The 57,671-nt window shown below is 52.8% G+C and carries 53 protein-coding genes and 3 tRNA genes (1 of these 56 running past the window's edge); 28 read left to right on the forward strand and 28 right to left on the reverse strand.

The features are described 5' to 3' along the window. Window positions 1-175: 175 nt before the first annotated feature. From PLD04_11100 to PLD04_11125, 6 genes are all read left to right on the forward strand, one after another. The gene (locus PLD04_11100) at window positions 176-823 is read left to right on the forward strand and encodes a hypothetical protein (GenBank protein ID HXK68883.1); all 648 of its coding nucleotides are present in this window, start codon (window positions 176-178) and stop codon (window positions 821-823) included. Window positions 824-1,524: 701 nt separating this feature from the next. After that, window positions 1,525-3,030 carry a Do family serine endopeptidase gene (locus PLD04_11105; protein HXK68884.1) on the forward strand — a complete coding sequence of 502 codons (1,506 nt, stop codon included), beginning with the start codon at window positions 1,525-1,527 and terminating at the stop codon, window positions 3,028-3,030. Then, window positions 3,023-4,381 carry a sigma-54 dependent transcriptional regulator gene (locus tag PLD04_11110; GenBank protein HXK68885.1) on the forward strand — a complete coding sequence of 453 codons (1,359 nt, stop codon included), beginning with the start codon at window positions 3,023-3,025 and terminating at the stop codon, window positions 4,379-4,381. Before PLD04_11105 ends, PLD04_11110 begins: the two co-directional genes overlap by 8 nt. Further along, window positions 4,378-4,941, forward strand: coding sequence for an orotate phosphoribosyltransferase (gene pyrE / locus PLD04_11115; protein ID HXK68886.1), 564 nt, complete (start codon window positions 4,378-4,380; stop codon window positions 4,939-4,941). Before PLD04_11110 ends, pyrE begins: the two co-directional genes overlap by 4 nt. Beyond that, a complete protein-coding gene (locus tag PLD04_11120) occupies window positions 4,883-5,494 on the forward strand; it encodes a non-canonical purine NTP pyrophosphatase (GenBank protein HXK68887.1) in 612 nt (203 codons plus the stop codon). Before pyrE ends, PLD04_11120 begins: the two co-directional genes overlap by 59 nt. Window positions 5,495-5,503: 9 nt before the next feature. Beyond that, a complete protein-coding gene (locus PLD04_11125) occupies window positions 5,504-6,991 on the forward strand; it encodes a hypothetical protein (GenBank protein HXK68888.1) in 1,488 nt (495 codons plus the stop codon). Window positions 6,992-7,025: 34 nt separating this feature from the next. Here the strand turns inward: PLD04_11125 and PLD04_11130 are convergent, their stop codons facing one another. Then, window positions 7,026-8,498 (reverse strand): ABC transporter substrate-binding protein, encoded by a 1,473-nt coding sequence (locus PLD04_11130; protein HXK68889.1) that lies wholly within the window; start codon window positions 8,496-8,498, stop codon window positions 7,026-7,028. Window positions 8,499-8,693: 195 nt separating this feature from the next. Here PLD04_11130 and PLD04_11135 point away from each other — a divergent pair, with 195 nt between their 5' ends. After that, window positions 8,694-11,444 (forward strand): DUF2817 domain-containing protein, encoded by a 2,751-nt coding sequence (locus PLD04_11135; protein ID HXK68890.1) that lies wholly within the window; start codon window positions 8,694-8,696, stop codon window positions 11,442-11,444. Window positions 11,445-11,448: 4 nt separating this feature from the next. Here PLD04_11135 and PLD04_11140 read toward each other — a convergent pair whose 3' ends face one another. Continuing rightward, window positions 11,449-13,680 carry a SulP family inorganic anion transporter gene (locus tag PLD04_11140; GenBank protein HXK68891.1) on the reverse strand — a complete coding sequence of 744 codons (2,232 nt, stop codon included), beginning with the start codon at window positions 13,678-13,680 and terminating at the stop codon, window positions 11,449-11,451. Window positions 13,681-13,945: 265 nt separating this feature from the next. Here PLD04_11140 and PLD04_11145 point away from each other — a divergent pair, with 265 nt between their 5' ends. The 4 genes from PLD04_11145 to PLD04_11160 all read left to right on the forward strand — a co-directional run bounded on the left by PLD04_11145 (window position 13,946) and on the right by PLD04_11160 (window position 18,020). Then, window positions 13,946-15,190 carry a sensor histidine kinase gene (locus tag PLD04_11145; protein ID HXK68892.1) on the forward strand — a complete coding sequence of 415 codons (1,245 nt, stop codon included), beginning with the start codon at window positions 13,946-13,948 and terminating at the stop codon, window positions 15,188-15,190. Further along, entirely contained in the window at window positions 15,187-15,834 is a 648-nt protein-coding gene (locus PLD04_11150; GenBank protein ID HXK68893.1) for a response regulator transcription factor, read from the forward strand. The genes PLD04_11145 and PLD04_11150 overlap by 4 nt, the downstream gene beginning before the upstream one ends. Window positions 15,835-15,977: 143 nt before the next feature. After that, a complete protein-coding gene (locus tag PLD04_11155; GenBank protein HXK68894.1) occupies window positions 15,978-17,192 on the forward strand; it encodes an ammonium transporter in 1,215 nt (404 codons plus the stop codon). A 24-nt stretch (window positions 17,193-17,216) separates the two neighbouring features. Then, window positions 17,217-18,020 carry a hypothetical protein gene (locus PLD04_11160; protein HXK68895.1) on the forward strand — a complete coding sequence of 268 codons (804 nt, stop codon included), beginning with the start codon at window positions 17,217-17,219 and terminating at the stop codon, window positions 18,018-18,020. 1,008 nt (window positions 18,021-19,028) lie between these two features. Here PLD04_11160 and PLD04_11165 read toward each other — a convergent pair. From PLD04_11165 to PLD04_11190, 6 genes are all read right to left on the reverse strand, one after another. Beyond that, window positions 19,029-19,102 (reverse strand) — tRNA-Arg (locus PLD04_11165). Window positions 19,103-19,138: 36 nt separating this feature from the next. After that, on the reverse strand, window positions 19,139-19,264 hold the full coding sequence (locus PLD04_11170) for a hypothetical protein (GenBank protein HXK68896.1): 126 nt from the start codon (window positions 19,262-19,264) through the stop codon (window positions 19,139-19,141). Then, window positions 19,264-20,025: a 3',5'-cyclic-nucleotide phosphodiesterase gene (locus PLD04_11175; GenBank protein HXK68897.1), complete on the reverse strand. Its 762-nt coding sequence runs from the start codon at window positions 20,023-20,025 to the stop codon at window positions 19,264-19,266. The genes PLD04_11170 and PLD04_11175 overlap by 1 nt, the downstream gene beginning before the upstream one ends. Window positions 20,026-20,028: 3 nt before the next feature. After that, window positions 20,029-22,857: a hypothetical protein gene (locus PLD04_11180; GenBank protein ID HXK68898.1), complete on the reverse strand. Its 2,829-nt coding sequence runs from the start codon at window positions 22,855-22,857 to the stop codon at window positions 20,029-20,031. Window positions 22,858-22,859: 2 nt separating this feature from the next. After that, window positions 22,860-23,543, reverse strand: a complete 684-nt coding sequence (locus PLD04_11185) for a hypothetical protein (GenBank protein ID HXK68899.1) — start codon at window positions 23,541-23,543, stop codon at window positions 22,860-22,862. After that, window positions 23,494-23,832 carry a tetratricopeptide repeat protein gene (locus PLD04_11190; GenBank protein HXK68900.1) on the reverse strand — a complete coding sequence of 113 codons (339 nt, stop codon included), beginning with the start codon at window positions 23,830-23,832 and terminating at the stop codon, window positions 23,494-23,496. Before PLD04_11190 ends, PLD04_11185 begins: the two co-directional genes overlap by 50 nt. 23 nt (window positions 23,833-23,855) lie before the next feature. Here PLD04_11190 and dprA point away from each other — a divergent pair, with 23 nt between their 5' ends. The 17 genes from dprA (at window position 23,856) to PLD04_11275 (ending at window position 38,705) form a co-directional block, all read left to right on the forward strand. Next, the gene (gene dprA / locus PLD04_11195; protein HXK68901.1) at window positions 23,856-24,908 is read left to right on the forward strand and encodes a DNA-processing protein DprA; all 1,053 of its coding nucleotides are present in this window, start codon (window positions 23,856-23,858) and stop codon (window positions 24,906-24,908) included. A gap of 10 nt (window positions 24,909-24,918) precedes the next feature. Then, window positions 24,919-27,102, forward strand: a complete 2,184-nt coding sequence (topA, locus tag PLD04_11200; GenBank protein ID HXK68902.1) for a type I DNA topoisomerase — start codon at window positions 24,919-24,921, stop codon at window positions 27,100-27,102. A 60-nt stretch (window positions 27,103-27,162) separates the two neighbouring features. Next, window positions 27,163-27,240: transfer RNA gene (locus PLD04_11205), tRNA-Val, on the forward strand. A 9-nt stretch (window positions 27,241-27,249) separates the two neighbouring features. Continuing rightward, a tRNA-Val gene (locus PLD04_11210) sits at window positions 27,250-27,323 on the forward strand. Between the two features lie 57 nt (window positions 27,324-27,380). Next, the gene (gene infC / locus PLD04_11215; GenBank protein HXK68903.1) at window positions 27,381-27,878 is read left to right on the forward strand and encodes a translation initiation factor IF-3; all 498 of its coding nucleotides are present in this window, start codon (window positions 27,381-27,383) and stop codon (window positions 27,876-27,878) included. A 24-nt stretch (window positions 27,879-27,902) separates the two neighbouring features. Beyond that, window positions 27,903-28,100 carry a 50S ribosomal protein L35 gene (gene rpmI / locus PLD04_11220; GenBank protein HXK68904.1) on the forward strand — a complete coding sequence of 66 codons (198 nt, stop codon included), beginning with the start codon at window positions 27,903-27,905 and terminating at the stop codon, window positions 28,098-28,100. A gap of 15 nt (window positions 28,101-28,115) precedes the next feature. Then, a complete protein-coding gene (gene rplT, locus PLD04_11225; protein HXK68905.1) occupies window positions 28,116-28,475 on the forward strand; it encodes a 50S ribosomal protein L20 in 360 nt (119 codons plus the stop codon). After that, a complete protein-coding gene (pheS, locus tag PLD04_11230) occupies window positions 28,472-29,485 on the forward strand; it encodes a phenylalanine--tRNA ligase subunit alpha (protein HXK68906.1) in 1,014 nt (337 codons plus the stop codon). The genes rplT and pheS overlap by 4 nt, the downstream gene beginning before the upstream one ends. Then, window positions 29,485-31,491, forward strand: a complete 2,007-nt coding sequence (gene pheT / locus PLD04_11235) for a phenylalanine--tRNA ligase subunit beta (GenBank protein ID HXK68907.1) — start codon at window positions 29,485-29,487, stop codon at window positions 31,489-31,491. Before pheS ends, pheT begins: the two co-directional genes overlap by 1 nt. An 11-nt stretch (window positions 31,492-31,502) precedes the next feature. Beyond that, window positions 31,503-31,715, forward strand: a complete 213-nt coding sequence (locus PLD04_11240; protein HXK68908.1) for a hypothetical protein — start codon at window positions 31,503-31,505, stop codon at window positions 31,713-31,715. A gap of 71 nt (window positions 31,716-31,786) precedes the next feature. Next, window positions 31,787-32,128 (forward strand): 50S ribosomal protein L19, encoded by a 342-nt coding sequence (gene rplS, locus PLD04_11245; GenBank protein ID HXK68909.1) that lies wholly within the window; start codon window positions 31,787-31,789, stop codon window positions 32,126-32,128. A 14-nt stretch (window positions 32,129-32,142) separates the two neighbouring features. Next, window positions 32,143-35,307 carry a tetratricopeptide repeat protein gene (locus PLD04_11250; protein ID HXK68910.1) on the forward strand — a complete coding sequence of 1,055 codons (3,165 nt, stop codon included), beginning with the start codon at window positions 32,143-32,145 and terminating at the stop codon, window positions 35,305-35,307. A 17-nt stretch (window positions 35,308-35,324) separates the two neighbouring features. After that, window positions 35,325-35,651, forward strand: a complete 327-nt coding sequence (gene metG, locus PLD04_11255) for a methionine--tRNA ligase subunit beta (GenBank protein ID HXK68911.1) — start codon at window positions 35,325-35,327, stop codon at window positions 35,649-35,651. Further along, window positions 35,648-36,859: a nickel-dependent lactate racemase gene (larA, locus tag PLD04_11260; GenBank protein HXK68912.1), complete on the forward strand. Its 1,212-nt coding sequence runs from the start codon at window positions 35,648-35,650 to the stop codon at window positions 36,857-36,859. Before metG ends, larA begins: the two co-directional genes overlap by 4 nt. Further along, the gene (locus PLD04_11265; protein HXK68913.1) at window positions 36,856-37,221 is read left to right on the forward strand and encodes a hypothetical protein; all 366 of its coding nucleotides are present in this window, start codon (window positions 36,856-36,858) and stop codon (window positions 37,219-37,221) included. The genes larA and PLD04_11265 overlap by 4 nt, the downstream gene beginning before the upstream one ends. 42 nt (window positions 37,222-37,263) lie before the next feature. Next, window positions 37,264-37,920 carry an ABC transporter ATP-binding protein gene (locus PLD04_11270; protein HXK68914.1) on the forward strand — a complete coding sequence of 219 codons (657 nt, stop codon included), beginning with the start codon at window positions 37,264-37,266 and terminating at the stop codon, window positions 37,918-37,920. Further along, a complete protein-coding gene (locus tag PLD04_11275; GenBank protein ID HXK68915.1) occupies window positions 37,917-38,705 on the forward strand; it encodes an ABC transporter permease in 789 nt (262 codons plus the stop codon). The genes PLD04_11270 and PLD04_11275 overlap by 4 nt, the downstream gene beginning before the upstream one ends. Before the next feature lie 41 nt (window positions 38,706-38,746). Here PLD04_11275 and PLD04_11280 read toward each other — a convergent pair whose 3' ends face one another. The 20 genes from PLD04_11280 to rplO form a co-directional block, all read right to left on the reverse strand. Then, complete coding sequence (locus tag PLD04_11280) at window positions 38,747-39,718, reverse strand: hypothetical protein (GenBank protein ID HXK68916.1); 972 nt, start codon at window positions 39,716-39,718, stop codon at window positions 38,747-38,749. Between the two features lie 9 nt (window positions 39,719-39,727). Further along, on the reverse strand, window positions 39,728-42,685 hold the full coding sequence (locus PLD04_11285; GenBank protein ID HXK68917.1) for a DUF5752 family protein: 2,958 nt from the start codon (window positions 42,683-42,685) through the stop codon (window positions 39,728-39,730). Window positions 42,686-42,764: 79 nt separating this feature from the next. After that, window positions 42,765-43,427 (reverse strand): phosphate signaling complex protein PhoU, encoded by a 663-nt coding sequence (gene phoU / locus PLD04_11290; GenBank protein HXK68918.1) that lies wholly within the window; start codon window positions 43,425-43,427, stop codon window positions 42,765-42,767. Window positions 43,428-43,441: 14 nt separating this feature from the next. Then, window positions 43,442-44,203 carry a phosphate ABC transporter ATP-binding protein PstB gene (pstB, locus tag PLD04_11295; GenBank protein HXK68919.1) on the reverse strand — a complete coding sequence of 254 codons (762 nt, stop codon included), beginning with the start codon at window positions 44,201-44,203 and terminating at the stop codon, window positions 43,442-43,444. 3 nt (window positions 44,204-44,206) lie between these two features. Further along, window positions 44,207-45,727 carry a phosphate ABC transporter permease PstA gene (gene pstA / locus PLD04_11300; GenBank protein ID HXK68920.1) on the reverse strand — a complete coding sequence of 507 codons (1,521 nt, stop codon included), beginning with the start codon at window positions 45,725-45,727 and terminating at the stop codon, window positions 44,207-44,209. Next, window positions 45,724-47,850 carry an ABC transporter permease subunit gene (locus PLD04_11305; protein ID HXK68921.1) on the reverse strand — a complete coding sequence of 709 codons (2,127 nt, stop codon included), beginning with the start codon at window positions 47,848-47,850 and terminating at the stop codon, window positions 45,724-45,726. Before PLD04_11305 ends, pstA begins: the two co-directional genes overlap by 4 nt. After that, on the reverse strand, window positions 47,851-48,810 hold the full coding sequence (locus PLD04_11310; protein ID HXK68922.1) for a phosphate ABC transporter substrate-binding protein PstS family protein: 960 nt from the start codon (window positions 48,808-48,810) through the stop codon (window positions 47,851-47,853). It abuts the gene before it with no gap. An 18-nt stretch (window positions 48,811-48,828) separates the two neighbouring features. Next, window positions 48,829-50,025, reverse strand: a complete 1,197-nt coding sequence (locus PLD04_11315; GenBank protein ID HXK68923.1) for a porin — start codon at window positions 50,023-50,025, stop codon at window positions 48,829-48,831. A 107-nt stretch (window positions 50,026-50,132) separates the two neighbouring features. After that, window positions 50,133-51,329 carry a porin gene (locus tag PLD04_11320; protein HXK68924.1) on the reverse strand — a complete coding sequence of 399 codons (1,197 nt, stop codon included), beginning with the start codon at window positions 51,327-51,329 and terminating at the stop codon, window positions 50,133-50,135. Window positions 51,330-51,468: 139 nt separating this feature from the next. Continuing rightward, window positions 51,469-51,855 (reverse strand): 50S ribosomal protein L17, encoded by a 387-nt coding sequence (gene rplQ / locus PLD04_11325; GenBank protein HXK68925.1) that lies wholly within the window; start codon window positions 51,853-51,855, stop codon window positions 51,469-51,471. A gap of 2 nt (window positions 51,856-51,857) precedes the next feature. After that, the gene (locus PLD04_11330) at window positions 51,858-52,853 is read right to left on the reverse strand and encodes a DNA-directed RNA polymerase subunit alpha (GenBank protein HXK68926.1); all 996 of its coding nucleotides are present in this window, start codon (window positions 52,851-52,853) and stop codon (window positions 51,858-51,860) included. 9 nt (window positions 52,854-52,862) lie between these two features. Then, window positions 52,863-53,489, reverse strand: coding sequence for a 30S ribosomal protein S4 (gene rpsD, locus PLD04_11335; protein HXK68927.1), 627 nt, complete (start codon window positions 53,487-53,489; stop codon window positions 52,863-52,865). A gap of 9 nt (window positions 53,490-53,498) precedes the next feature. After that, window positions 53,499-53,900 (reverse strand): 30S ribosomal protein S11, encoded by a 402-nt coding sequence (rpsK, locus tag PLD04_11340; protein ID HXK68928.1) that lies wholly within the window; start codon window positions 53,898-53,900, stop codon window positions 53,499-53,501. Window positions 53,901-53,908: 8 nt separating this feature from the next. After that, window positions 53,909-54,292, reverse strand: coding sequence for a 30S ribosomal protein S13 (gene rpsM / locus PLD04_11345; protein ID HXK68929.1), 384 nt, complete (start codon window positions 54,290-54,292; stop codon window positions 53,909-53,911). 12 nt (window positions 54,293-54,304) lie between these two features. After that, window positions 54,305-54,418 (reverse strand): 50S ribosomal protein L36, encoded by a 114-nt coding sequence (rpmJ, locus tag PLD04_11350; GenBank protein ID HXK68930.1) that lies wholly within the window; start codon window positions 54,416-54,418, stop codon window positions 54,305-54,307. Between the two features lie 9 nt (window positions 54,419-54,427). Further along, window positions 54,428-54,646 (reverse strand): translation initiation factor IF-1, encoded by a 219-nt coding sequence (gene infA / locus PLD04_11355; protein HXK68931.1) that lies wholly within the window; start codon window positions 54,644-54,646, stop codon window positions 54,428-54,430. Between the two features lie 2 nt (window positions 54,647-54,648). Then, complete coding sequence (map, locus tag PLD04_11360) at window positions 54,649-55,431, reverse strand: type I methionyl aminopeptidase (GenBank protein HXK68932.1); 783 nt, start codon at window positions 55,429-55,431, stop codon at window positions 54,649-54,651. Then, window positions 55,431-56,087 (reverse strand): adenylate kinase, encoded by a 657-nt coding sequence (locus PLD04_11365; GenBank protein HXK68933.1) that lies wholly within the window; start codon window positions 56,085-56,087, stop codon window positions 55,431-55,433. The genes map and PLD04_11365 overlap by 1 nt, the downstream gene beginning before the upstream one ends. Then, window positions 56,087-57,469 carry a preprotein translocase subunit SecY gene (secY, locus tag PLD04_11370; protein HXK68934.1) on the reverse strand — a complete coding sequence of 461 codons (1,383 nt, stop codon included), beginning with the start codon at window positions 57,467-57,469 and terminating at the stop codon, window positions 56,087-56,089. Before secY ends, PLD04_11365 begins: the two co-directional genes overlap by 1 nt. Then, a protein-coding gene (rplO, locus tag PLD04_11375) for a 50S ribosomal protein L15 (protein HXK68935.1) crosses the window boundary here: on the reverse strand, window positions 57,466-57,671 show its 3' portion. The gene runs 238 nt beyond the window's last position; the window shows 206 of its 444 coding nt (coding positions 239-444); its start codon lies beyond the right edge, outside the window; its stop codon occupies window positions 57,466-57,468. Before rplO ends, secY begins: the two co-directional genes overlap by 4 nt.

Here is a 57,671-nt window from a genome sequence, read left to right on the forward strand (position 1 = left end):
AAACCGGGAAGAAAGAAGCTGAAAAAGGAGAAATAGGTATTGTGTCCCCAGATAATATAAAAGTGGAATTTGATTTGGGTGGATTATTTGGTGAGGAATCGACAGAGGGTGAAGAGATGTTTAGTAAAATGCATCATATTACCACTGAGTCAGAGAATACAATTACCATAAAGTGATGATAAAACACAAGGACAGAATGATGACCATAAAGATATTTGTAACAATTCTTGTTCCATTTGTTATAGCCATGTCATTTATCATGTATTTTATTATCAATAGTATTATCTGTGACATGAGAATCGAACATGCATCTAAAACATATGACAGTGGAGGAAAAGAAATTCTTATTAAATATGTTAAAGAAGGCAATTTCATGGTCTATGATGTAGCATTAAACAAACTGGAACTTCAAGCTGACAAAGACGTTTCAATTGATATTTCTAATATTATGGTTGACATTAAAGGATATAAGCTTGAGGAATTGTTATATTCAATAGAACACTTTAACGATAAAAGAACAATACCTATGCTTGTAAAAAAACATAAAGAGTATGAGAACAGTAATGATGTAGACGATATTAATATGGCCTTATTGATTGACCAGATTATTCTTCCAATTCAAGGGCTAAATGTGGAGTTAGCAAAGAATATGATTCACAGTTATTCTGTTCCAAGATGTGGTTTTTTAGAAATCATCTTTAAAGACGGATCGATAAAGTGTTTCATTGACGATCAAGAAATTACGAAACAAGAGTATGAAAAAAGATTGGAAGACGGCTTATCGCCTTGTGAAGAACAAACAGAAGAAGAAAATGTAACATAAGAGCCTTTGGTTTTCGGTTTAATCGTGCTTCCTGTTCTTATTGAATACCCACCGCAACACACGCAAAAGGAAGGTGCTGTCCTCGGGTTTCAGCCCTGCGGGCTTCCACAGCCTGCGGGCAGCACCACGAGTTTCCCCATTTTGCGTCGCTTAGCGCTTTGGGGCGCGGGGCGGACGGGGAAGCCGGGGCGCATGAGGCATGCCAGCAGGGACCCAATTTCCCTTCTCTGTCATGCCTCCTGCAAAAACCCCTGTCCGATAAGGGCTCCTTATCCGACCTTCCCCTGCCCCTGTGCGCCCCTCCGCGGCCTTCGGCTTTACATAATCGAAGACTATGTAAACACGCACCGATTCCCCCTCCCTGAACATAAGGGGCCTGCCCGGGCAGGCCCCTTTAGATCCCCTGAAGATCGAGTGACATGATACCTTTTTCTCGTTGAAGGAATTTTGAAAAACAGGGTAGATGTTGAAAAGAGGTGAATATGTTTTGTGACCTCGAATTTGACGGCCGCCCCGTTAGAGTAAGTTTATCACGACAGCGAAACATGTATCGGTTGAAGGTAAAGTATAGAATCGTATTTTCCTGGATCAACGATTTGTAAACGTTTTTTGTTTTACTCCCGTATGGATAAGGAGACACCTTTCGTCTCAACAGTTTGTAGACCATCATGATTGTTAGAACTTAGTTTCAGGAGGAAACCATGTATCAGACATCATCGTTTAAATCTGTCTCCCTGGTCGTACTGATGGTCGCTTCGATCGTCTTCGGTATGATCCTGGCAGGTGTCCTGGATCTGGGAAGCAACGGAAACGCCGAGCCCACCCCCCAGCAGACATTGACGCAGCCACCGTCAGGGGTTAACAACCTGGCCGACGTTGCGGATATTGTTTCTCCCGCCGTTGTGGCCATCACGTCGACTCAGATCCGCAAAAATCAACCCCACTCCTTCATGGATCCGGATATCTTTCGATGGTTTTTTGGGCCTCAGCAAGACCCCCGTTATGAAGGGGAACCCGAGGAAGAAGACAAGGTCCAGGCGGGCGGATCCGGATTTATCATCTCTCCGGACGGCTACATCGTCACCAACAACCACGTCATAGAAGATGCCGATGAAGTAGAAGTCACACTCAACGAAGAGGGCGCCGATCCCATTAAGGCAGAGGTCATTGGAGCCGATCCCGCTACCGATCTGGCCCTTCTTAAGATTAAGGCGGATAAAAACCTCCCCTACCTGGTCCTCGGAGACTCCGATTCCCTCCGCGTTGGTGAATGGGTCATGGCGGCGGGTTATCCCCTACGTTATGGCTATACGGTCACTGTGGGGGTGGTAAGCGCCAAGGGAAAGAGAATCGGCATTACCGACACCTCGTTCGAAAACTTCATTCAGACCGATGCTGCGATCAACTTCGGCAATTCCGGCGGCCCCCTCCTTAACTCGCATGGACAGGTCGTCGGCATCAACACAGCCATCGCCGCGCGGGGCCAGAACATCGGTTTCGCTGTCCCGGTCAGCCAGTTCAAAAGGATTGAAGCCCAATTGAAAAAGCATGGGAAAGTCGTCCGAGGTTATCTTGGCGTCCGAATTCGGGATGTGGATCACGATATCCAGGAAGCCTTCCGTCTGAAGGAACGTAAAGGTGCCTTCGTGGAACAGGTGGAATCCGGTACACCGGCAGAAGAAGCCGGCGTGAAGCATGGCGATGTCATTCTCAAGGTGGACGAGATCGAGGTCAAAAAGACCACCGACCTGATCAACTATGTGTCTTCCATGGAGCCTGACTCCACGGTAACACTTACCGTTTGGCGGGATGGAAAGACCAGGACACTGAAAGCCAAACTGTCCGAGCGGTCTTCGGATGAAAGCAAAGCTGAAGAAGAGAAACCATCCAAAGGTTCTTCCTCGACGCAGGAGAAGCTGGGCATCACGGTGCGTCAGCTCACACCGGAGCTCCGGCGCTACTATCGGCTGGACGAAGACGTGACCGGCCTGCTGATCACCAATGTAAAGCGTGTCTCTCCTGCGGCAGACGAAGGTCTTCGCCAGGGGGATGTCATCCTCGAGATTAACGGTGAACCTGCAGAAAAAGCAGAAGACCTTGAGAAGGTGATCCAGGACACGAAGAAGGGTGACCTTGTGAACCTCTACATGTTGAGGCCGGGCAGGCAAGCCATCTCATTCTTTGCTATTATCAGGATCGATGAATGAACCCGGCCGAATTCTTGTCGTAGATGATGAACGCGCGATTCGCAAAGCCGTACGCAGGCTTTTAGAGTCGGACGGTCACATCATTGATGAAGCTTCTTCGGGGGCGGAAGCGGTCGAAAGGGCCACTTCCGCCCCATTTTCCTGCATCATCATGGACCTGAAAATGCCCGGGATGGACGGAAGAGAAACCTTTGCCACCCTGAGAGAAGAAGGAATCGAGACGCCCATCATCATCCTGACCGGCCATGGCGATGTGCCGACTGCCGTGGATTTCCTGCGCCGTGGAGCCGTGGATTTCATTGAGAAACCCCCTTCTCTGGAACGATTACGGATTGCTGTCCACAATGCGCTTCGAACCAAGGCCCTGACAGATACGATCGCACAGGCCCGCCCCCTGGACAATCTCCGGTATAGAATTATCGGTTCATCCTCGTCCATGAATCAGCTCAGGGAGACCATAGGCACCATTGCTCCGACACGGGCACCGGTTCTGATCACGGGAGAAAGCGGCACCGGGAAGGAGCTTGTCGCCCGAGCCATTCATCGTGGATCGTCATCCCGTCAGGAAACTTTTATCCGGGTTAACTGTGCCGCCATTCCCGACGATTTAATCGAGTCCGAGCTCTTCGGACATGAAAAGGGATCCTTTACGGGCGCCACTTCCCGTCAGCTTGGGAAATTCATCCTGGCCGATGGCGGTACGATCTTTCTCGATGAAATCGGGGACATGTCGTTACGCGCCCAGGCAAAAGTCCTGAGAGTTCTTGAAGCCTCCGAGGTGGAACCTCTGGGGAGTGGAACCACGATTCGAGTTACCGTCCGGGTCCTCGCAGCGACCAACAAGGATCTCGGCGAAGAAATGGCGAGAAATACGTTTCGAGAAGATCTCTTTTTCCGTCTGAACGTGGTTCCTGTTTCCGTTCCCTCTCTGGATGAACACCGGGAGGATATCCCGGACCTTATCGAACATTTCTGCAATCTTTTCGCCATGGAATACAACCTCCCTCCCCGCGGATTTTCCCGGGACGCCGTAAATGAACTGTCCCGGCGGGTCTGGAAAGGAAACATTCGCGAGCTGAAGAATTATGTGGAGCGATGCCTGATCCTTCATCCGCGGGGAACGATCGAGAAGGAAGATCTTCCGAATGGAGAGACGCCCCTTCAGGAGGTAACTCCCTCTTTGCACCTTACATGGAAGGAATATCGAAGAGAATCGGAAAAAGCGTATCTTTTGGCTCAGCTGAAAGCCAATGACTGGAATGTGGCAGAAACATGCCGCACCATCCAGATCCCGCGCAGCCATCTCTATCGTCTAATGGAATCTTACAAAATCGAAAGGGACGACCCATGACCTCTGAAATCCAATCTCTGCTTCTTCAATCCGGAGCCCTGCTTGAGGGACACTTCATCCTGTCTTCCGGAAAACATTCCTCCAACTATCTGCAATGTGCCGTCATGCTTCAGCACCCCGAATTCGCGACCCGGGCAGGTCTCCTTCTGGGAGATCTTCTCCAGCCCTACAATCTGGATCTCGTCATTTCTCCCGCCATCGGCGGTATTGTGATCGGTCAGGAAGTCGGGCGCGCTCTCGGGAAACGGGCCATCTTTGCGGAGCGGGAAAAAGGTGTCATGACTCTTCGGCGTGGATTTCTGATTCAACCCGGAGACAGGGTTGGCATCGTTGAAGACGTTGTGACAACGGGAGGCAGTGTAAAAGAAGTGATCAAAGCCGTATCGGAGGCCGGTGGAGTTCCGGCCGTCGTCGGGAGCCTGGTCTTTCGAACGAAAGAATCTCCATTCACCGTTCCCTATGAATACCTCTGGCAGGTCATTTTCCCCGTATACGATCAGGATGAATGCCCCCTCTGCGCCAAAGGATCTCAGGCTGTCAAACCGGGGAGCCGTTCCTGACGTGATCTGGACTCTTGTCACGGGAAATTTCGAAAAGCTGGCAGAAATTCAATCCATTATTTCGTTTCCCATAATTCATGAATCCTGTGATCTTGATGAAGTTCAGAGCTTAGACCTCCGCGAAATCGTCAAATTTAAAGTCCGTAAAGCTTACGAAATCCTCCACAAACCCGTCATGGTAGAGGATGTTGGACTGCACCTGGAGGGTTACGGAGGATTCCCCGGCCCACTTGTCCGATGGATTCTGAAAGCATCCGGTTCATCCGCTCTTTGCCGCATGGCAGATGGATGTGGAAATCGAGTGGCGAGAGCTACCTGCATAGTGGGTGCAACCGAGGGATCCACGACTTTACTGGCTGAGGGAACGGTACGGGGTACGGTCACAGAGAATCCCAGAGGAAAAAATGCATTTGGATGGGACGATATATTTATCCCGGAAAATTCCATCCATACTTATGCTGAAATCCCGCGGGAAAAGAAAAATTCGGATTCCCACAGGACCCGCGCCTGGCGAACGATGGAAACAATGCTCAGGGACCGCGGCATGGTATAATTCGCCTATATGGCTATTGAAGATATCCAACGCCATCATCGACGTTTTCTAAAGGTATCTGACAAATTCAAGGCCCTGTGGACCTTTCACCAGATGCTCCAGGCAATCTATCGCCACTACTTTGATCGTCCCCTTCCCTACTCCATTCAGTTCAAAGAACTTTATGACACAATTCGGGGACTTCCGCCGCTATTTCAGGGGCTTCCGCCGGCAGCCCTTGAAAAGCGTTTTGAAGAGATCCATAAATCGGTCGAAGAGAATTTCAATACCGTTCAGGATGCCGACAGCAGAATTGAACCCTCCCATATCCGTCAATTTTTTGAGCAGAGGCTTAACGTTGATGATCAGGATAAGATCCTGTACCAGATCATCAAATTTTACCTCTATGGTCAGAAGATTGACGGCAACATTCGGGACAAGCTGGATTACCTGATCACTCATCTTTCCAGCCAGTATTCTGAGTCGGAGAAAAAATTCATTCTCCGGGACCGCAACCATCTCAAGGAAATCTTTGAAAAGCTCATGGCCGTCGGAGACTTTCCTGAAGTCGACAGTCAACTCAAGTCAGAGTACATCAGCCTGTTGCAGGAATTAAGGCAGGAAGTTCTCACCTGTAAATCTCTTGAAGATTTTGTGCTTTCCGGAATTTTAAAGGCCATCCGGGGACTGAAGGCCCGCATGGGCGGTGCGTTCCTCCATCCTGACATCCTGCTGAAGGTTGCAGAACTCAATGTGGCGACGAAAAACCAGTACACGGAAATTTATCGCAAAGAGGAGAAAAATCTCCTTGAAGATACGACAAGGATCAAGCGAATGACGGAATCGGGGATCATCTCCTCCCCTGACCTCATGGAAAAGGTCTCGGAAATTGAACGTCTTCAGAGTGTTCTCTTTGCGGGCTCTCAGCAGCGTGAAGTAAAAATCGAACATCTGGCTGAATTCAAAAATAATGTAAAGCGGATCCTTGAGGAACTGGACACCAAGTTCACCTTTGATTTAAGTGAAGATCTGGTTCCCCCCGCTCCCTATCATCCGGAACCGAGTGATTCCTACGATGAAGAAGCGGCGATTGCGACCCTCTGCCTTCTGGGCAGAGATCAGAAGATGGCCACGGGATTTTTTCTGGAAGAGTTTGAATTTCAGGCCCTCAAAGCTTACGAACTGCTGCACAATCTGGAACTCCTGCAGGAAAAGGATCGCCTTATCCTCAAGGGAGCCATTGTACGCTACCATATTGATCTCTACGTTGCCGATCTGCTGGAAGCAAGGAAAAAACAAGCCATTGTGGACAAGCACCTCATGGGAAAGACGCAGATGATCATCGATCGCGGGCAGGACCTCGAGAAACAGATCGTATGGCTTCTGGATGAAGCCCTCTTCCAGGGCAACTCAAGTGAGGTTCAGGTATTGAGCCGAGCCAAATACAGGCTGGCAAGAAGTCTTTCCGGACTCTGGCTTCTCTACGACTCTCTAGCGAACGAAGTCCATAAGGCGTAATAAAGCAATCCATCTCCCCGGAACAGAAGGTCTCTCAACTCCCGTTTTTGCTTACATTCCAGAGAATCATATGGTTCGACGGATGGACATGATAGCCCTGTACACTCTTGGACCAGGCTGCACTCTGAGCTCCCCAGAAGAGGGGGACCAGGGGAACACCATTTCCCATGCGCCCCAGAGCGTCATCCATGGCCTTCTTGAAGGGAAATCCCTTTGATACGCGCGCGGTCTGGATCAGCCTGTCAAACTGCGGGTCAGACCAGCGCGGAAGATTCTGCAGACCGATGTAGTTCGAGTGGAAGTTTGCCGCAAGAAATTCAACGGGATCGGAAGAGTCTCCAATCCATCCCGAGAGACAGAGATCAAAATCACCGGCACGAAGTCGGGTGAAGAAATTGTCCGGATCATTCACAATCCGAATGGTAAATCCAATATTTTCAAGAGATTCCTTTACGGCCTTTGCGATTCCCGCGGGATCCGGCATGTAAGGACGTGGAGCCCAGGTCTGAAGGAGAACCATGGGTTTCGAAAGAGAAGCACCTGACTTCGTCAGGAGATCTTTTGCCTGGGTGGGATTATAGGATTTCGGGTGTCCCTGCGTCTTGAAGATGGGCGGAGGAAGGAAGGTCGTGGCGGGAGCGCCGGTCCCCCCCGGGAAAAAGGTGCGGGTCAGCTCGACAACATTGATCGAATGGGCCACTGCTTCACGCACCTCCTTACGTTCAAAGGGGCTGTGCGACGTATTCATGGCCAGAAATCCAACGTTATTTCCAAGGGAACTCTTTACGGTCACGTTATCCGCTTTCCGCAAAGCGGGTATGGAATCTCCGGAAAGCCATTCCGCAAGATCGATCTTTCCTGCAATCATGTCATTTACAAGGGCATTCTCATTGGGATAAACGATGAACATAACTTCCGGCGCCTTCACTTTGCCGCCCCACCATGAAGGATTCGGGGTCAGGCTGATGCTCTTACCGCTCTGCCACGTTCCAAACTTGAAGGGACCCGTTCCAATCGCTTTCGAGCCATTGCCGATCATGGACGGATGAATCACCGATTTGCTCGGATGGGCAAGAATATCGTTAAATTTCGCGTTTCCTTCCTTCAGAGAAAAAACGACGTTCATCTCTCCATCCCTTGAGACCTCAATGGGAAAGTTGGGAACATCCATAAATGACTTCACCACGATATCCGCGGTCAGAGGTGTGCCGTCATGAAAGGTCACGCCGGGGCGCAGGGTGTACGTCCACTTCGTGAAATCCTCACTGGAGGTCCATGAGAGAGCCAGGCCGGGGATGATGTCGAAGGTTTCATCGGCATATCGGACAAGCGTGTCAAAGACATTCCCTAAGACTGTGGAGGTAATCGTATCCAACGACTGGTGAGGATTGGTCGCGTTAATGTCATGCTGAATTCCGACGCGCAGGGTGCCAGAAGCGGATGTCGGAGCCTGAGCAAGCAGGGATAGACTGAGCATCGTACCGATCATGAAGGAAAAAAGTTTCACGCAATACCTCCCGTCAAAAAATATCTTCCCTGGAAAGGATTCACAAAATACAGATGGAAGATAATTCAGTGTATCACAGGAACGGGAGGCTGTCGGGCTATCCCCATTCCCTGAGCCCTGTGGTATAGTGATGGAGAGGGCCCCAAACGTCCCCGGAACACGATAAGAAATTGCGTTTTGCCATCCGGAGGGATTTTGAATACATCATATCTTCGACAATATATCCCGATCATCCTGGCGGTTCTGATTCATCTCTGCACTGCTGTCTCTGTACCGGCAGACACCTACGACACCCATACGCTGATTCAGATTGATACCACGGCACCTTTCACGATTTCTTTTCTGCAGGAATCCCGGTTTGACATTGTGAATGCGGGGAAAGGCTGGGTGAAAGCACTGCTGTCCGACGAAGAACTTCGAGTTCTCGAGGATGCAGGAATTCCTTACTCCATTCTCTACGAGGAAATGGCAGCAGATCGTGAAAATTTCGCCTCCCCCGACGACTGCGGAGTGATCTCGTGGCCCTGCTACTACACAGCCTCGACCTTCAACACCGTTAACCCGCCTTCCGGAAGCCTCATGGAGCATCTCCTGAGCCTTCATACAACTTACTCCGACATCACAAGGCTCTACAACCTGGGGCCGACTCAGGATGGAGCCTACGATATTCTCGCAATCAAGGTCACTGACAACCCCGACGCCGAAGAGGCCGAGCCGGAAATCCGGCTCTATGGGGATATCCACGGCGACGAAGTGTCCGGGCTCATGGTCACCTGCGACGTCCTGGACTGGATCCTGACAAACTATTCCTCGAATACCGATGCCCAGAAGCTGGTCGACGAGGCGGAGCTCTGGTTTATCCCGATGGGAAATCCCTACGGACGGTCCCATAACACCCGGTACAACAGCCGCAACGTGGATCTGAACAGGAACTTCTGGGGACCCAACGGGAATGAGGATTGTGAACCCTATACAAATCCCTGTCAGCCCTTTACGGAGAAAGAGACCCAGGCCATTCGCGACCTCACCGAGGTCATGGGAAAACGTTTTGTGACTTCGATCTCCTTCCACGGCGGAGCCGCCTGCTTCAACTCGGTCTATAACTACACTTCCTCCCCCACCTCCGACGAACCGATTTTCTTCGAATCACGAACCGGGGGCCCTTTGGGGGAAGCCGATCCCTCTCCATACGGCCTGGCTCAGGCCTACATGGACGGTTGTACCGCCCCCGGCTTCTGGTACACAAACGGCGCCGACTGGTACGTCACGCGGGGTGACACGAATGACTGGTCCTACAACCTCTGGTCCGATCTGGATACGACCCTGGAACTGACGACCACCAAATGGCCGGACCCTTCTGAAATCCCGTCCTTCACTGCACAACATCGCCAGGCCGTGCTGAACTATATGCTCAAGACCTTCCAGGGAGTCAGCGGAACCATGACCGACGCCCTCTCCGGAACCCCCCTGGACGGGACCGTGACGGCGACCTGCACGGCTTCCTCTTCCACATATGTGACCGTTCCTCATGAGTACAAGAGTGTACTCACCGATCCCGATGTCGGTGATTTTCACCGGGTCCTGGAGCCGGGAACCTATACGGTCAGGTGTGAAGCACCGGGGTATATTTCTGTAACCCGGACAGGAGTCGTAGTCACGGCCGATACATCCACAACGATATCCTGCGAAATGCCGGTCCTCGTGGAAGTCCAGAGCCATACCTTCTTCGATGCCTGCTCAGGTACCGGCTCAGGGGGAGATGATGTTCTCGACCCCGGGGAAGAGGCGGCCATCACCCTCACTCTATCGAACGGTGGTCCCTATGAGATCACCGGCGTGCAGGTGACGGCGGCTACCGGATCAGAATACGTAGACATTCTGCAATCCATCACGACGGCCGCGCCCATTCCGGCCGGCGGCACAGCTGAAACCCAGGCTCCTTCCATCACGATTCAGGTTTCCCCCTCCACACCGTGCGGAACCCCGGTGATTCTGGACCTTCTCATTGAAGCGGATCAGGGAACCTGGACCGACACCGTGACCCTGGTTATCGGGGATATTACACAGGGGTCGGGATTTTTTCTGGAAGAGACCTTTGACGTTTCCACTGCGCCCCCGGACCTTCCCCCAGGATGGTCTCAGGAAGATGTAAACAAGAATGCAGGAAATTGGAGTACAGCAACGTCGACTCAAAATCCGTCGGGACAGGCACCCCATTCCAATCCGAACCTGGTCTATTTCAATGCCTATTCAGCCACCCAGGGCAGTACAACACGTCTTTTTAAAACTACACCGCTTTCCCTTACAGGAATCACGTCCACCTCCCTGACATGGTGGATGTACCACGACACTGAATTGTCAGGCAGTGATGATCGGATTCAGCCCCAGGTATCCCTGGACGGCACTTCATGGATCGACGTGGGAATTCCTATATCCAGATATGATTCCACCACGGGTTGGAAGTATCACACTGTCTCTCTGAACGCGTATGCAGGCCAGTCGGTTTACATCGGAATCCTGGGAATCAGCGCATGGGGCAATGATATCCATCTGGACGACATCCAGGTCACCTATGAAGCACCTTCCAGCTGTGAATTCACGCTGTGCGAAAGCGGCCCTCCGGGAGAGACGGCATCTACGACCGAAACGGCGTTGATCTGGGATACATCCACTATCCTTTCCTGGGGTGCCAACCCATTTGCGGACACCTACACGGTCTACCGGGGAATAGGGTCGGATCTGCCTCATCTTCTGGACAGTGAACTGGATTCCTGCACTTGTGCTTCAGGAATCTCAGGGAAATCTCTTTCCGGTGTCGATGAAGTCCCTGCTGCAGGATCACTCTTCTGGTATCTGGTTACCGGCACAAACAGTCAGGGAGAGGGTTCAGCCGGCGAGGCCACATCAGGAGAGCGTGAACTCAACACCTCCGGTCCCTGCACGTAACGGGTCAGCGCTCCTCGATCATCCGCAGTTCCATATCGGTATGGCGGAGCCGCTCCGCCATCTGAACCGCGAGACGATTAAAGAGTACATGTCCAAGTGCGGGAGCATTCTCCTGAAGATTCTCAAAGGCTGTTCTCGAAAGGATGAAGAAATCGGAGGCCACTTTGGCCTCGGCATCGGCGGAACGGGTCATGCGGTCCAGGAAGGAGAGCTCTCCAAAATAGTCCCCTCTCCCAATCGTGGCTAAATGGTGACGCCTTCCGCCCTCCAGCGGCAGAAGGATCCGTATGCTCCCCTTTCGGACAAAGTAGATTTCGTCTCCGCTGTCCCCGCAGGAAAAGATCCGCCCGCCTTCTGGAACATGCTCTTCTCGAACACAGGCGGAAAGGGTATTCAGCACATCGGGGCTGAGACTGCGGAATAAGTCGATTTCTCCGAGGGTCAGAAGAGTTTCATCGTCCTCAGGTGCGGCGCCCTCCTGTTCCAGAATGCGATTCTCGATCCACTCCAGGGCCCCATCCAGCGTATCGGAAACCATGACTCCCCCACCCTTCCGGACCACTCCCAGGCCGGCCAGATATCGTTCAAAGTCCCTTTCGTCCAGAAGACCGCTAGGCATTCCGCTCAGAAGGAGCTGACCGCCCCTTTCAAACAGGCGTTCCTGCAGCTGTTCCAGTAGGTGGGCGGCCGTAAAATCCATCGATTGAACCCGCCGCATATCCAGAAGAATATAATCCCGCTTTTTCAGATCTTCGTCGAGTTGAGTCAACAGCTGGTCCGTGGTGCCAAAAAAGAGATTTCCCTGCAGTTCGCAAAAGACACCCTGGTCTCCCTTCGCTTTCAAGATGGCTCTCTGATGTGCCAGCCTGCGGGTCTTTGAAGAGAACTGATTGAGGTAATGCTTCCTTCGAATGACAGAACCCCGGATCTGATCCCGGAGAAACAGAAGAACGGCCAGGGCGATGCCGACACCCGTGGCCACGATGAGATCCACCGCAACCGCAACAAGAACGACCGAAATAATAACAGCAAAATCGAGTCTCCCGTTCCGGCTTTTCAAAAGCTTGACCTGCCTCCAGTCGATCATTCTCCACGCAACAATCAGCAGAACGCCGGCCAGAGCGCCGATGGGAACCCATGCGACCAGGGAGCCCAGAGCAAAGAAGACCGCCACAACCAGCACTCCCTGGACAAGCCCCGACCGAAAGGTACGCCCGCCGCTGGTGACATTGACCAGGGTCGGCCCCATGGTACCGGCGCCCGGCATTCCTCCGATCAGACCGGCAATGAAGTTTCCCATACCCTGCCCCAGGAGCTCACGATCGGAATGATGACGGCCCCGTGTCAGGGCATCAAGGACGACACAGGTTTTGAGCGTATCGATTGACAAAAGGACGGAAAGGGTCAGGGCAGGGATCATGACATGAGACACCAGATGAGGGTCGACCGAGAAAAGAGAGGCCGCATGATGGGCCACGGCACCAAGAAAAGACCCGGATGTCTCAATCGGACCGATGATGAGAGGGTTGTCACGGAGATTTCTCAGGGCAGGATCACCCATCGCCAGAATGCCGTAGGCTCCCATCCCGCCGGCCAGACCGACAATTGTTGCGGGAACCTTCCGGATCACCCTGGGGGCCAGAACCGTAACCCCCATCGTAACGAGACCAACGAGAAGGCTTTGCCATACCCAGTCCGAAGGTCGAATCAAACCATGAAGGAGAGGAACGCCCTCTTCTAAACCCAGGAGCTTGGGGATTTGACTGAGGGCGATCAGAACGCCGACTCCAGATAGATATCCGCTGACGACCTGAAAGGGAACAAATTTAATCAGCCGGCCTCCCCCGATCGCACCGTAGACGACCTGAAGCACAGAAGCCAGAATTGCGGTAACGGCAATAAGGGGAAGAATTTCATCGGGTTGAAACGCACGCCCTGTCGCGCCGGCCAGAAGACTGGCCACCATGGCAGAGAGAACGGCCGCGGAAGGCGCGCACGGGGCGGCAATCAGCCCTCCTGTCCGACCGATCCAGGGCGTGACCAGGCCCAGAGCAATCGAGCCCAGGATCCCCGCCAGGGCTCCCATCCCGGCATACTGGGGCCCCATCACCGAAAAAATCAGAACTCCGAAGGCGATGGCGGAGGGCAGGGCTACCAGCATCGCGGCGAAACCGCCCCACAGGTCCCCCGACAGGGAAGGAGGAGCAATCGAAGCCGTCGTTGTCTTTGTCGTCATGGAAACAACCATCCGCATCCCGCAGATTTCATAGGATTACCTCTCGCCATTTTCAGGTCTCCAGGAATGAATCCCTGCTGAAATCCTAACCGAGATCATAAGATTCGTCAATTCCACAGAAGTGTTCGCTGCTCAACTTTCTGCATTCTCCTCCCTGTATCCTTCCAGAAAGTCCTTAATGTATTAGATTTACGCCTCCTGTATCTCAGTTATTGGAACAGAATCGCTTTGAAATATGGTTTGCCAAAGTATAATCTACAGTGCGATGCCAACTCCTGATTCTTCAGTTCATGGTTCCGGTTCCTTCCATCAGGCCGAAAAGGATCTTCTCCTCTGGGCCTTAACGGAAAGGGTGAAAGAACTGACCGCGCTTCATGCCGTAGCGCGTCTTCTCCACAACCATGACAGAAAACCCGCGGAACTGTTGCAGGAGATCGTTATGCAAATTCCTCCGGCCTGGCAATACCCGGAAATTACAGCTGCCCACATCTCCGTTGGTGAAGTGGAAGTGTTCACACCCTCGTTTAAAAAAACTCCCTGGATGCAGACGGAAACGTTTAGAACGCGCAACGGCCGATCCGGACGGATTGAGGTGGCTTACCTGGAAGAAAAACCGCCTGCATCCGATGGTTCGTTTCTTGACGAAGAGTCGGCCCTGATCCAATCACTGGCCCAGATGCTCCAATCTTACTTTGAACGTTATGAGGCAGAGGAGGATCTCAGACATTCTAATGCGCAGCTGGAGCACAAAATCCGGGAGCGCACGACAGAACTCAGCCAGACAAATGCGGCACTGCTGGAAGAAATTGCAGAAAGACAAAGAGTGGAAGAAAACAACCGCCGCCTTGCATCTCAGCTTGCCCTGGCGGAGGAACGGGAAAAACGTGCCATAGCCTCAAATCTGCACGATCACATCGGGCAGGCACTCGCAATTTTGAAAGGAAGACTGACCCGGCTTCAATCCAATGCCATGTTCACCGGAATGGAAGCGGACCTTGAAGAATCGAGATCGCTCCTGGACAAAATCATTCAGGCGACACGGACATTAACATTTGAGATCAGCCCTCCTGTACTTTATGATCTCGGGTTGGAGGCAGCCCTGGAATGGCTTTCCAAGCAGTTCAGGCAGAAACATGGGTTAATAATCAAGATTACATCAGCAGGATTTTCCCAGCCTTTACAAGATGACTTGAAAATAACCCTATTTCGTTCTGTTCAGGAACTACTGATCAATGTATCCAAGCATGCCCAGGCAAGCCTCGTCAAGATTCAGCTCCAGTGGGACAAGGACCTTCTTCGTATGACGGTAACTGATGACGGTGTGGGAATTGAGCCGCAACAGATTGCGGCCAACCGCTTTAGAGACAGTGGATTTGGACTATTCAGTATCCGTGAAAGAATGGTAGCACTGGGAGGAAACCTGGATATTCTCAGGGGTGAGAAGAATGGATCTATCTTTATCCTCTCCATTCCTCTCTCCCCGGTCACACGTGAGGAGGAATTCAAATGACCCTTCGTATACTCCTTGCAGACGATCACAAGATTGTTCTGGACGGTCTGACGAGCATGCTTGAAAAATCGTCATCGGTCTCAACTGTGAAACAGGCACTGGATGGACTGGCCGCTGTGAAGATGGCTGAAGAATTCTCACCTGATATTGCAATTATTGATATATCCATGCCCGGTATGAATGGAATTGAAGTCACCCGAAGAATCCTTGCCATTCATCCGGAGACAAAGATCATCATCCTTTCCATGCATGCAGACGGACGGTATATTTCCGCGGCCCTGAAAGAAGGAGCCATGGGCTACCTCCTGAAAGAGTCAGCTTTTGATGAACTCACCGAAGCCATCCGGTCCGTCGTAAGAGGACAGGTTTTCTTAAGCACTGCAATTACGGATACGGTTGTTAAGGATTACCTTCGCTATCTCGTTCAGGAAAAAGCCTCTGTCTTTTCCGTTTTGAGTGCCCGGGAACGGGAAATCCTCCAGATGATTTCTGAAGGAATATCGACGAAACAAATTGCAAAAGAGCTTGATGTATCTGTAAAAACAGTGGAAACGCACCGCAAAAACATCATGGACAAACTGGACATCCATTCAATCGCCGAATTGACCAAGTATGCTATACGGGAAGGCATCACCTCCCTGTAAGAGAAACCCTTACCTGCCTCGAATCCTTACGCCTCCTAAGATAATTCGAATCGAGTATTACCGTTTCCCCTGATTGTGCAAGCCCTTTAACGATGGTAACTTTGTGATGGTTTTCACTATTAAGCAAAAAGGGGGGCTTAATTATGTTTGACACGGGCAATACGGGATTTATGCTTGTAGCTACCAGCCTTGTCATGCTCATGACACCGGGGCTGGCTTTCTTTTACGGAGGTCTCGTCGGCCGAAAGAACGTCCTGGCGATCATGATCCAGAGTTTTGTTTCCATGGGCTGGACATCCGTACTCTGGTTCATTTGCGGATATTCCCTATGTTTCTCTGGAGATGTCGGTGGGATTATTGGGAATCTGAACATGGCCTTTCTACATGGAGTAGACCCCATGGCCGTGTTATCTGCTTCCAACAATATTCCTCTGCTTGTCTTTGTCGCCTATCAAATGATGTTTGCCATTATTACACCGGCACTGATTACCGGGGCGTTCACAAACCGAATACGATTTTCCGCCTATCTCTTCTTTTTGACCGTCTGGCTTCTCTTTGTCTATTTTCCAGCCGTTCATATGATCTGGGGGGGTGGAATCCTCCAGCAGTGGGGAGTTCTGGACTTCGCCGGCGGTATCGTCGTACATGCGATTGCCGGGATGGCGGCCCTTGCCTCGGTATTCTTCGTTGGCAAAAGAAAAACCATAGAAAAGGGCCCTCACAGTATTCCGCTCGTAGCACTGGGCACAGGGCTTCTCTGGTTTGGATGGTATGGCTTTAACGCAGGAAGTGAACTTGCGGTAGACCAGATCACGGCTCTGGCTTTCGTCAATACCGACATTGCAGCTTCATTTGCTGCCATCACATGGCTGATCCTGGCCTGGGTTCTTGAGAAAAAACCGAAATTCCTCGGACTTCTCACAGGTTCAATTGCGGGTCTGGCAACGATCACACCCGCCGCCGGGTTTGTAACGGTACCCACGGCAGTGCTCATCGGGATCATCGCCGGTATCGTCTGCTACGGAGCCATAACCCTGAAAAACAAGATGGGCTGGGACGATGCACTGGATGTCTGGGGGGTGCACGGCGTGGGAGGTACCCTGGGCATTATCCTGCTGGGCCTCTTCGCCACAACAACTGTTAACGCTGCAGGAGCGGACGGCCTCTTCTACGGCAACTCGACGTTCTTCGTCAAACAGCTGGTTGCGGTAGTAGGATTCAGCCTGTATGCTTTTATCTTCACCTACATCGCTCTCGTTGTGATCGATAAAATTACGCCGGTCAGAATTTCGAAGGAAGAAGAAGATCTTGGCCTCGATGCCGTGCTCCACGGCGAAGAAGCCTATCTTCATGACTGATAACAGAAAGGTTGCGTAAAAACCATGAAATTGTTCAAGACAATCGCAATTTTCATCCTCTGTTTTTCCAGTATATCCATGGTGGCAGATGACCTGGAGTTCACGGGCAGCGCATCGATAAACCTGTTCAATCGATATATCTTTCGCGGATATGAGCTTGGAGAAGATAATGGGGTTATCCAGACTTCTCTGGAACTCAATGTCGGAAGCCTCAGTTTTGCCTACTGGGGAAACATCGACACAGAAGAAGAAGCAACCGTCTCCTTTGCTCCGGACAGTCCGGGACACAAGAGCTTCAACGAGTCGGATATCAGCGTGAGCTATTCTCACTCATTTGGAAAAGTATCCATGACCGCAGGATGGGTCTATTACGCTACAAAATACGCGGACGAAACCCAGGAACTCTGGATGGGACTATCCTACGATGTATGGGGCACACCCACGTTGACCGTATACCGTGATATCGACGCCTATCCCTCGTCGTACCTGAACTTCTCCCTTAGCCACTCCGTTCCCATCAGCAAGCAGGTCACGCTTGACCTGGGAGCCTCTGCAGGGTATGTCATCGGCGGCGGTGACTATTGGAACACCTACGATCCAGACACAGAAGAATACACGGGAGATCAATATGCCGGCCTGCACGACGGAATGCTGTCGCTGGGACTGACGGTTCCGCTTTCCCAGAGGCTAAGCCTCCAGCCCGTGGTTCAATACTTCTTTCCCCTGTCCAAAGATGCCGAACGTGTCGTGAACGGATCCTCCTTCAACCCCAACGGGTACCTGGACGACACCCTTCTTTACGGAGCCACCGTCTCCTTTTCCTTCTGATACGAGACAATTATTTGATCTTTACGTCCCCTCCCCGAGGGGACGTTTTTTTTATTTGTATATTGGGATTTGTTATAAGGCACTGGGTGGGGGCTGAGAGGATTTAATCCGATTGGACCCAAGATAACCTACCCCTGAGGACGGACCGATTCCTCTTTCATTACCTTCTCTTGAGGTCGACGAGAGTGGCTGTGCGGAGGATGTCAATCCTCCAATATTCAATTTACCAACGTTTGGGAGGTTGATTCAGAGATGAGCTTGCCGAGCCGTAGCCATTTAGTGTGTACCCGCCTTCGCTTAATAAAGCTTCGGCGTGGCAGCCTTCTCCGCTTGATAAATCTGCGCGGCGAAGGCTGGTGGGGCTGAGAGGATTTGATCCGCCGTCGCTCGACGAGCTATGGCGGGACAGGCGCGAGTGTACCCCAGATAAGTAATCCCTGGAGCGCGGACCGATTCCTCTTTCACACCCGTCTCTTGAGGTCGACGAGGGAGGTGGTGCGGGGGAAGTCAATCCTCTGTCACTTCATTTGCCAACGTGCAGGTGGTTGAGGGAAAAGTGGTAGCTCGGATGTGAGTGGGGCTGAGAGGATTCGATCCGATTGAACCCCAAATAATCCACCCATGAGGACGGACCGATTCCTCTTTTATTACCGTCTCTTGAGGTCGGCGAGAGTGGTAGTGCGGGGGATGTCAATACTCCAATGTTCAAATTATCAATGTTTGGGAGGTTGTGGAAGGAATGACAACTCGGCAGCACAGTGGGGCTGAGAGGATTTGACGCGAGTGTACCCCAGATAAGTAATCCATGGAGCGCGGCGAGGTGGAGCGGGTGCGGGAAGCCATCCGAGTGTACCCCAGATAAGTAATCCCTGGAGCGCGGACCGAATTCCCTTTCACACCCGTCTCTTGAGGTCGGCGAGAGTGGTAGTGCGGGGGATGTCAATCCTCCAATGTTCAAATTATCAATGTTTGGGAGGTTGTGGAAGGAATGACAACTCGGCAGTACAGTGGGGCTGAGAGGATTCGAACCTCCGACCTACGGATTAGGAATCCGTTGCTCTATCCTACTGAGCTACAACCCCATGGGAGCCCTAGTGTAGTCCGAAGACGTTCCCGCGTCAACTCCCGAAGGAGAGAATACGCAGCAGTAAACGGTTCAACACATAGAGGAGAAATAGGGCGACAAGGATAAAAAGGATCATGAAGGAACGCATGAGAATGACCCAGCGGGGTGGTCGGACCATCAGAAAGTGTAGGTCTTGTCCTGAATGAGATAATGAATCCTGGGATCCCCCAGGGCGTCGATCTCCTTCATCATCTTTTTAATATAGGGCGGTTTGAGATGGTAGAGGTAGACGGGAACATCCTTTTTCAGTTTTTTCAGCTCTTCCTTCAGCATGGATGGCGTAAAGTGCTTGCTGAGAATCGCAACTTTTTCCAGGGAATTATCAAACGATGTTTCAATGATGACGGCTTTCAGATCGGGATGGGCGTTGGCAACTTCCCAGATTCTTTCAGTAGGACCGGTATCTGACGTATAAATTACCCCTCTGCCCTCGTCTTCCACCAGGTACCCGACCGTGGGAACGATATGGTTCACAGGAATCGGAGTAAAGGTCAGACCGTCCACTGTGAAGGGGACTTCTCTCTGTACTTCCTTGAACTGGATCGACGGGACGCGCCGATCGGGAATCTTCGTAAAATCCGGCCAGGTATCGTTATTGAAGATGGATTTCCGGATCATGATGGTGCTCTCTTTGATGCAGTGAATCGTAAGCGCTTCGGATGATGCTCCGAACACGTTCTCCACAAGAAAGGGAAGAGCACAGATGTGATCCATGTGGGCATGGGAGATGACAATATTCCGAATTCTCCTCTGAGCTTCCACGGGGAGCCCGCGCGTAAGGCTTCCAGCATCCAGTGCCGTGGTCGAATTGATCACGAAACAGGTCATTCGGTGTTGCGGACTGTCCCCCCCATATGCGCCAACGATGTGCCATTCCATTCGCTAGAAGCTCCTTCCAATCCAGAATGACGTCTCCGTCCCCGAAAGGGATTCTTTCAAGTCCCATTTTCGTGCAAAGTCCCAGTGCCAGTCAAGCCCCAGGAGTTGGGCGGAGAAGCCGAACCCATAGGAAGCAACGCCATCCTTCATGCGTCCATCCTGGATAAACTGGAAGGGTTCATCGTCAAACCAGGCCCCCCCCATGTCAAGAAACACCCTTCCGCGGATGCCCCGGAGCTCCATAAAGGGGAATCGAAGGATGTCGATTATGGGAAATCGGACCTCGAGATTGGAATAGACCATATTGGTGCCGAAAAACTCCCGAAAATCAAAGCCCCTTAGAGTATCCAGACCTCCAAAGGTGTAGATTCCCGGCTGTTCTCCCCCACTTCTCGCTCCTACCAGGCGGTATGCGATGAGGGATCGGCGACCGAATGGAATATATTGTCGAAAATCGATTTCGAGATTGTACGTTTTTGGGGTGCCGCTCATTTGAGGCGCAACGGTGTAGGCCAATTGATACCGCCGACCCGCGTAGGGGCCAAAAGACTGCCATACTGTTGAATCCCCGTTAAACGAGGTCGAGAGGTAGGCAAAATCATCGGCGTAATCGTAGGTTGTATAGGTGTAGTTCCCAAACTGATCCTGTGAGAATACGGGATACTCAATGGATCGGCTCATGTACCCCAGCCCGAAGGTACCCCTGTGGGTAAAGTTAAACGGATACTGGAAAAAGGCTGTTGCTCCTGTGTACCGCTGGAATCGTTCCCTGTCGTAATCACGTCCCTGATCCGCATAATAATTGTAGGTCAGGTAGTACGTGCGGTAGTCATAGGCCGTCAGCCCCCACTGGAGTCGTTTCTTCAGGTTGTAATAGGAAACCGACGTATTTGTGTAGGTGCTTACCGATTCCATGTTGATCCAGAGATGGCGGTTTCCCAGCATGTCCGAGAGGCGGATATACGAATAGGTCATAAAGCGTTGGTCGGTATTGACTCCCACCTGCACGCTGGCGTCTTCAAATTGAAGTTTGAATTTTGGACTTTTTTCCACGGCCTCAGGGTCAACGGGAACTTCAATCAGCGGCTTGTATGGTTCCGCTCTTGTTTCCTCTTCGGGAGCAACCTCCTCTAAGGTACGGATGACTTCGGGATCTTCCTGATAGAAGAGCTCAAATTGTCCCTGAAAATACCCAGTAAAAATGAGATAGGGCTTTCCCTTGGCTGTCTTATGAATTGCCGGAGAAAAACACCCCGAAACGGCATTCGTCAGTTGTTCCACCTTTCCCGTGGCGATTTCCATCCGATAGATGTTCAGGATGTCATCGGGATCCCAGGCATAGTAGATCCACTCCCCGGAAGGATCAAATTGCGGGGAAATGTGTCGGCCCGGGCTGAAGGTAATCTGCTTCCTCGATTGTGGATTTTCAAGATCCATCGTAAAAAGCTGAATGTCAATGCCGATCTCCTGGGAAAAGACAAGAGTCTTCCCGTCGGGGCTGAACGCAGGCGCCGCGCTGAAGGCAGAATCGTTGGTCAGATTAGTCAGGGTTTCCGATTCAATATCGTACTGAAAGATATTGGACGAGACCTCTCCCCATGCATCAAAGACAATTTTCTTTCCATCCGGAGAAAAGGCCGGGCTACGCTCCTGGGCCAAATTATCAAAGGATATTCTTCGCTGCTTGCGTGTAAAGAGATCGAGGATAACCAGTTCTCTCCCCTTCCCGCGCCGGACAAAGAAGGCCACTTCGTTTCCGCTGTTGGAAAAAGCTACATCCTTGCCCAGCTCGGGTCCTACGGTAAGAAAGGAGGCGATCATATACTCATAATCGTTCACATAACCCGGCGTCAGATTTTTGATGATTTCCTTTCCGTCTGCGGAAAGAAGAATGACGTCCACATCCTGCTTGGGATTTCCCACAGCGACGATGAGGTCCCCCGATGGTGAAAATGAAGGGGAAAGTAACTGAATCAAATGGCGTTCCCGGGTGAGAAACGGTTTTCCGAATTCGTGGGGTTCTCCGGTATCGATCAAAACCGGCAGGTACTTTTTCCGCAAATAGGTTCGAAATTTCATGTCGAATTCTTCGGGTGCAATATCGAAGGCCCGACGGATCGATTTTTCCATGCTTCGGGATATGTTGGAGCGATATTCATAAAAGAAGCTTCGAAGTCCCTCTTCCCCCCAGGTATCCTCAATAAAGTTAAAGGCCGCGTGGCCGAAACGGTATGCGAAGTATCCGCCGATGCCGCGCGTGGTAATGGAAGGAATTCTATCGTTGACGGCGGCATCCCGGAGGACCATCTTTGCGAAGGCATCTTCATCATCCGCCATGTAGGAAGCCATTCCTTCAACAAACCACTGGGGCGGCTGATTGAAGATATTCTTACCTACGCTACCCTGGAAAAAGTAAACGAACTGAAAAATATGGGTCAGTTCATGAAGAATCAGTTTCTGAAGCTTGTCGTCCGGAAGGTCGATGGGAAGGACCATGCGGTTTCGAATCGGCTCGGCGAAGGCCCCCACACCTTCCGGGATAAAATTCAACAGGACGTTGGTCTGTTCGAATTCAGCATGGGTCCTGTAAAAGATCAGAGGGACCTTCTTTTCCATACGGTAATTGAATTTCCGCGCCAGGGTTTCATACGCGGTTTCCGCCATGGAAGCAATCTTGGGGAGGGCATCGGCCTCGGCCGAATAATGATAAAGATCGAAGTGCTGCGTCGAATAGATCTGCCATTCAAAGGTGTCGTAAGTGATCTTGTTTTTTCCAAAGGGGAAGAGCGTCAGTGCGGAAAAGAGAATAACAAGAGTAAGGGTCTTTTTCATGGTCAGAATCCAAAAAGGTATCGGCGCTGCTTCGCCTTGTGGGGGACAAAGAGGTTCAGAATCGATTCTTCCATCGGGTAGATCGTTTCAAAGAACCCCTGCAGCTGATCGTAATTTCTCGCTTCTACATCCATAAAGGTCTTCAGGGGAAGCTCCTTCACCACGGTCCCCTCCGCGTCAATGACGTAGAGCAAAATTTCAAGAGCAAGACCGGTTTTCTCCACAAGGATCTGACGCAGGTAGGTCCGTTTATCATAGGCGCTCACGAATTCCTCGGTTTCATAGTTGGAACGGTCTTCCACGCGGAAATCGACGGTTCCGGAAAGGGCGTATTTCGCGTTGTAACCGGTGATTGTCTCCTTCCAGAATTCGGTATCGGCTTTGAGTCGATCCAGATTGGCCGAAGGAAGGACGATGGCCCGATCCACGACAATGTCAAATTTTTTCTTTCGGAGTAATTTGGCAAGATAGTCGGTCAGCTCAAGCTGAACATCGATCACGGTTTTGGGTTTCTCATCGCTTTGCGCCAGAGCAAGCACAAAGGGAGCGATAAGGATGCGGTCCCCCTCTTCGATCGAAACCGCCGCTTTGGCGGGCAGACGCAGATCCACCCTGTGGGTGGATCCCATAAGAGCGCTACTCAGAATCAGGCAGCTGACTATCAACAAACTGTCGAGTCGCTTCATAGTTCTTTCTCACGGTCTTGTCGCGGGGATTTAGGTTCAGGGCTTTCTCATAGAGTTCCAGGGCTTCGTCATAATCTCCCCTGATTTCTGCTGCGATGGCCAGGTTGTTATAAAGACGGAAGTCGTCGGGTGAGAGTTCCAGAGCCTGTCTCCAACGGAATTCGGCTTCCCTCCACAGTCCTTCCTTTGCCATCTCCGTCCCGAAACCGGCAATCTGTTTGGCCTGGGACGATGCAGTTGAACACGCTGAAAGTCCAACAAGGATCAGAAGAATGATCAGCCTGCGCATAATGGTAATGATAAACTACCTCCATGATGTTTTACAAGAAAGACCGCCGGAAGTTTCTTGAAACGGTCCTCACAAGCCGGGCCTTTCCGGATCGATGTTCATCCATCCTCTCCAGAACCCGCGATCCAGAACAGATTATTTCACTCCTGCAATCGGAGACAGATTCATCTCTCCAACAAAGATCCCACCGGGTTCTGAATGACCTTGATTCAGGGCGCTATCACGTTCTAATCCTGGGTGAACCCGCTTACCCGGAATCTCTGGCCCGGATATCTGACCCGCCCCTTCTTCTTTTTCTCCGCGGGACCTTTCCGGAACGGGATCTTACCCTTGCCGTCGTGGGCGGAAGAAAAGCAAGTCCATACGGACTCCAGGCAGCAGCTGCCATTTCCGCCGATCTGGGAAGGAGCGGGATTCACATCGTCAGCGGTCTGGCGCGGGGCATCGATGGGGCGGCCCACCGTGCGGTTCTGGAAGTCGAAGGCGTGACTACTGCCGTTCTCGGATCGGGCCTGGATCGACTCTATCCTCTTGAGCATGGAAAACTGGCAGAGGCAATTCTGGACACCGGAGGAGCCATTCTTTCGGAGTATCCTCCCGGCACGCCTCCCCTGCCCCACCATTTTCCCCGGAGAAACCGGATTATTGCAGGCCTCAGCCGGGGGGTTATCGTGATCGAAGCGGGCCTCCGAAGCGGATCCCTGATCACAGCGCGGCTTGCGGTCGAGGAAAACCGGGATGTGTTCGTGGTTCCGGGATCCATCTTCCAGCCTTCCTTTGCGGGATCCCACCGCCTCCTGAGAGAGGGGGCAATCCTTGTCACCGGATCTGCGGACATCCTTGAAGAATACGATTTCACTCCTTCCCAGAAAACAGAGGACAGGGAAATCCACCTCGGCGAGGAAGAGTGGACGGTTTACTCCCTTCTGGATCCCGCCGTCCCCCGCCATCCCGATGAGCTGAAAGAAGCCTGTTCTTTAACGACCCCGCAGATCGGGCAGGTTCTGCTTGAAATGGAGCTGAAGGGTGTGGTGATCCAGGTCCCGGGTGGCCTCTTTCTGAAAAAGGTGATATAACAGTCCCTCTATGAAGCGTCTCGTTATCGTCGAATCGCCCGCAAAGGCCCGCACCATCCATCGGTATCTCGGAAAGGACGTTCGCGTCATCGCGTCCGTCGGACATATCCGGGATCTGCCTAAGAGCAAGATTGGAGTGGATGTCGAGCATGGATTTGAGCCCCAGTACCTGATCCCCCGGGACAAGAAGAAGATCGTCACGGAATTGAAATCGGGGGCAAAATCGGCAGAGCAGATCTATATCGCAACCGACCCCGACCGGGAAGGGGAAGCGATTGCCTGGCACATAGCCGAAATTCTGGATGCCGATCCAGAACGCATCCACCGTGTTCTCTTTCAACAGATTACGCGCCAGGCGGTTCAGGCGGCAATGAACAAACCGGGCCGAATCGATGCAGATCGAGTTGAAGCCCAGCAGACCCGCAGGATCCTTGACCGGCTGATGGGGTATCACCTCTCCCCCCTGCTTTGGAAAAAGGTCCGCAGGGGACTGTCCGCCGGACGGGTTCAGAGTGTGGCGCTCCGCATGATCTGCGATCGGGAATCTGAACGGGAGGCCTTTGTCTCGGAAGAGTACTGGACCTTCACAGCAGAGCTCGAAGCGGATCAACCGCCAGTCTTCAAGGCTTCCCTGGAAAAACTCCACGGGAAAAAAGCCAAGATCTCCACAGAAGAGGAAGCGCGTGCCCTCGAGAACGAATTACGAGCCGGCACCTTTACCGTGAATGACGTCTCCACTGCGGAGAAGAAAAAGACGCCGCCGCCTCCCTTCACCACGGCCAAGCTCCAGCAGGAAGCCCACCGACGATTTCGTTTCCCCGTGAAGAAGACCATGAAACTGGCACAGGCTCTCTATGAGGGAAAAAACCTGGGGGAACATGGTGAGCAGGGATTAATCACCTATATGCGCACCGATTCGCTTCGCATTGCCCCGGAAGCCCTCGATGAAGCGCGGAACCATATCATGGCAGCCTTTGGATCGGAATATCTTCCTTCCAAACCCCGAATCTACAAGAACAAGAACTCGATCCAGGATGCGCACGAAGCGATACGTCCATCCTCTGTTGAGCTGACGCCGGAACTCGTTAAGCCTCACCTGTCTCCTGAGGAATGGAAGCTCTACGCCCTGATCTATTCGCGCTTTGTGGCCTCCCAGATGGCTCCTGCGGTCCTGGACCACACTGAAATTAAAATCGACAATGGTCCGGCCATGTTCAAGGCCAAGGGGGACGTTGTCACATTTCCCGGTTACTTCCGCGTCTACGGGGAAGCGGAGAACGGAAAAGACGATCCCCGTCTTCCTGCCGTAAAACCCGGACAGGACCTGGATCTCGCAGATCTTGAAGTGAAGCAGAATTTCACTCAGCCCCCTCCCCGGTACACGGAAGCGACCCTGGTGAAAGCCCTGGAAGAAAAGGGAATCGGACGTCCTTCCACCTATGCATCGATCATCTCCACCATTCAGACCCGTGACTACTGTTTAAAGGATGATCAGGCCCTGGTTCCCACACAGCTGGGTCGAACGGTGAACACCATGCTGGTCTCTTCCTTTCCCGACATTATTAATGAAGCCTATACGGCAAACCTGGAAGGACAGCTGGATCAGATCGAGGCAGGGGACGCGAAACGATTTGATATCCTTACGGATTTCTTTAAGAAATTCACCCTGGATCTGGATGAAGCGACAAAATCCATCGAGCGTGTTCGCGGGATCCCCATCGAAGAACCCTGCCCGAAATGCGGTAAGGAGCTTTTAACCAAATTTGGGAAGAAGGGTCAGTTCATCGGCTGTTCCAACTATCCCGAATGTGATTTCACACGGGATATCACGGCGGATGATGCGGAGCCCTGTGAAAAATGCGGATCCCCCATGGTATTAAAACGCGGACGATTCGGACAGTTCTATGCATGTTCCGGATACCCGGATTGCAAGAACACACGAAAATTCAAGACTGCCTTTAAGGCGGAAGATACGGGTGTCGCCTGTCCACGGGAAGGGTGTGAAGGCCGGATCGTTTCCAGAATATCCAAGAAGGGCAAGGTGTTTTACGGTTGCTCCGCCTATCCCAAATGTGACTTTGCCATGTGGAGCAAGCCGCTGCCTGAGCCGTGCCCGATATGCGGGAGTCCCTATCAAATAATAAAAGGGAAGAAAACAGTATGCCCGGCGCAGGAAACTCACCCGGAAAACTGATTTTATCCATAAGTAAAAGGTTGACAAGACCGCTTCATGTCATTATAATTGCCCCGTTACAGGCGCGTAGCTCAGTTTGGTTAGAGCGCTACCTTGACACGGTAGAGGTCAGCGGTTCAAGTCCGCTCGCGCCTACCATAACACCGAAGGCGCATAGCTCAGCTGGTTAGAGCGCTACCTTCACACGGTAGAGGTCAGCGGTTCAAATCCGCTTGCGCCTAAATTTTATCGAGGAGTGATTATGCTTCCGGGAGGGACACATCAGTAAAGAACTCAGGGTGAACAATGAGATCCGCTCGTCGCAGGTGCGGCTCATCAGTGATTCAGGGGAACAATTGGGCATCCTATCCCTTCAGGAAGCACTCAAACACGCCAGGTCCAAAGAACTTGACCTGGTCGAGGTTGCGCCGGAAGCCGTTCCTCCTGTCTGTAAGCTGATGGATTTTGGAAAGCACCTCTACCAGATAAAGAAGCGGATTAAGGAATCGAAGAAGAAGCAGCATGTGATTCACGTGAAGGAAGTGGTCTTCAGGCCCCAGATCGACGATCACGACTTCAATGTGAAGAAGAAACGGACGATCAAGTTTCTTGAAGAGGGAAACAGGGTCAAAATTACCATCCGTTTCCGGGGGCGTGAGATGCGGAGGCAGGAACTGGGGCAGAAAGTTATCGACCGGCTGTTAAGCGAGGTCGCCGATTATGGAGTCGTGGAAGGTGATCCTGTTTTCTCTGAGAGGAATATCAACGTCGTTCTGACTCCAAAGCGAAAAGACTGACACGGCATCAGCAAGGAGGACATCATGCCGAAGATGAAGACGCATAGAGGAACAGCGAAGAGGTTTCGATTGACCGCGAGCGGAAAGATCAAGCGCTCGTGTGCCAACAAGAGCCATATTCTCACGAAAAAGAGCAGGAAGCGGAAACGCCAGCTCCGTAAGGGCGGCAACGTGTCCGTAGCGGATTACCAGACAATCCGGGAACTCCTGCCGTACGCCTAAGGGAAGGGAAGCACCATGCCAAGAGTACGACGCGGAAACAACAAACTCCAACGCCGAAAGAAGCTTCTTGAGAGGGCAAAAGGGTACTTCGGAACCCGCCGCCGTCTTTACCGGACCGTCAAGGAACAGGTGGAACGATCTCTGCAGTTTGCCTATCGGGACCGCAGAGCGCGGAAACGCGATTTTCGCCGCCTGTGGAGTGTCCGGATCAACGCCGCCTGCCGACTGAACGGGGTATCCTATTCCCAATTCATTCACGGGCTGCACACAGGCGAGATTGCCATCAATCGTAAGATTCTTGCCGACATGGCCGTCCATGATCCCCAGGGATTCACTCAACTGGTAGACGTGGCCCGCCAGGCCCTGCAGGCGTGAATGTTGATGCCCTTCGCCAGACTTTCCTTTCCGATCTCGAACGCATAACTGACAGCCGTTCGCTGGAAGAAGTTCGTCTTAAATACTTTTCGAGAAAATCGGGCCTGATTAAACAGGCCTTTGCCTCCATGAAGGACCTTGCTCCGGAAGATAGAAAGGGCTTTGGCGCCTCGATTAATGCTCTCCAGGCAGAAATGGAGGAAGCTTTTTCCGTTAAGGAATCGGAACTGGCCGGCCACCTGGAAACGCAAAAGCTGGAAGCCGAGCGGATCGATGTAACCCTTCCCGGCCTGCCCCCGGCCCGCGGCCATCTCCACCCGATTACCCTCATGAGGCGGGAGATGGAAGAAATCTTTTCCGGCATGGGGTACACCGTGGAGTCAGGTCCGGAAATCGAGAATGACTGGTTCAACTTTACCGCCCTGAATATGCCGCCCGACCATCCGGCGAGGGATACGCAGGACACCTTCTACCTGGAAGATGGCTTCCTGCTCCGAACCCACACCAGCAATATTCAAATCCACACCATGATGAACCACCAGCCTCCCCTTCTGATTCTGGCACCGGGCCGTGTCTTCCGAAGGGATGACAGCCCAAGACATAGTCCGCAGTTCCACCAGGTGGAAGGATTTGCCATTGACCGGAAAATGGATTTCCGACATTTCAAGGGCACATTGGAACACTTTCTCAACCGACTCTTCGGGGAAGGAACAAAGGTACGCTTCAGACCCTCCTTCTTTCCCTTTACCGAACCATCGGCCGAAGTGGATATTTCCTGCATCTTCTGCAGCGGTGAAGGCTGTACCGTCTGCTCCAGAACCGGTTGGGTGGAGATCATGGGTGCGGGAATGATTCACCCTGCCGTCTTGAATAACGTTGGATTCGACCCGGAGGAGTGGATGGGGTTTGCCTTTGGAATGGGACTCGACCGGGTGGCCATGCTGAAATACGGGATTCCAAACATCCGTCTGCTCTTTGAGAGCGATGTCCGTCTGCTGGAGCAATTCTGATGCGATATTCCATGGCATGGATACGTGAATGGGTGCAAACCGATCGAACTGACCGGGAGCTTCTTGACATTCTGACCAGGGTCGGCCTTACCGTAGACACTGTGGATACGCTGGAAAACGATACCGTTTTTGATCTCGATCTGACAACAAACCGGCCCGATGCACTCTCTCATCGAGGGGTCGCAAGGGAACTCTCCGCCGCACTGCGGCTTCCCATGAAAAACCTTGCCCACACGCCAGGTTCGGATGGAGACCCTACATCCGTAAATACCTCCGTAACAATCGAAGATGCCGAAGCGTGTCCCCGATATGCATGTCAACTGATTCGGGAAGTCAAGGTGGGGCCCTCTCCTGCCTGGCTTGCCGAACGGCTCGACCGGATCGGCATCCGCCCGATAAACAACATGGTTGACATCACAAATTATGTTCTTGCCGCGTACGGTCAACCCCTCCATGCCTTCGATTTTGAAAAACTCACGGGGCGCAGGATTATCGTCCGGAAAGCTCGACAGGGTGAGCGACTTACCACCCTGGATGGGGTGGAACGAACCTTGACTGCTGAGGATCTCGTCATTGCAGACGAAAGCCGTGCCTGCGCTTTGGCCGGGATAATGGGCGGAGAAGACTCTGAAATTGGACCCTCCACGAGAACCGTTCTCCTTGAGTCAGCCTATTTCGACCCGACAACGATCCGGAGAACCAGCCGCCGATTGGGATTGACAACTGAAGCATCTCAACGGTTCAGTCGGGGTCAGGATCCGGAAATTCCGGTTCAGGCCCTTGGTCTGGCCGAGCATCTCATCCGTCAGCTCGATTGCGGTAACCCGGCTACCGATGTTGTGGACGCCTGTCCGGAGCCTTTCCAGCCTCCACGGATCCTGTTTCGCCGAGACCGACTCTTTGACCTTCTGGGAATCTCGATTGAAGATGATTTTATTTTATCCACTCTGACATTTCTGGGTTGTACGATCGATCCAGCCGAAGACGGGTGGAAGGTTACGCCTCCCCCATTCCGTCCCGACCTCCTGGAAGAAATCGACCTCGTGGAGGAGATCGCACGTCACTATGGTTATGACCGGATCCCGGCCGAGATGCCGGAAGTACAACTTGGGACACGCAGGTTTAAAGATGATGTCCGACTGGAAGAGTCGATGCGGGATGCCGCCTGTTCCGTAGGCCTCTCTGAAGTTTATTCTTATGTCTTTCAGAATGAAGAAGACAACCGGTTTCAACAGCCCCTGGTTCCCCTGAAAAACGTAAAGCTCTCCAATCCTCTGGCCGAAACCGCAGCATTCCTTCGTGTATCCCTCCTGCCGGGCCTTTTGCGGACCCATGCACTGAACCGTTCCCGCGGCAGAGCCGATCTGGCCCTCTTTGAAATCGGGCAGGTTTATGGACGAATCGAGGGCGGGTACGAGAGCTATCTTCACCTGGGTATTCTGCTCTCCGGCAGAAAGGCTCCACTCTGGATTAAAGAGCAGGGAACTTACTCTCTCTTTGACCTCAAGGGAATGGTTTCCGATCTGATCGGCCGCGTTACCCGAGATACACCGGTGTGGGAATCTGCGACGATCGACTCCCTTCACCCCTATCAGAGTGCCATGGTTCGTCTGAATGGAACTCCGGTCGCCTTCTGCGGAAAGGTGTCCAGGGAGTCAGTGTATTTTGCAGAAATCCATCTGCCCGGTCTCTTACGGGGAGAGAAGCGCCTTCCTGAATTTACGGCATTCTCCAGCTTTCCCGGCATCGTGGCTGATGTCACCTTCGGCCACAATCCCGGGACTACCTTTTCCCACATGTTGAAAGCGATCTGGTCTTCCCGGCCGGACCACCTTCTCCGTGTGATTCTCAAGGACCGTTTCACGCAGAAGGATGGCATCATCAAGACGACGTTCCGTCTCGAATTTCAGAGTATGGATCGATCCTTAACACAGGAAGAAGTCAACGAACAGCGCGATCGCATCGTAGCGAGCGTGCTGACCGTTCCCAACGTCACGTTCGGATAGCAGGAGGCCCCATGGATACTGTTTCGCAATTGGAGAAGGCAATTGAAACTCTGGTGGAGCGATACAAGGCGCAGGCCGAAAGGATTTCGGAGCTTGAAGAGGACATCGAGAAGCTGAAAGATTCAAGTGACGACACCTGGGAAAAGGAGAAGAAAGAGATCCGGGAAAAGATCGAAGGCATGATCGAAATCATTCGGGATCTGGGGATCAAGCCGGTCGATTAAGCCCGGTATCTCTGTTGCACTTTCAAGTCAAACCTAATATAATAAGGATTCAACTTTAGGAGGAATCTACAATGAGTGACATGATCACGCACAGGCTGCGAACCGAGATGAAACAACTCCCACCGATCAAGCCCGGGGATACGGTTCGCGTCCACGTAAAGGTTACAGAGGGAGAAAAGGTGCGGATCCAGATCTTCCAGGGCACAGTAATTGGTCGGAAGGGTTCCGGAATTCATGAAACCGTCACCGTGCGAAAAATTTCTGGAGGCGTTGGAGTCGAGCGTATCTTTCCTCTCCACAGCCCGACCGTCGCGCAGTTTGAAGTCGTCCGCCATGGAAAAGTTCGAAGAGCCAAATTGTATTACCTGAGAAACCTGGCGGGTAAGGCCGCCCGGATCGAGGAAGTTCGCTAAGTAAAGGGGAACCATTGGCCCTGAATAAGGAGAAGATCGTCGCCGCAGCAGAAAAACTCGTTTCGAAGGGAAAGATCGAAGCGGCGATCAAAGAATATCAGAGGATTATTGATGATAATCCCAATGATACGAATACTCTGAATCGAATCGGCGATCTCTATACGCGAATCAATCGCATCAAGGAAGCTATCCAGGTCTTTCAGAGAATTGCAGACCATTTCGCCGATGACGGATTTTTCCTTCGGGCCATTGCCATCCTTAAAAAGATCAATAAGCTGGACCCCTCCATTCTCGAGGTGTATGAAAAGCTGGGGGATCTCTACCTTAAGCAGAATATGCCCCGGGAAGCCGCCAGCCACTTTCAGTACCTTGCGGATTATTACATTCGGCAGGAAGAACATCGCAAGGCTCTGGACATCTATCAGCGGATTGTCCAGATGGATAACGAAAATATTGCAGCCCGCGGGAAGCTGGCCGAACTCTTTCAGAAGGCCGGAGCTCCGGATCGAGCCATTGAGGAATACCAGAAAATCGGTTCCATGCTGGCACGCCGGGGACATCTCCAGGAAGCGATCAAGGTATATCAGCAGGCGATTAAACTGGATCCCGGGAACGTGGATCTCGCCAAGCGGCTTGCAGACACGTTGACCAACTCCGGCAACGTGACAGAAGCCATGGAGATTCTCCATACAGCCGCGGAAAACAATCCGAACGATCAGGAAATCGTTGAAATCCTTCTCAAGGCCTACGAAAAGGATGGAAAGTATGACGAAGCCATCCGGATGGTACAGAGTGCTCTGCGGAAGAACCCTACTGCCATCAACCTCTTTGAAACCAAAGGCAACCTTCACTACAAACTGAATCAGCCCGATGAAGCCGCCGATGCCATGATTTCCGCAGCAGACCTGGCCTACAGTAACAAAGATACTTCCAGGGCCATGAACATCCTTCAAACCGTGCTGAAAAGAGAACCGCACCAGGTCTCGGCACTGCAGAAACTCCTTGAAATTTACCAATCTCAAAATCAGGAAACCTATGTCATCTTCACGATGGGTCAGCTGATCGAGGCCTATTGTCAGATCAATCTCTTCGACCGGGCCGAGGAAACGGCAAAGGCATTGATTGACCTTGAGCCCGACAACACTCAGCATCGTGAGAAGCTCGCCTATATCCAGGGAAAGATGGGGAAGCGCCCGACGGTCGAATCGATGACGCCCGCGGGAGAGGAAGAGCTCAGTGAAGCCGACCTTGAAGAGTTGCCGGAAATCCAGATTCCCGAGCTTGAGGAATTTTCCGAAACGGAATCCCCGGCCGAAGAATCCGCCGTCGAAGAATTAAGTCCGGAGCTGGAAGCCTTCGTCAACGAACGGATGGTCGAAGTGGAAGTCTTTGTAAAGTACGGTCTCCTGGACAGGGCCGTAGAGCAACTGGAAGAGATTATCCAGAAAGTCCCGGACTCCATTTCGGCCCATCAGAAGATCATTGAAATTTACCAGCAGGAAGCAAACGAAGCGGCAATCCAGACTTACGCATCCAAACTGTACACGCTCTTTCTTTCAAGCGGTCGCCTCAACGAGGCTGAGACCCTGAAGGAGCAGATGCTCTCCTCCGGAATCTCTCTCGAAGAAGTTGCCGCGGGTCCCATGGACCTTGAGGCAACACAACCGGTATCTCCGGAAGATGAAGTTGTTGAGGAAGAGACATTCGATCTTTCCTTCGAGGAAGAAGGGGCTGAAGAAGAAATTGCCGGAGAAGAGATGGGGAGTGAGGATACACAGCCTGAATTCGAGGTCGGAGATCTTGAGAGCCTTGAATTCTCCGAAGAGGAGGCACAACTTCCCGAAGAAGAACCTTCGATTCCCGAAGTGGAACTGGAAGCTGAAGAAACCTTCGAAACCGTTGATCTTTCCGAGATCGATGAAATCGATCTGGATGCAGAGGCTGTTGAGGCAGAAGAAGCAGAAATTGAGCCTGTAGCCCTGGATCAAGATGAAGCCGTCGATCTCACCCTGTCGAGTGAGGATGAAACCGAACCCGCGATTGAAGTGGTGGAAGAGGAACCCGAAGCTGAGCTCACCGTGGTGGAGGAAGAGCCTGAGGTCGAGCTCGAAGCGATTCTGGAAGAGGAAGAACCGGAACCCGCAGCCGTCAGGCCCGAAGTAAAGAAACCTGCCCCTACACCTCCTCCACCCAAGAAGAAACCCTCCATTCCTCAGGTCGATTTCGACTCCCTGTCCAGTGAAATTTTCAAAACGCCAAAAACCAAGGTTGCCAAACCGATCGATAAGATTAAAGTATCCACACCAACCGGTCTGGGAGATCTGGAAAAGCTTGCGCAGCAGGTAAAGGGGACCGTAAAACCCAAGAAGGTTAAACCGGTCGATATCGCGCAACAGATTGATGTCACTCCCGTCGAGGCCACGGTTCCACCCTCAGGTCCTACGGTGGAACAGCTCGGAGAGCTTGACTTCTATCTTGATCAGGATCTTTTGGATGAGGCCCGCAAGGTTATGGACGATCTCATCGTCAAATATCCGGATTCTCCCGAACTCAAGACACGAAAGACACAGCTGGACGAACGTCTTGCCGTGACCGCGGAAGCCGTCCAGGCTGTTCCCGAGCAGGAAGACGGGGAAAGTTTATTTGCGGACGAGGAAGAATTCTTTGACCTCGCCTCCGAACTTGAACGGGAGATCGAAGGTGACGATCTCATCAGTACCGATATCCCCGATGAGAAAGAACCCAGCCTGGATGAAATATTCCAGCAATTCAAAAAGGGTGTGGAACAACAGCTGAGTTCCGAAGACTACGATACTCATTACAACCTCGGGATTGCTTATAAGGAAATGTCCCTTTTGGACGAAGCCATCAGCGAGTTTCAGATTGCGGCCAAATCGGACTCGCATATGATTGAATGCTGCAGCATGCTGGGGATGTGCTTCCTTGAAAAAGGCATGCCCCAGCTTGCCGAAAAATGGTACCGAAAAGGTCTGGAATCCCCGACCATTTCCGAGGATGAACAGCTTGGTCTCATGTATGACCTGGGCAATCTATTCCTCCAGATCGGAGATTCCGATAATGCTTATAAGACCTTTCTAGAAATCTATGGAATTCAGAGCACGTACCGGGACATCACTGACCGAATCCGGGAACTGGAACAGACCGTCAAGCCGAACTGAACCAGGGAGGAAGCACCATGCAGACCGTAACCTTTGACAACTTTATGAATATTCATCTGATCGTGGCCGAGGTCAGGGCCGCGGAACCCGTGGAGGGAACCTCCAAGTTACTGAAGCTTCAGCTTTTCGACGGCTCCGGAGATCGCCAGATCGTTGCCGGAGTTGCCCAGCAATATGAGCCTGCGGAGCTTGTAGGAAAAAAGATCGTCATTGTTGCGAACCTTCAGCCTGCCGTGATCCGCGGGGTGGAATCCAACGGGATGCTCCTCGCCGCCGATCTCGACGGGAAACCCTCCATTCTCTTTCCCAAACAGGATATCCTTCCCGGCACCCGCGTTCGATGAGTACGTTGTTCCCCTGCGGGGGGACCACCTTCACACCCGCACCAAACCAGTATCAATCATTATCGCTCTTCCATCCGACCGGGGACATACCCGAACTGACGGACGAGCAGATTCGGGCGATGCTTCGGGACGCGATACCCCCGGCAGAGCGTGTGGTCCTCCTTGTACCCGACGGAACCCGGGCCATTCCCCTCCCCCGTTTCTTTGCGGCACTGAAGCCATCCCTGATTGGACGAAAGGTCACCGTTTTGATAGCTCGGGGAACCCATCGAGAAATGACCCGCGACGAAGTATCGCGTCACCTTGGTCCCCTTCCGGAAGATTGGGACGTCGTACAAAACCAGTGTGACGATGAAGAAAGCTATGGATCCGTGGGAACCACATCCCGGGGCACACCCGTCGCCTTTCACCGGTCCATACTTGAGGCCGATTTTGTTATGGGAATCACCCTGGTCCGACCCCACTACTACGCGGGATTCTCCGGTGGCCGAAAAATCTTCCTTCCCGGATGCACCTCAAGGAAAACCATCCAGGCCAACCATCGCTTCGTCCTCCATGATGATCCCGCGATGGGAAAAAATCAGGCGGCACGGCTCGCCAATCTTGAGGGGAATCCCGTCCACGAAGACATGGTGGAGGCCATGGGGCTCTTTCCCCACTCCTTTGCCTGCATCCACACGGTCATGTCCGGGAAACGAATCGTTGCCATGACCCTGGGGAAAAACGAGGCATTCCTGGATGCGGTTTCCTTTGTACGAACCCACCTGGAACTCAACGTTTCACACTCCTTTGACACGATCATCGTTTCCGCAGGGGGTCACCCGAAGGATCTTAACTTCATCCAGTCCCACAAGGCCCTGGAAAATGTCTTTCAGGCCGTAAAGCCCGGTGGGCAGATTTTTCTCTATGCCGACTGTCCGGACGGTCTGGGATCGGAAGAGATGGACCAGTTTCTTAACCTTGGAGACATTCGAACGATCACGGAAGCACTCCACAGGGATTTCAAGATTTATGGCCACACCGCCCTTAGCTTCCTCATGAAAACCCGTCACTGTGCGATCCACCTCTGCTCTTCCCTTCCTTCCGGGCTTCTTTCCAGAATGAATATCCATCGCTGGGATGGCCGGACTTTACCGGAAGATTGTGGAACCCTGGCGTTAGTTCCCGATGCATCCTCACTCTATCTCGTCCATAAGGAAACGGTATGAAAATCATTGCCGGCCTCCTCGCTGCACTCTTTCTTGTCATGGGTGTTCTCTTCATGGTTGCCGCGTTCCACCCCGTCGCGAAAGCTCAGGGGCTCATGGCCGGCCGGCTGATCATAGGGGGAATTCTTCTTTCCGCCGGAGCTGTCATGATCTACCTTTCGCGTCTCAAGCCTATCGTCAGGGAAGTGAATGTGCACCAAACCTTTGAAGCACCGGGTCAGCTCAACCTTGAAAAGCTGAAATGCGACCAGTGCGGGGGCGTACTTTCCGCAAAGAATATGACGATTGTATCCGGGGCTGCCATGATCAACTGCCCCTACTGCGGAGCCACCTACCAGGTGGAAGAAGAACCCAAGTGGTAGGTTTTCCCCCCACCATAAAACTCATCTAAACCCCACCCAGTCATGAATACTCCCGCCCTGGATGCGAAGAACATCTCGGTTCAATTCGCAGGAAAGACCATCCTGAGTAACGTTGACTTTTCGCTGGATTCAGGAAAATTTGCAATTCTCACGGGCGAGTCGGGAATGGGAAAGAGTACCCTGCTGAGGCTCTTCCTGGGATTCACCCTCCCTGCAAAGGGACAGATATCCATATCCGGAACGGAAATGAATGAGCACACCGTCTGGGAATTGAGAAAAAAGATCGCCTTCGTTCCCCAGGAGCCCGAGCCCGGGGAAGGTGCCGTACGTGAGGTTGTTCTGCGGCCCTTCCTCTTCCAGGCCAACCGTGAAATCTATCCCGATCCACAGGAAGTGACTGACACGCTTCACCTTCTGGGACTCCCCAGCTCCACGCTGGATGAACGGACATCCACGCTTTCCGGTGGGGAACGACAGCGCCTGGTTCTGGCCCAGGCGCTTCTCCTGAAGCGCCCGATTCTCCTCCTCGACGAACCCATCTCCGCCCTGGATCCGCAGAACCAGGAGCGGGTCTTCTCTGCCCTGTCCGGTCTGAAGGAACGGACGATCCTGGCCGTCATACATAACTCCCCCCCACCGACCTCAACTCCCATACATCATTTCGCTTTGACCTCTCAAGGAATTCAGGCCATCCCATGAACAGCGCCATTGATATTTCCACCCTGAACCTGGCTCTGAGCTACCTTCTTCTGATCCTTCCCCTTGGGATCTTCCTGTGGTTCAAAGTTCCAATCCTGGGGGATACGGCCATTGCCATCCTTCGGATGACGGTCCAGCTTCTCTTCGTGGGGTTTTACCTGGATGTCGTCTTCACCCTGGACCATGCCCTCCTGAACGGCGCCTGGATCTTCATCATGATTGTCGTCGCGGACCTCTCCATCCTCCGCGGATCCCGTCTTTCCCTCCGAAGGTATGCCGTTCCTATCTTTCTATCTCTCGTTGTGGGAACCTGCCTTCCCCTCTTCACCTTCATGGGCCCCGTCCTGGCCCGTCCCTCCCTCATGGAAGCCCGCTATCTGATTCCCCTGGGCGGCATGATCCTGGGGAACTGCCTCCGTGCGGACATCATCGGGATCCGGCACTTCTTCGAATCCCTGCAGAAGGGGGAGCGAACCTACCTTCTCACCCTGTCCCAGGGAGCCCGGCTTTCCGAAGCCCTCCGGCCCTACCTGCGCGATGCCCTCCAGGCGGCTCTGGCGCCCACGGTCGCGACGATGGCAACAATCGGCCTGGTCTCCCTCCCGGGAATGATGACCGGCGTCATCCTGGGCGGAACCGATCCGATGGTCGCCATCAAGTACCAGATCGCCATTATGATTGCTATCTTCACGGGGACGGCCCTGACGGTCTTCCTGGCCCTGCTCCTCGCCCGGCCGAAGGCCTTCACGCCCTACGGCACACTGGACCCCGACGCTCTCCGCTGAGAACCAAAACTCCTTCTGTCGATGAGAAAAGAGATCGATCGCTACTGCCGGTCAAACGGCCGGTTATGGGCCCGTTCACGAAATCGGAAAACCTTCATTTCCTGTGTAGTCGGGTGAGGAAGAAAAAGAAACATCTCCTGGGTGGGCGGGAAATAGACGATTTTTGAGTTAATTGAAAAGAAAAGATTATTATCCCAATTCATATGCTTGTAGATCGTCCACTCCTGATCCTTCCATAATAGAGTACATCCGCCTAACGTATACACGAGGATTCCTTCTTGAGAAGGGAAATAAGCCAAAGAGACCATGTCAAAAAGGCAAGTATAGGGATCATAGGGAAATTGGACATCCGGGTGATGGAATGCTCCATCCTTATACTCCCAACCATACTGTAACCAATTGGCACTCCCTATCAGAAGGTGAAAATCATGGACCGGATCATATTCGATCAGCCATGGCTCCCCGACTTCAGGAGGTATCTCCACATACTCAGGATCTGCATCATTGTAAAATACAATATACAAAGCATGGTAAGCAGCCACCAACTCCAACAGCGCTATCTTTTGCTTCCTCGTATCGTAGGTTGTATCCCAAACTTGTCCGCTTAGCATCTCGACCTCAGACCACCCCTCCCCATCCCATTGTCCCACTATACTTTGGATATTCGTCCAGGGGCCTAGAGTATTGATGAAGTCAAATAGTGTCTGATCTTTCTGATCAAAGATGATTTCTCCAGTATTAAATTGACCTATAATACAATCTGAAACTGAGCTCCATTTTTTTCCGTCAAACCGCCATGTCTGTCCCTGGCCTTCTGGCGTCAGAAAATTCAAAAAGATACTCTCAGAATCTGGATCATATCCGAGACGAAACGGAACAAAATCCCCGTTCTCTGCCTGGTGGACTCTGGGGGCTGAGGCAGTCGGAATCTCCACCCAGGACCATTCAGCAAAGAGAGGAAAAGTTAAAAGTGTAAGGATGATGACCGGGGTTATCCGGAGGGACCACCGCATGGGCAGGGATTACCGTGCCGGCTTGAGGATGACGCCGCGGGAGGTTCGTCCGTCCAGCTTCACGAGGAGGGGGCGGTCGAATCGAAGGTGCCTCAGGTAGGTTCCCTTACTCTTCACCTTGCAGTTCATCAACCACTCCCAGTCGATCCGGTTCTCATTCCCAGGGCGGTCGATGAAGAAATAGCCGAGCCGCAGGGAGAGCATGTTTTGAAAAAAGTGGCTTCCCTGCGAAGGTTCCACGGTCAGTTTTTCTGAATTGGCTTCCACGAAGACCCTTGCGGCGGAGATCTGGTGCCACTGCACCGGAACTCCCAGATAGGGATCGGACGTTGCCCAGCGCCCGAATCCCATCAGAATATAGGGTCTCCCTTCCTTGTCCAGCTTTCCATTCATCGTGGAGAGTTCCGCTGCGATGTCCCGGGTCTTATGGATATCGAAGGCTTCAGGGTCGACATAGATGAGGTCCCGGATATTGTCGAATTGGCCGTTCCCCATTGCCCTGTGGGACAGACACAATGCCTGGTCGCTATCTTCCGCTTCTATTCGGACTTCCTGGTTGATCTGGTCCGCCACCATGGGTCGAATCTGCAGAAGGTAAAACGCTGCACGTTTCCGGGGGTCCTGGGGCAGGTTCATCGCGAATTCGATCTCGACGGGCGTACCCATGGCCGTCTGCCCCATGGCCAGGATATCCTGGAGAATTTCCGCGAGGGGATAGTTTTCGTGTTTGAGAATCGGAGCGAATGTTACCACCCGGGGTCCCTTCACGGAAAAGGTGTCCTTGATGGCGTGGTCCTGATGAGCATAGGTCGAAGCCACGGACCGAAGGGTTCCATCTTTCTCCGCTCTCTCCAACGGACAACGTACCAGGCTGAAGGTCTCCTCACTTGAAACCGACATGTCAGGATTGGAAAGGTCCAGGGCAAAAAAATCCGTCTGGGTATTCTTCATAAAGCTCTGCAGAGACACATAGGGTGGATTCATCTGCGGGTGGTGAGGAGAAAATCGAAAGGATTTTCCGCCTTCCACAATCGCCCGTCCCAGACCCAGGGCCAGAAAGGCAATCCCATCTTCCTGTTTCATCGGACCGAAGGGATAGAAGTTATAGGACTGCGCCACCCCGGAAATGGAGGGATAGAAGATCCCGTCATGTTCACTCCCGACGACCCTCTGAATCATGACCGCCATCTTCTCTTCCTCAATCCGATAGTTCGTATTCTTTACATACTGTCTGGGGGAACTGTAGTAGATGGAGGCATAGACCATTTTTACCGCATTGCAGAGCTGTTCCAGGCGGACGCCGGGATCTTCATGGTTATTGGGCAGCATGAAGGTCTTGTAGATACCGGCGAACGGCAGGGTCTGGCAGTCCTCCAGGATGCTGGAAGATCGAACCGCGAGCGGATAATTGATTTCAGCAATAATCCGCCGCAGAGCTTCATATATGGACCGGGGAAGATCTGCCTTCAGGAACATGTCCGATATTTTGGAGTCCGAGGGACTCTCCAAAGCCTGAAGATGGAGGTGATTTGACTCCAGAAACTCATCAAAGGCCTCCGCGCAAAGAACCGTGGTTTCGGGAATGAGAACCTCAACTTTTCGGTAGCGCTTCCTCATATCCTCAAGCCCGAGGAGTGTACTCATAAAGGCGATTCCCCGGGCCTTTCCGCCAAGAGAACCACTTCCCAGGCGTACCAGCGCCCTGGATTCCGTCAACTGTGTCGATTCGAAATCCCGGATCAGCCCGAAGGCATCCTGATCCAGCCTCTGCTGGATAACACCCGCGATTGCCTGACGCAGTTCGTCCGTCGTCGAAAAATCGGTGGTTTTCTGAGGACGAAGCTTGTCCGCGAGGGCGAACTCGGTCCGGGCCCGCAGCCAGATCGAAAAGTGGTTCCTCCGGGCATGGTAAAGAAGCGAGTCATCGGGAATTTCCCGCACGCATCGATGAAGTTCGGCCAGATTGGAGGCCCGGGCGATTTCCGTGCCACGGGGGCTACGAAACACAAAATCTCCAAATCCCAGGTTGTCCAGAACGAACTGACGGAGCTCGAAGAGTAAATTGTCCGAATTTTTATCGATGAAGCTGAATCCTTCCCGATAGGCTGTCTCCCGCATCTCGGGTTCGGCGGATTGGAGAAGAACCGGCAGGTCAGGGACATTGTTTTTCAGGTAGGTCAACAGCTTCAGGCCTGCCCTGGGATCGAGCTGTCTCTGACGCGGGAAGCGGAGATCAGAAATTACGGCCAGCAGTTTATTTTTCTGCTTTCGAATGATTTCCATGGCTTCTTCGTAGGTTTCCGCGAGAAGGATCTTGGGTCGGGCCCGCATCCGGAGGAGGCGTTCCAGGTCGTTGGCACTTTCGGAAATCAGCATCCGGGTCTGCGTCATGATCTCGGTGTAAAGTATTGGCAAATACATCGAGTAGAACCGGGGCGAGTCTTCCACGACCAGGATGGACTGGACGCCGGCCCCGGAGTCGTTGTCGATGTTCATCAGATCCTCAACGTACTTTACGACGGCGAGAAGGAGGCGGGAGTCTCCCGACCAGTAAAAGACCTTATCAATCGACTTCTCTTCCCGGACCCGGATCAGAAACCGGGTATCCAGAGGTTCATAGGTCAGCAGAAGGACCTCTTTATCCGGATCGAGATCCTTGACACGCCTCCCGAAGGCCTGAGGGTTCATGTCCAGGATCCGCATCATCGTGATGACCAGATCAAAGGTCCGTCGCTCCATCATCGACAGAGCCTCTTCTGCGGTGGAAACGCGTGTAATGCGAGGGATAAACCGGAGGTTCAGCTCTTCATATTCACTCAATAACCGCTCGGAAAGCCGTCCGTCCTCTTCCATGACGTAGGCATCGTAAAGGCTTGAAACCAGGAGGATTTCCCGCACCCGGGCCTTCATCAGGTCGTGAAAGCCGGAAAAGTGATATTCGATCGTACCCCGCGCCGGATCCTTCATAATCCACTAAGTCTAGCATAGAACACGGCAGGTTCGAGATCCTGAAGAAAAGGGCGTTCCCGTAAGAGAAAGAAGACGGTTATTTATCTTCCAGACTGTGGCGGACGATGAATCCTTCCACCATATAGATGATGTCTTCGGCGATGTTCGTGGCATGGTCCGCAACGCGTTCCAGATATCGAGAAATGGAGAGAATGTGCATGTACCGATCCACAAGTCCCGGATTTTCTATGACTTTTCCCTCTATCAGACTGTACATACTGCGATGAAGTTCATCGACGGTTTCATCCATGGCACAGATCCTTCGAGCCTGCTCTGAGTCCTGGTTCACCATGGCCTCCAGGCAGAACCGAAGCATGGAGAGGACCTTGTCCGTCATTTTGGAAAGAATTTCCGGAGCTTCGATGGCCGGATTTCCGGCAAGATAGACTGCGGCATCCGCGATATTAACCGCAAGGTCTCCAATCCGCTCCAGATCGTTGTTGATTTTCAAAAAGGAGATGAGGTAACGGAGATCAATGGCGACCGGTTGATGGAGAGCAAGAATTTTCAAAATATCTTCCTCGACTTCCACTTCCTTCTGGTCAATCATTTCATCGGCCCCGATGATCCGGTCCGCAAGCATGATGTCACGGGTAAAATAGGCCTTCATGGCCTGGTTGAGGCTACCTTCGACTTCTACGGATAGCGCCAGAACCTTCTTCTTCAGCGCTTCGACTTCCCTGTGAAAATGGACGGTCATAGTTCCCTTCTTCCTTACCCGAATCGTCCGGTAATGTAGTCTTCTGTTCTCTTCTGCGCCGGCTTCACAAAGAGATCCTTGGTCACACCAAATTCTACCAACTCCCCCAGGTAGAGGAAAGCCGTATATTCCGACACCCGCGCCGCCTGCTGCATGTTGTGGGTGACAATCACAATCGTATAGTCGCTCTTCAGCTGATCGATGAGATCCTCGATCTTTGCTGTCGCGATAGGATCGAGAGCCGAACAGGGTTCATCCATCAGGAGAACTTCAGGTTTCATGGCCAGGGCCCGGGCAATGCAGAGCCGCTGCTGCTGACCACCCGACAGGCTAAGGGCACTCTTATCCAGTTCATCCTTGACCTCCTCCCAGAGCGCGGCACCGCGAAGACTTGTTTCCACGATCTCATCCAGAATTCTCTTGTTCCTCATCCCCTTCTTTCTCGGCCCGTACGTGATGTTGTCCGCAATGGACATGGGAAAGGGGTTGGATTTCTGAAAGACCATACCCACCCGGGATCGGAGCGTCGTTACATCGACACCGGGATCGAAAATATTCTGCCCGTCCAGAACCGCCTGGCCGGTGATGCGAACTCCCTCCACAAGATCGTTCATCCGGTTCAGGCAGCGCAGGAGCGTGGATTTCCCGCACCCTGAGGGCCCGATAAATGCAGTCACCGTCTTTTCGGGTATGTCCATATCAATGGATTTCAGCGCGTGAAATGCCCCGTAATAGAGGTCGAGGTTTTGAATCTGGAATACAGGGGACTCGATCATGAATCAGACTCCGCTTCGCATGAATTTTTTCCGGAGACGGTTCCGGATAATGATGGCCACCAGGTTGAGGGCAAACACGACCATGAGAAGAAGAAGGGTCGTGGTAAAAACCATCGGCCGGGCAGCTTCCACGTTGGGAGATTGAAACCCGACATCGTAAATATGAAACCCCAGGTGCATGAACTTTCGATCCAGATGAAGGAAGGGAGCCGTAAGATCGAGGGGAAGGCTCGGGGCACTCTTCACCACCCCGGTGAGCATGAGGGGGGCAACCTCTCCCGCGGCCCGGGATATGGCCAGGATCAATCCGGTCAGCATTCCCGGCATCGCGTTGGGGATCACGACATCACGGATCACCTCCCACTTCGTGGCGCCCAGGGCGAAAGCACCCTCCCGGTACATTTCGGGAACGGCCTGGAGCCCTTCCAGTGAAGCCACAATGACCACCGGGAGCGTAAGGACTGCAAGGGTCATCGAGGCCCAGAGAATCCCTCCCGTGCCCAGGGTCGGCGTGGGGAGACGATCGGCAAAGAAAAAGGTATCAAGGGTGCCGCCGACGGTGTAGATGAAGAACCCGAGGCCGAACACGCCAAAGACGATCGAAGGCACACCCGCCAGATTGAAGATCGTAATCCGGATCAGGCGAAGGATGATCCCTTCCCGGGCATATTCGTGGAGGTAGACCGAGGCGATGACACCGAAGGGAAAGACCAGAATGCTCATGAGGAAAACCAGGAGAACGGTCCCATAGAGCGCAGGAAAGACACCGCCTTCCGTGTTGGATTCTCTCGGATTGGTGAACATAAAGGCAAATCCGCGGGAAAAGAAGAGCCCTGTTTTTGAAAAAAAGCCCATTGAATTGGGTTGATAGGCATGAAGAATATCAAAAAGGCGAAGTTCGCGGGTCTGTCCGTCCGACAGCTTCAGAGAGACATGCCGTGCAAAAGCGGTTTTTCTCATGTCCTCCAGAGTGGCCAGATCGGTATCGTACTGCTTCTGCAGGGATGCTACCCGTTCTTTTAGTTTGGGATCATCGCTCCGGCCGATCTTCCGGTTCAGTTCCGCGATCGTATCGTTCAGCTCGACCAGCTTTTCCCGCTCATAGTGCTCAATCGTGCTTCGCTCCTTATGCATCTCCCTCATACCCCGTTTCAGATCCGCAAAGGAAATACCCTCCAGATAGCCGTATGCGTTTCCCCATTCCAGGCGCTCCAGGAGGACCGCGTCTTCCGGCCTGGTCGTCTTCCGGATCGTGTCCTCATCGATCCAGGTAAAATCCTGGCTGTTGACTTCCCGGTTCCCGATCTTGACCCGCAGCTGATGGGTGTCTTTCTCGAAAACCTGTTTTCTCTCGTGGACTTCTCCCATAAGCGAGGTCCCATTGGATAAATCAAACCGTTCAATGGGCTTGGGCCAGAAGTTGGGGATTCCGTTGAAAATGACGATCGCAAAGACACCCAGGACCATAAGGAGAATGACCATCAGGCCTGTAGCCAGCAGGTAGGTCATGGACTTTTCCTTCATTGTCCCATCCTCTTCTTCATCGACTGACGGATCAGGTCAGCAACGGAGTTGATGACCAGTGTAAAGAGCAGTAGCAGGAGAGCCGTGAGAAAGAGGATCCGGTAGGGGCTTCCTCCTACCGGGGCCTCGGGCAGCTCGACGGCAATATTGGCCGAGAAGGTCCGGAACCCGTTGAAGGGTGACATGGACAATACCGGCGTGTTTCCCGTCGCCATGAGAACGATCATGGTCTCCCCCACCGCTCGCCCAAGGCCGATCATGGCCGCCGAAAAAACCCCGGATCTGGCCGCCTTCAGAACAACTCCCGTAGCGGTCTGGTACCGGGAGAGGCCCAGGGCCAGGGACCCGGCAACGATTTCCCTGGGAACAAAGGAGAAGGCATCCTCCGCAAGGGAGAAGATAATGGGAATCACGGCAAATCCCATGGCAAATCCCACGACAATGGCGTTTCGCTGGTCGTAGGGGGTATGGAGAGTCTCAAAGATGTACTGTCGGAAATCACCCTGAAAGAGAAGATGATCAATCATGGGTGAGGCCTTCACGCAAATCCAGAAAATCACGACCATCACGGGGATCAGCGTCAGGATTTCCCACTTGAAGGTATCCTGACCGGTCCTGAAGATCCATCGGTCTGCAAGGAGGGTGAAGCTCACCGTGGCCAGAGGAACAACCAGGAGCCCCAGAAGGACACCCGGCAGGATCTGCTCCAGAAGAGGCGCGAGCCAGAGACCGGCGAGAAACCCGATAATGACGGAGGGCAGTCCGGCCATGATTTCCACAACGGGCTTGATGTATCGATGCATGTCAGGGTGGAGAAACTGATTCATGAAGAGGGCACCCGTCAGGGCCAGCGGAAGGGCAAAGATCATTGCGTACAGGGTACCCTTCAGGGTTCCGAGGATCAGCGGAATGAGAGAAAACTTCGATTCAAAATCGTTGCTTCCCCCTGTGGATTGCCAGACATATTGGGGCGAATCGTATCCCTCGTACCACACCTTTCCGAAGAGCGTTTTCAAAGAGACTTCGGGGTGAGGGTTTTCGATGGAATAGAAGATCCTGGGGTTCAGGTACCCAGCAATCAGGTTGCCCTTCGGGTTCAGCGTGTACTGATTTCCAGGGGTTCCTTCCATGAGTAATTTTCGTTGTTCGGTTGTGGAATAATATAGTCCCAGGTTCCCCTTCGAATCCCATGCGACAAAGGAACGATCCCGATTGGAGAAGGAAAACCCGGCGATGGATGCCTTCATCGAGGGGAGATCGTGGATCTTGATAAACTTCCGCCCTTCATCGGTGGAGGCCTGAGACCAGACCTGGATCGATCCGTCCGATCCTCCCAGGCAGATCCCTCTTCCGCCGATTAACTGTCCCATGACCGTCAGGGGATTGGGACCCTGAAAGGCCGAGCGCGGCGAACCCGTCAGTTCATACTGCCCGAGCATTCCCGAGACCGTTCCGACGATCAGGGTATCATCCGGATAGAAGAGCATTCCGACCACAGGTTCGGGTAGATCGATGGACGCATGATCTTCGACCACTTCCCCGGATCCGAAGAGGCTCTGTTTCACCTTCCGATTCAGGATCTGAACCTGCCTCCCTGAACTCACGGCTAGGGTGTAGGTGTCCGACGAAAGAGATGAAATAGCCACCGTTGAAACGGATTCCATTGGGAGATCGAGAGAGGTCAGGATTCGCACATCTCCACCGCTCTCCATACCCGAGTCAGGATCCCGGGAGAAGGTAAACGACAGGCCATATAATCGGTTTGCCGAGGTGTAGGCCAGGCCATGATCATGATAGGCAACCGTTTCCACCGGACCAGGAAGGGACCATTCCGAGCGGAGATCTCCCGATTTAGAATCGGTGAGCGTAACAAGACCGCTTTGGAAGAGGACAAGAAGAAGGGAACCATCTTCTGAAATCAGGCAATGGACGGCGGGATCATCGTCATTCCCGGGAACCGTCCAGGTTTTTTCTACCTTTGCCTGTTCAAAGAGTGGGAAAACCTCCTTAAACAGGAATCCCAGCATGAGAAGGATGATGAGGATCACGGAAATACCGCCCACGGTAAAAACACCGTGGGCGGTGAGGTTTCGAAAAATCCTCTTTTTGGAAATTGATCCCATCTAGTTCAGCTTATCGAGCTGTTCCCTGGCCACCGTGGCAGGAAGAGGGATATACCCGTCTTTCACGACAATCTTCTGGCCCTCATAGCTGAGGACGAACTTCAGGAATTCCTTGATCAGGGGATCGACACCCTTTTTGGGCCTCTGGTTGATGTTGAGGTAAAGGGCCCGGGCTAGGGGGTAGGTACCGTTGATCGCGTTGTCCATGGTGGGCTCCACATAGGGCTCCCCCATCTTTTTGGAGAGAGGAAGGGCACGGACACCGGAGGTTTTATACCCGATGCCGGAATATCCGATGGCGTAGAGGTCCTTCTCGACTCCCTGGACAACCGAAGCGCTGCCGGGCTGTTCCTTCACGGTATCCTTGTAGTCACCCTTGCACAGGGTATGTTCCTTGAAGTAGCCGTAGGTTCCGGAGGCGGAGTTACGTCCGTAGAGTGAAATGGGCTTATTCACCCAGGAGCCGGAGAGACCAATCTGGTTCCAGGTTGTAATATCTTTGTTCATTCCGCAGCTGCGGGTCTTGGAGAAAATCGCGTCCAGCTGTTCCATGGCAAGACCGTCAATTGGGTTGTCCTTGTTGACGTAGACGGCAAGGGTGTCGATGGCGATCGAGAGTGTCGTAGGCTTGTATCCGAACTTGTTTACGAAGGCATCGATTTCCTTGTCTTTCATCGTGCGGGACATCGGGCCGATCTGGGATGTGCCTTCGATGAGGGCCGGAGGCGCAGTCGAAGAACCTTTTCCTTCAATCTGGCACTTCACAGAGGGGTAGATCTTGGAGAAGTCTTCACACCAGTAGGTCATCAGGTTAAGAAGCGTGTCCGATCCTACGGAGGAGAGGTTCCCCGAGATGCCGGATACCTTCTGGTAATGGGGCAGGTTGGAGTCAACTTCCACACCGGCAAAGGCGAGGGAGGCAACCAGGACCAGGGAGAGAATCAGTGTCAATCTTTTCATTGTTTATCTCCTTCCCGATTAGAAGTCAATCTGGAAACGCATCATGAAGGCATCCACGTTGCCGACGTCGGTCACGTCCGCGGTGACGTAGTTCCACATGAAACGCACGTTGGGGTTGAGATACCAGTTCAGCGCGAGGGTGAGGTTATCCTCTTCTCCGCCAGAAATGGGGCCGTCCGTGAGGTCGATCCCGGAATAACGCAGGGCGACTTCCCAGGCGCCGGCACCGCCGCCTGGCGTGAAGTTCTGAGAGGGGCTGACGCGGTCAAAGGCGCCCTTTTTGTAGTGGCGGCTTTCACCGGTGAAAAAGTAGCTGGCAAAGACGTAGTACCCTGTAAAGTCCACGGAGCCGCCGTCGATCAGATCGGCGGAGGCCATCATGTATTCGCCCTGGACCGAGAAGGGTCCCTGGACAAGCGCGATTTCCGTGCCGATCCCATCGTATCCGTCCGCATCCATCGCATGGGTGTCCACGAGGCGCGAAGGCATCAGGTGCATTTCCGGCCTCGCACGAATGCGGAGGGAATCCCCGGCGGGTTCGCGGGATGTGTAGGCCAGACCGAGGTGGAGAAGGCTGCGGCCTTCGTCCCTGTAATAGACCGTACCGGCGATACGGCCCGTGTAGGCCCAGACACTCTCGGACACGTTGTCGGAGGGAATCCCGTAATCATCGGCATCCTTGAAGATACCGAACCCCCAGCTGAACCGGTTGTCATTCTTCAAAAGAGCAAAGCCGACGTTGCGGCTCGGCGCAAAGGCTTCGATCGGCATGGCCCGTTCCAGGAAGGTGAGGTACTTGGAGGAGGTCAGCTCTTCCAGTCCAAAGGGCTCCTTGAAATGACCAATGCGCAGGCCGGCATGGCCAACGACATTCTTGAGTCCCAGGTAGACATCCTTGAAATCGGCGTCGCCGCCCGCAAAGTCATACTGGGCCTTGAACTCGATGTTTCCGTATAGTGTTCCGGCGATGTAAAGACGGGCGCGGCGGAACTCATGGCCGTCTTCCAGCTTTCCGGTCTTGGCCTCGATATCGTCGTCGGCGGAAAAGAAGGTCCAGTCACTCTGGAGCCGTCCACCGACCTTCAGCTCGAAGGCCTTGTCTTTGCTTGAAAACTTTAATCCCTTGTCGAATTTGGCGGAAAGTTCAGTTCCCCCCGCCAGGAGCGACCCGGCCATCAGGATAACGGCGGGCAGACCTATGAACCACTTCTTCATACAAACCTCCTTGGTTATTTCGTTCATAGTGCATCTTACGGGTCGGGAATTAAGAGAATATTAAGTTTTTGTTAAGATTCTGTTAATTTTCCAGGCCGGTCCCGTCTCTAAAAGTCAACGTGAAACCGCATCATGAAAGCGTCCACCGTGCCCACATCCGTCACATCGGCATTCACGTAGTTCAACATGAGACGGGTGTTGGGATTGAGGTACCAGTTAAGTGCCAGGGTAAGGTTGTCTTCCTTGCCTCCCGACACCGGCCCATCATTCAGGTCCATGCTGGAGTACCGGAGAGCCACTTCCCAGGCTCCGGATCCACCGCCGGGAGTGAAGTTCTGCGCGGGGCTGACGCGGTCAAACGATCCCTTTCTGTAGGGGCGACTCTCGCCTGTGAGGAAATAGCTTACAAAAACGTAGTAACCGGTAAAGTCAACGGAATCCCCATCCATCAGATCGACGGAAGCAAGCATGTACTCTCCCTGCATTGAAAAGGGACCCTGGACCAATGCGATTTCGGTACCGAGTACGTCAAAGCCGTCGGCGTTCATGGCGTGAGTATCCACGAGGCGGGACGGCATCAGGTGGATCTCCGGACGGGTGCGGATCCGCACGGAATCCCCTGCCGGTTCGCGGGACGTGTAGGCCAGACCCAGATGGAGCAGGCTCTTTCCCTCATCCTTATCGTACAAAGTACCGGCCACTCTTCCGGTTACCGCCCAGGTACTCTCGGACACGTTGTCAGCCGGTGTACCGTAATCATCCGCGTCCTTGAAGATACCCACGCCATAGGTAAAGCGGTTGTCTGCCTGATGAAGCATGAAACCGACATTTCTGGAGGGCACAAAGGCTTCGATGGGCATCGCCCGCTCCAGGAAGGTAATATAGTTATCCGATGTCTGCTCTTCCAGGCTGAAGGGTTCCTTGAAGTGACCGATGCGCAGACCCGCATGACCAAATACCTTTTTAAGGCCGAGGTAGACATCCTTGAAATCGGCATCGCCGCCTGCAAAGTCGTATTCCGCCTTGAATTCAATATTACCGTACATGGTGCCGGCAATCGTCAGGTAGGCCCGCCGAAATTCCGACCCATCTTCCAAGTTTCCTGAAATTTCCTCCACGGATTGATCCGCCGAGAAGAAGGTCCAGTCATTCTGGAGACGCCCCCCGATCTTCAGCTCAAACGATTTGTCTTCGCTGGTCAGCTTCAGACCCCTGTCCCAGGAAACGGTCAGGTCCTGGCCTCCGGCCATCATCAGGCCGGAAAGGAAAATAACCTGTGCAAAGAAGATACAGAAATGTTTCATTACCCCCTCCATAGAATAGAATATTTCAAACCGTGATAAGTCTCGCTCGGAATTGTTAAGATCAGGTTAAGAATATCCATATAAACAAAAAGGGCGGCCATAGCCGCCCTGTAGAAAGCAAAATCTGTTGGATTTCGTATTACTTTTCCTTCTTTTCCTTGACTTTAAAGGTGTAGTCGACAAGCTGAAGAATCGCCATTTCCGCTCCGTCGCCCTTCCGGGGACCGATTTTAAGAATTCGGGTGTATCCGCCGGCTCGGTCCACAAACCTGGGAGCCACTTCGTCGAAGAGACGCTTTACGATCTGGCGATCGGGTATATCCCTGCGTACGATACGGCGAGCATGCAGACTGTCTTTCTTACCCCAGGTAATCATGCGTTCGGCCAGCCTGCGGAGTTCCTTGGCCTGGGGAAGGGTCAGAACGATACGTTCGTGCTTGAAAAAACTCTGCAGCTGGTTGCGGAAGAGTGCCTTACGGTGCTCTGTGGTTCGGCCCAGCTTCCGGCCTGCCATGTTGTGTCTCATGGTTATGCCTCCTCCGTATCGGGGGCGCCCGTAAGGGTAATTCCCATTTCCTTCAGGGCACGAATAATTTCACTCACCGATTTCTTACCAAAATTCTCCGTCTTCAGGAGCTCCGGATAAGTAAGTCGGGTAAGGTCTTCGATGACAAATATTTTGGCTTTTTTGAGGTTGTTGATGATGCGTGAGGGAATATCCAGTTCTTCCACGGAACGGGTCATGAGAGCTTCCGTTTCGTCGACCACTTCGGTCTCAACGACAGGAGGAGCATGACCAGCAGAACCGGTTTCACCTTCAAGCAGAGCCTCGGGAGCACCGGAAAAGATGTCCATGTGGGATTTCAGCAACGAGGATGCCATCTGCACCGTTTCCGCGGGCTCGAACGTGCCGTTGGTCCATACTTCGAGAACCAGCTTGTCATAGGTCGATATGCGTCCCACACGTGCGGGAAAAATCTGGAAGTTGACCTTTGTCACGGGAGAGTGGATCGAATCGATCGGCAGAAAACCGATATCCAGATCCTCTTCCCGGTTGTTTTCTGCAGGAATATACCCTCGACCCATACGCACCCGAAGCCACATTTCAATCTCGCCGTCCTCATCGAGGGTGGCAAGATGGATATCGGGATTCAGAATTTCGACGTCCTGATCGGTCTCGATGTCGCCTGACACGAGAGCGCCGGGACCCGATTTCTTCACGTAGAGCGTTTTTGGCGTTTCCGAATGCATCCGGACAGGAATCGATTTGACGTTCAGAAGAATCTGCGTCACGTCTTCCTTTACGCCGGGAAGAGTGGAAAACTCATGCATCGCTCCATGAATCTTGACATTCGTAAATGCCGCGCCTTCGATGGAAGAGAGAAGGATGCGTCGCATCGCATTCCCCACGGTGATTCCCCAGCCGCGCTCAAAGGGCTGAGCCCAGAACTTTCCATAGGTCGTGGAGAGTGTCTCCTTATCGACATTCAATGCAGCCGGCATTTGAAAGATTCCACTGGTCATAAGGCCCCCTTACTTCGAGTAAAGTTCGACGATGAACTGTTCCTGAATGGGGAGCTGAACATCTTCCCGGGTTGGAAGTGCAACTACACGCCCGGTGAAGGTATTCTCGTCGAGTTCAAGCCAGGCTGGAATTCCCCTGGCGTGAGCGGTTTCCACACATTCCTGTACATGGATGTTCTTGAGAGCCTTTTCCTTCAAAGTGATTTCATGCCCCACCTTGACGAGAAAGGAAGGAATGTCAACCTTGTGTCCATTCACACAGACATGCCCATGACCTACGAGCTGGCGAGCCGCTGCGCGGGATGCAGCGTACCCCAGCCGGTACACGGCGTTATCCAGTCTCCGTTCAAGCATCTGGAGAAGGTTTTCGCCGGTTACCCCCTTCATTCGGGAGGCTTTCAGGAATGTCAGATGAAACTGGGCTTCCAGGAGGCCATAAATGCTTCGGACCTTCTGCTTTTCACGCAGACGCAGGCCATAGCCGATAAGTTTCCTCTGGCGCTGACCGTGCTGCCCGGGAGCATAATTGCGGCGTTCGATGGCACACTTTTCTTTAAAACACCGATCTCCCTTGAGGAAAAGCTTCATACCCTCTCGGCGGCAGATTCGGCAAACGGGTTCTCTGTAGCGAGCCAAAATGTCCTCCTACACTCTTCTCTTTTTCGCGGGACGGCATCCATTATGGGGAATGGGCGTTACGTCCTTGATTGACTTGATTTCGATTCCACTGGCCTGAAGGGCGCGCAGCGCACTTTCACGACCGGTTCCGGGACCCTTTACCTTCACGTCCACGGAACGGACATTGTAGTCCTTGGAGCGTTGAACACAATCCTGCGCGGCCATCTGCGCCGCAAAGGGGGTACCTTTTCGGGAACCCTTGAAGCCGACCTTACCGCCGCTGGACCAGCAAAGTACATGACCCTCCTGGTCGGTAAGGGTGACCACGGTATTGTTAAACGTGGAGGAAATGTGGGCCACCGCATGGGGGATGGCAACTTTTTCCCGACGCCGTGTCTTCTTCTCTGTCTTTTTCTTGCCGCGTGCCATGGTCTACCTCACTTCTTTCCGGGTTTCTTCTTGCCCGCAACGGCATGACGCCTTGGACCCTTACGGGTGCGGGAATTCGTGTGCGTTCGCTGTCCACGCGTCGGAAGGCCGACACGGTGACGAATACCGCGGTAGCTGCCGATATCTTCGAGTCGCTTGATGTTCATGGCGATTTCCTTGCGGAGATCTCCTTCGATTCCGCCAAGCTCCTGGATAACCTTTCGGATCCGCTGGACTTCATCCTCGGAAAGATCCTTAACCTTAATGCCCTGGTCAACGCGGGCCGTTTCCAGAATCTTTCCCGATCGGGTACGGCCAATGCCGTAAATATAGGTCAGCGCGACTTCGACCCGTTTATTGGGGGGCAGTTCAATACCGGCGATACGAGCCACAGAATTCCTCCTTTAACCCTGCTTCTGCTTATGCTTCGGATTATCACAGATAACCCGGACTACGCCTCTACGGCGAATAATCTTGCAGTTATTACAAATTCTCTTGACTGAAGCGCGAACTTTCATACTTCCTCCCTACTTGTATCGGTAGATGATTCTCCCCCTAGACAGATCGTAGGGAGTGATCTCTACCAGGACTTTATCTCCAGGCAGAATGCGGATGAAGTGTTTCCGCATCTTTCCAGAGACATGAGCCAGAATCTTATGTTTGTTCTCGAGCTCTACCCGGAACATACCGTTCGGGAGAACTTCGATCACGGCACCGACGACTTCGAGAGTATCTTCTTTACCCATGGTCAGAAACCCGGCCTGCCCAGAACCCTGGGGTTCCCGTTGGTTACGGCCACTGAATACTCGAAATGAGCCGATAGTTTACCATCAAATGTGCGTGCTGTCCAGCCGTCTTCATCGACCTTGACCCTGTAATCCCCTTCGCACACCATCGGTTCGATAGCAAGAACCAGACCTTCGGTGAGAGGCATCCCATGTCCCCGCCGCCCAAAATTGGGCACCTGCGGCGGTTCATGGAGATTCAACCCGATACCGTGTCCCACAAAATCCCTTACAACACTGTAACCCATGGGTTCAACGGTAGACTGCACTGCATATCCGATATCCCCGAGTGTATTTCCGACCACGCAGGAATCAACGGCAGTCTTGAGGGATTTCAGGGTACCGTCCATCAGGTGCCTGGCTCGAGAAGAAACCTTTCCGAGGGGGACAGTCAGTGCGGCGTCACCAAAATAACCTCTGTGGTAGACACCGAAATCAATGGAGAGAATATCCCCGTCCCTCAAAACCCGGTGAGCGGAAGGGATTCCGTGCACAATTTCATCATTTATGGACAGGCATAAACAGGCGGGAAATCCGCTGTACCCTTTAAATGCAGGGGTGACCTCTTCAGTCTTGCAGTAACGTTCCGCAACCTGTTCCAGATCCATCGTTGTCATTCCGGGTTCCGCCATCGCCGCAAGCTGAGAGAGAAGCCGATGGACATAACCATTGGCCTCATCCAGAATTTCGATTTCCCGGGCGGATTTCATAATGGCCCGATCGAAGGGTTTGGGTGCCAGGGACATCAGGCCTCCTTCCCTACGATGACGGAAATCTGATTGAAGATAGCATCTGGAGTCCCCATGCCGATGATATGGCGCAGGATCCCGATCTTTCGATAGTAATCCACCAGCGGTTCCGTCTGCTCCCGGTACACCTTCATCCGGTTGCGAATCACATCTTCCTGGTCGTCGCTGCGGTGAACCAGGGTCGCTCCACACTCATCACAGATTCCATCCTGTCTGGGTGGTTTGGAATCGAGATGGAAGATCGCGCCGCATTGTCCACAAACCCGTCTCCGTGTGAGGCGGCGAACGATCTCTTCTTCCGGGACATCCAGGAAAATGGCATAGGTAAGGGCTTTCCCATAGCTGGCGAGCATATCCGTCAAGGCTCTGGCCTGTGCAAGGTTTCTGGGAAAGCCATCCAGAATGAAACCATTCTCACAATCGGGACCGGTAAGCGTTTCTTCCACCATGGAAAGAATGATCTCATCGGACACCAGAAGCCCCTGATCCATAAAGGACTTCGCCTTCATTCCCAGGGAGGTTCCGGCCTTTACGTTCGCGCGGAGCATATCTCCTGTGGAAATGGAGGGAACCGAAAGCAGTTCAGCCATCTGGTTTGCCTGCGTTCCCTTCCCGGATCCGGGAGCTCCGAGCAAAACAATACTGGAGGTCATCAGCCCCGTCTCCCTTTCAGACGGACCCGGCTCATGAATCCCTCATAGTGGCGCATGATCAGCTGGGCTTCGATCTGCTGGAGCGTGTCCATTGCGACACCAACCACGATCAGAAGACTGGTACCACCGAAGTAAAATTTGATTCCCATACCTTCGGTGAACCATTGCGGGAGCATATTGTCCAGGGCGGGGCCAATCCCGGGGATGGTGGCAACCTTAAAGCCCGTCAACATGAACTCCGGAAGGATGGCCACCGCTGCCAGATAGAAGGCGCCCACAAATGTAATCCTGGAAAGTACACGGTCAATATACTCGGCCGTGTTTTTCCCCGGGCGTATCCCGGGGATAAATCCACCGTATTTTTTAAGGTTATCGGCGGTGTCCACGGGGTTGAAAATAATCGATGTATAAAAGAAGCAGAAGAATACGATCGCCACAACGTACACCAGGTTATACAGGGGTTCGCCCCACTGAAGCATCTGGGAGATCTTCTGCATCCACGGGTGTTTGATAAACTGGGCCAGCGTCGCAGGAAATTGAATTATCGATGCGGCGAAGATGATGGGGATAACGCCGCCGGTGTTCAGACGCAGGGGAAGATAGGTGTTCTGGCCGCCATACACCTTGCGACCGACAACTCTTTTTGCGTACTGAACCGGAATCCTTCGCTGGGCTCTCTCCATATAGATGATCGCTGCAACGATCACGACCATGAAGATAAGGAGAAGCAGAAGCTTGAAAATGGACATCTGACCGGTGCGGATATCCTGGAATGTCTGGATAATGGCACCTGGGATGCCGACGATGATGCCGGCGTAAATAATCAGGGAGATACCATTTCCAATCCCGCGTTCGGTAATCTGTTCCCCCAGCCACATGATGAAGGCTGTTCCGGTGGTCAGGGTCAGAATCGTCATCAGCAAAAAGCCGATTCCGCCGTCGGGAACCAGGGGAAGTCCGGAAGGAGCGCTCTGGCTTTTCAGGAAGAGAGCAATACCCCAGGACTGGACGATCGATATCAGGATGGTACCGTATCGGGTGTACTGTGTAATCTTTCGGCGTCCCATCTCCCCTTCCTTGGAAAGCTTCTCCAGGTAGGGCCAGACGACCGTCAGAAGCTGAAGGATAATGGACGCACTGATGTAAGGCATGATTCCCAGGGAAAAGATCGTCATCTTGCTCATTGCGCCGCCGGAAAAGATGTTGAGCAACCCAAGGACGGTTCCCTGAAACTGCTTAAAAAATTCCTGCAGTGCAACCGGATCGATTCCCGGTGTCGGGATAACCGCACCGATTCGGTAGACAGCCAGAAGGAGAAGCGAATAGAAAATCCGCTTTCTGAGATCCGGGATAACGAAGATATTCCTTACGCTTTCGATCACTGAATGACCTCGATCTTGCCTCCGGCGTCTTCAATCTTCTTCTTCGCCTCGGCGGAAAAGTAGTGCGCGGTGACTGTGAGTTCCTTCTTCAACTCTCCACGGGCCAGAATCTTAATACCGTCTCCATATTTTCGGATCAGTTTTTCGCGCTTCAGCAATTCCGGCGTAATCGTCGTACCTTTTCGGAACCGGTTCAGATCTT

Source organism: Thermoanaerobaculia bacterium (assembly GCA_035593605.1).
Classification (GTDB): domain Bacteria; phylum Acidobacteriota; class Thermoanaerobaculia; order UBA2201; family DAOSWS01; genus DAOSWS01.

Bases quoted from the DNA above. Each gene is read 5' to 3' on its own strand.
- PLD04_11125 (HXK68888.1), top strand. From the start codon at position 5,504: ATGGCTATTGAAGATATCCAACGCCATCATCGACGTTTTCTAAAGGTA.
- rpmI (HXK68904.1), top strand. From the start codon at position 27,903: ATGCCGAAGATGAAGACGCATAGAGGAACAGCGAAGAGGTTTCGATTG.
- PLD04_11175 (HXK68897.1), bottom strand. From the start codon at position 20,025: ATGGAATGGCACATCGTTGGCGCATATGGGGGGGACAGTCCGCAACAC.
- rpsK (HXK68928.1), bottom strand. From the start codon at position 53,900: ATGGCACGCGGCAAGAAAAAGACAGAGAAGAAGACACGGCGTCGGGAA.
- PLD04_11265 (HXK68913.1), top strand. From the start codon at position 36,856: ATGAAAATCATTGCCGGCCTCCTCGCTGCACTCTTTCTTGTCATGGGT.
- rplQ (HXK68925.1), bottom strand. From the start codon at position 51,855: ATGAGACACAACATGGCAGGCCGGAAGCTGGGCCGAACCACAGAGCAC.
- PLD04_11365 (HXK68933.1), bottom strand. From the start codon at position 56,087: ATGACCTCCAGTATTGTTTTGCTCGGAGCTCCCGGATCCGGGAAGGGA.
- PLD04_11240 (HXK68908.1), top strand. From the start codon at position 31,503: ATGGATACTGTTTCGCAATTGGAGAAGGCAATTGAAACTCTGGTGGAG.
- PLD04_11330 (HXK68926.1), bottom strand. From the start codon at position 52,853: ATGACCAGTGGAATCTTTCAAATGCCGGCTGCATTGAATGTCGATAAG.
- PLD04_11110 (HXK68885.1), top strand. From the start codon at position 3,023: ATGAATGAACCCGGCCGAATTCTTGTCGTAGATGATGAACGCGCGATT.
- map (HXK68932.1), bottom strand. From the start codon at position 55,431: ATGTCCCTGGCACCCAAACCCTTCGATCGGGCCATTATGAAATCCGCC.
- pyrE (HXK68886.1), top strand. From the start codon at position 4,378: ATGACCTCTGAAATCCAATCTCTGCTTCTTCAATCCGGAGCCCTGCTT.
- rplT (HXK68905.1), top strand. From the start codon at position 28,116: ATGCCAAGAGTACGACGCGGAAACAACAAACTCCAACGCCGAAAGAAG.
- PLD04_11315 (HXK68923.1), bottom strand. From the start codon at position 50,025: ATGAAGAAGTGGTTCATAGGTCTGCCCGCCGTTATCCTGATGGCCGGG.
- PLD04_11285 (HXK68917.1), bottom strand. From the start codon at position 42,685: ATGAAGGATCCGGCGCGGGGTACGATCGAATATCACTTTTCCGGCTTT.
- PLD04_11280 (HXK68916.1), bottom strand. From the start codon at position 39,718: ATGCGGTGGTCCCTCCGGATAACCCCGGTCATCATCCTTACACTTTTA.
- PLD04_11270 (HXK68914.1), top strand. From the start codon at position 37,264: ATGAATACTCCCGCCCTGGATGCGAAGAACATCTCGGTTCAATTCGCA.
- pstA (HXK68920.1), bottom strand. From the start codon at position 45,727: ATGAAGGAAAAGTCCATGACCTACCTGCTGGCTACAGGCCTGATGGTC.
- PLD04_11155 (HXK68894.1), top strand. From the start codon at position 15,978: ATGTTTGACACGGGCAATACGGGATTTATGCTTGTAGCTACCAGCCTT.
- PLD04_11190 (HXK68900.1), bottom strand. From the start codon at position 23,832: ATGCGCAGGCTGATCATTCTTCTGATCCTTGTTGGACTTTCAGCGTGT.
- topA (HXK68902.1), top strand. From the start codon at position 24,919: ATGAAGCGTCTCGTTATCGTCGAATCGCCCGCAAAGGCCCGCACCATC.
- larA (HXK68912.1), top strand. From the start codon at position 35,648: ATGAGTACGTTGTTCCCCTGCGGGGGGACCACCTTCACACCCGCACCA.
- pheT (HXK68907.1), top strand. From the start codon at position 29,485: ATGCGATATTCCATGGCATGGATACGTGAATGGGTGCAAACCGATCGA.
- pstB (HXK68919.1), bottom strand. From the start codon at position 44,203: ATGATCGAGTCCCCTGTATTCCAGATTCAAAACCTCGACCTCTATTAC.
- rplS (HXK68909.1), top strand. From the start codon at position 31,787: ATGAGTGACATGATCACGCACAGGCTGCGAACCGAGATGAAACAACTC.
- PLD04_11320 (HXK68924.1), bottom strand. From the start codon at position 51,329: ATGAAACATTTCTGTATCTTCTTTGCACAGGTTATTTTCCTTTCCGGC.
- PLD04_11140 (HXK68891.1), bottom strand. From the start codon at position 13,680: ATGACGACAAAGACAACGACGGCTTCGATTGCTCCTCCTTCCCTGTCG.
- PLD04_11305 (HXK68921.1), bottom strand. From the start codon at position 47,850: ATGGGATCAATTTCCAAAAAGAGGATTTTTCGAAACCTCACCGCCCAC.
- infA (HXK68931.1), bottom strand. From the start codon at position 54,646: ATGGGTAAAGAAGATACTCTCGAAGTCGTCGGTGCCGTGATCGAAGTT.
- rpmJ (HXK68930.1), bottom strand. From the start codon at position 54,418: ATGAAAGTTCGCGCTTCAGTCAAGAGAATTTGTAATAACTGCAAGATT.
- PLD04_11120 (HXK68887.1), top strand. From the start codon at position 4,883: ATGAATGCCCCCTCTGCGCCAAAGGATCTCAGGCTGTCAAACCGGGGA.
- PLD04_11100 (HXK68883.1), top strand. From the start codon at position 176: ATGATAAAACACAAGGACAGAATGATGACCATAAAGATATTTGTAACA.
- PLD04_11180 (HXK68898.1), bottom strand. From the start codon at position 22,857: ATGAAAAAGACCCTTACTCTTGTTATTCTCTTTTCCGCACTGACGCTC.
- dprA (HXK68901.1), top strand. From the start codon at position 23,856: ATGATGTTTTACAAGAAAGACCGCCGGAAGTTTCTTGAAACGGTCCTC.
- PLD04_11310 (HXK68922.1), bottom strand. From the start codon at position 48,810: ATGAAAAGATTGACACTGATTCTCTCCCTGGTCCTGGTTGCCTCCCTC.
- phoU (HXK68918.1), bottom strand. From the start codon at position 43,427: ATGACCGTCCATTTTCACAGGGAAGTCGAAGCGCTGAAGAAGAAGGTT.
- PLD04_11160 (HXK68895.1), top strand. From the start codon at position 17,217: ATGAAATTGTTCAAGACAATCGCAATTTTCATCCTCTGTTTTTCCAGT.
- PLD04_11275 (HXK68915.1), top strand. From the start codon at position 37,917: ATGAACAGCGCCATTGATATTTCCACCCTGAACCTGGCTCTGAGCTAC.
- PLD04_11105 (HXK68884.1), top strand. From the start codon at position 1,525: ATGTATCAGACATCATCGTTTAAATCTGTCTCCCTGGTCGTACTGATG.
- PLD04_11170 (HXK68896.1), bottom strand. From the start codon at position 19,264: ATGGTCCGACCACCCCGCTGGGTCATTCTCATGCGTTCCTTCATGATC.
- PLD04_11145 (HXK68892.1), top strand. From the start codon at position 13,946: ATGCCAACTCCTGATTCTTCAGTTCATGGTTCCGGTTCCTTCCATCAG.
- PLD04_11185 (HXK68899.1), bottom strand. From the start codon at position 23,543: ATGAAGCGACTCGACAGTTTGTTGATAGTCAGCTGCCTGATTCTGAGT.
- metG (HXK68911.1), top strand. From the start codon at position 35,325: ATGCAGACCGTAACCTTTGACAACTTTATGAATATTCATCTGATCGTG.
- PLD04_11150 (HXK68893.1), top strand. From the start codon at position 15,187: ATGACCCTTCGTATACTCCTTGCAGACGATCACAAGATTGTTCTGGAC.